General features: G+C 73.8%; 47 protein-coding genes and 1 other RNA gene (1 of these 48 cut by a window edge). 27 read left to right on the top strand and 21 right to left on the bottom strand.

Features of this window, described 5'->3' with window-relative positions:
• The 5 genes from MET2598_RS0126390 to cysC all read left to right on the top strand — a co-directional run.
• Positions 1-1,429 carry the 3' portion of a hybrid sensor histidine kinase/response regulator gene (locus tag MET2598_RS0126390; protein WP_018262907.1) on the top strand. Its footprint begins 815 nt before the window's first position, so 1,429 of the gene's 2,244 nt are visible here — the last part of the coding sequence; its start codon lies beyond the left edge, outside the window; the stop codon is at positions 1,427-1,429.
• A 109-nt stretch (positions 1,430-1,538) separates the two neighbouring features.
• The gene (cheB, locus tag MET2598_RS0126385) at positions 1,539-2,606 is read left to right on the top strand and encodes a chemotaxis-specific protein-glutamate methyltransferase CheB (RefSeq protein ID WP_018262906.1); all 1,068 of its coding nucleotides are present in this window, start codon (positions 1,539-1,541) and stop codon (positions 2,604-2,606) included.
• Positions 2,603-4,324 (top strand): response regulator, encoded by a 1,722-nt coding sequence (locus MET2598_RS0126380; RefSeq protein WP_018262905.1) that lies wholly within the window; start codon positions 2,603-2,605, stop codon positions 4,322-4,324. Before cheB ends, MET2598_RS0126380 begins: the two co-directional genes overlap by 4 nt.
• Entirely contained in the window at positions 4,321-6,243 is a 1,923-nt protein-coding gene (locus MET2598_RS0126375; RefSeq protein ID WP_018262904.1) for a response regulator, read from the top strand. The genes MET2598_RS0126380 and MET2598_RS0126375 overlap by 4 nt, the downstream gene beginning before the upstream one ends.
• Before the next feature lie 266 nt (positions 6,244-6,509).
• The gene (gene cysC, locus MET2598_RS0126370; protein ID WP_018262903.1) at positions 6,510-7,100 is read left to right on the top strand and encodes an adenylyl-sulfate kinase; all 591 of its coding nucleotides are present in this window, start codon (positions 6,510-6,512) and stop codon (positions 7,098-7,100) included.
• 141 nt (positions 7,101-7,241) lie between these two features.
• On the opposite strand, the gene MET2598_RS0126365 is transcribed toward cysC, so the two are convergent.
• Positions 7,242-7,895, bottom strand: coding sequence for a hypothetical protein (locus MET2598_RS0126365; RefSeq protein ID WP_012330238.1), 654 nt, complete (start codon positions 7,893-7,895; stop codon positions 7,242-7,244).
• Positions 7,892-9,118 (bottom strand): hypothetical protein, encoded by a 1,227-nt coding sequence (locus tag MET2598_RS0126360; RefSeq protein ID WP_018262902.1) that lies wholly within the window; start codon positions 9,116-9,118, stop codon positions 7,892-7,894. The genes MET2598_RS0126365 and MET2598_RS0126360 overlap by 4 nt, the downstream gene beginning before the upstream one ends.
• Positions 9,119-9,356: 238 nt before the next feature.
• On the opposite strand from MET2598_RS0126360, the gene MET2598_RS0126355 reads away from it, so the two are divergent.
• Positions 9,357-10,646, top strand: coding sequence for a cystathionine gamma-synthase family protein (locus tag MET2598_RS0126355; protein WP_018262901.1), 1,290 nt, complete (start codon positions 9,357-9,359; stop codon positions 10,644-10,646).
• A 288-nt stretch (positions 10,647-10,934) separates the two neighbouring features.
• Positions 10,935-11,252 (top strand): hypothetical protein, encoded by a 318-nt coding sequence (locus MET2598_RS0126350; RefSeq protein ID WP_018262900.1) that lies wholly within the window; start codon positions 10,935-10,937, stop codon positions 11,250-11,252.
• Between the two features lie 96 nt (positions 11,253-11,348).
• Here the strand turns inward: MET2598_RS0126350 and MET2598_RS0126345 are convergent, their stop codons facing one another.
• Positions 11,349-12,455, bottom strand: coding sequence for a glycosyltransferase family 61 protein (locus MET2598_RS0126345; RefSeq protein WP_018262899.1), 1,107 nt, complete (start codon positions 12,453-12,455; stop codon positions 11,349-11,351).
• A gap of 138 nt (positions 12,456-12,593) precedes the next feature.
• Between MET2598_RS0126345 and MET2598_RS0126340 the strand changes: the two genes are divergently transcribed.
• From MET2598_RS0126340 to hslU, 4 genes are all read left to right on the top strand, one after another.
• Positions 12,594-14,381, top strand: a complete 1,788-nt coding sequence (locus MET2598_RS0126340; protein ID WP_018262898.1) for a cation:proton antiporter domain-containing protein — start codon at positions 12,594-12,596, stop codon at positions 14,379-14,381.
• Positions 14,382-14,387: 6 nt separating this feature from the next.
• Positions 14,388-15,491: an ATP-dependent DNA helicase gene (locus MET2598_RS0126335; RefSeq protein ID WP_012330244.1), complete on the top strand. Its 1,104-nt coding sequence runs from the start codon at positions 14,388-14,390 to the stop codon at positions 15,489-15,491.
• Between the two features lie 159 nt (positions 15,492-15,650).
• Complete coding sequence (hslV, locus tag MET2598_RS0126330; protein ID WP_012330245.1) at positions 15,651-16,181, top strand: ATP-dependent protease subunit HslV; 531 nt, start codon at positions 15,651-15,653, stop codon at positions 16,179-16,181.
• Between the two features lie 63 nt (positions 16,182-16,244).
• Complete coding sequence (hslU, locus tag MET2598_RS0126325; RefSeq protein ID WP_012330246.1) at positions 16,245-17,558, top strand: ATP-dependent protease ATPase subunit HslU; 1,314 nt, start codon at positions 16,245-16,247, stop codon at positions 17,556-17,558.
• 134 nt (positions 17,559-17,692) lie between these two features.
• On the opposite strand, the gene mraY is transcribed toward hslU, so the two are convergent.
• The 7 genes from mraY to rnpB form a co-directional block, all read right to left on the bottom strand.
• A complete protein-coding gene (gene mraY / locus MET2598_RS0126320; protein WP_012330247.1) occupies positions 17,693-18,778 on the bottom strand; it encodes a phospho-N-acetylmuramoyl-pentapeptide-transferase in 1,086 nt (361 codons plus the stop codon).
• Between the two features lie 100 nt (positions 18,779-18,878).
• Entirely contained in the window at positions 18,879-20,336 is a 1,458-nt protein-coding gene (locus tag MET2598_RS0126315; protein WP_018262897.1) for a UDP-N-acetylmuramoylalanyl-D-glutamyl-2,6-diaminopimelate--D-alanyl-D-alanine ligase, read from the bottom strand.
• Positions 20,333-21,799, bottom strand: a complete 1,467-nt coding sequence (locus MET2598_RS0126310) for a UDP-N-acetylmuramoyl-L-alanyl-D-glutamate--2,6-diaminopimelate ligase (RefSeq protein WP_012330249.1) — start codon at positions 21,797-21,799, stop codon at positions 20,333-20,335. Before MET2598_RS0126310 ends, MET2598_RS0126315 begins: the two co-directional genes overlap by 4 nt.
• On the bottom strand, positions 21,796-23,586 hold the full coding sequence (locus tag MET2598_RS0126305; protein WP_018262896.1) for a peptidoglycan D,D-transpeptidase FtsI family protein: 1,791 nt from the start codon (positions 23,584-23,586) through the stop codon (positions 21,796-21,798). Before MET2598_RS0126305 ends, MET2598_RS0126310 begins: the two co-directional genes overlap by 4 nt.
• 8 nt (positions 23,587-23,594) lie before the next feature.
• Positions 23,595-24,089 carry a cell division protein FtsL gene (gene ftsL / locus MET2598_RS0126300; RefSeq protein ID WP_012330251.1) on the bottom strand — a complete coding sequence of 165 codons (495 nt, stop codon included), beginning with the start codon at positions 24,087-24,089 and terminating at the stop codon, positions 23,595-23,597.
• A complete protein-coding gene (gene rsmH / locus MET2598_RS0126295; RefSeq protein ID WP_012330252.1) occupies positions 24,086-25,099 on the bottom strand; it encodes a 16S rRNA (cytosine(1402)-N(4))-methyltransferase RsmH in 1,014 nt (337 codons plus the stop codon). Before rsmH ends, ftsL begins: the two co-directional genes overlap by 4 nt.
• Positions 25,100-25,478: 379 nt before the next feature.
• Positions 25,479-25,888, bottom strand: an RNA gene (gene rnpB / locus MET2598_RS38355) — RNase P RNA component class A.
• A gap of 127 nt (positions 25,889-26,015) precedes the next feature.
• Between rnpB and MET2598_RS41590 the strand changes: the two genes are divergently transcribed.
• Complete coding sequence (locus tag MET2598_RS41590; protein ID WP_018262895.1) at positions 26,016-26,192, top strand: hypothetical protein; 177 nt, start codon at positions 26,016-26,018, stop codon at positions 26,190-26,192.
• A gap of 50 nt (positions 26,193-26,242) precedes the next feature.
• Here MET2598_RS41590 and MET2598_RS0126285 read toward each other — a convergent pair whose 3' ends face one another.
• Together MET2598_RS0126285 and MET2598_RS0126280 are read right to left on the bottom strand one after the other, a co-directional pair.
• Positions 26,243-27,322, bottom strand: a complete 1,080-nt coding sequence (locus MET2598_RS0126285) for a calcium:proton antiporter (protein WP_018262894.1) — start codon at positions 27,320-27,322, stop codon at positions 26,243-26,245.
• Between the two features lie 29 nt (positions 27,323-27,351).
• Positions 27,352-27,792: a VOC family protein gene (locus MET2598_RS0126280; RefSeq protein WP_012330255.1), complete on the bottom strand. Its 441-nt coding sequence runs from the start codon at positions 27,790-27,792 to the stop codon at positions 27,352-27,354.
• A gap of 144 nt (positions 27,793-27,936) precedes the next feature.
• Between MET2598_RS0126280 and pepN the strand changes: the two genes are divergently transcribed.
• Positions 27,937-30,621 carry an aminopeptidase N gene (gene pepN, locus MET2598_RS0126275; RefSeq protein ID WP_018262893.1) on the top strand — a complete coding sequence of 895 codons (2,685 nt, stop codon included), beginning with the start codon at positions 27,937-27,939 and terminating at the stop codon, positions 30,619-30,621.
• 182 nt (positions 30,622-30,803) lie between these two features.
• A complete protein-coding gene (locus MET2598_RS0126270) occupies positions 30,804-33,098 on the top strand; it encodes a PAS domain-containing sensor histidine kinase (protein WP_018262892.1) in 2,295 nt (764 codons plus the stop codon).
• A 344-nt stretch (positions 33,099-33,442) separates the two neighbouring features.
• Here the strand turns inward: MET2598_RS0126270 and MET2598_RS0126265 are convergent, their stop codons facing one another.
• Entirely contained in the window at positions 33,443-36,373 is a 2,931-nt protein-coding gene (locus MET2598_RS0126265) for a bifunctional [glutamine synthetase] adenylyltransferase/[glutamine synthetase]-adenylyl-L-tyrosine phosphorylase (protein ID WP_018262891.1), read from the bottom strand.
• A 128-nt stretch (positions 36,374-36,501) separates the two neighbouring features.
• Positions 36,502-36,963: an Lrp/AsnC family transcriptional regulator gene (locus tag MET2598_RS0126260; protein WP_018262890.1), complete on the bottom strand. Its 462-nt coding sequence runs from the start codon at positions 36,961-36,963 to the stop codon at positions 36,502-36,504.
• Between the two features lie 159 nt (positions 36,964-37,122).
• Here MET2598_RS0126260 and MET2598_RS0126255 point away from each other — a divergent pair, with 159 nt between their 5' ends.
• The 3 genes from MET2598_RS0126255 (at position 37,123) to MET2598_RS0126245 (ending at position 40,916) form a co-directional block, all read left to right on the top strand.
• Positions 37,123-38,136, top strand: a complete 1,014-nt coding sequence (locus MET2598_RS0126255) for a 1-aminocyclopropane-1-carboxylate deaminase (RefSeq protein ID WP_012330260.1) — start codon at positions 37,123-37,125, stop codon at positions 38,134-38,136.
• 499 nt (positions 38,137-38,635) lie between these two features.
• Entirely contained in the window at positions 38,636-40,450 is a 1,815-nt protein-coding gene (locus MET2598_RS0126250) for a methyl-accepting chemotaxis protein (protein ID WP_018262889.1), read from the top strand.
• A gap of 55 nt (positions 40,451-40,505) precedes the next feature.
• Entirely contained in the window at positions 40,506-40,916 is a 411-nt protein-coding gene (locus tag MET2598_RS0126245; protein ID WP_012330262.1) for a rhodanese-like domain-containing protein, read from the top strand.
• Positions 40,917-41,030: 114 nt separating this feature from the next.
• On the opposite strand, the gene MET2598_RS0126240 is transcribed toward MET2598_RS0126245, so the two are convergent.
• From MET2598_RS0126240 to MET2598_RS0126230, 3 genes are all read right to left on the bottom strand, one after another.
• Positions 41,031-42,440: a sensor histidine kinase gene (locus tag MET2598_RS0126240; RefSeq protein WP_018262888.1), complete on the bottom strand. Its 1,410-nt coding sequence runs from the start codon at positions 42,438-42,440 to the stop codon at positions 41,031-41,033.
• The gene (locus MET2598_RS0126235; RefSeq protein ID WP_012330264.1) at positions 42,437-43,123 is read right to left on the bottom strand and encodes a response regulator transcription factor; all 687 of its coding nucleotides are present in this window, start codon (positions 43,121-43,123) and stop codon (positions 42,437-42,439) included. Before MET2598_RS0126235 ends, MET2598_RS0126240 begins: the two co-directional genes overlap by 4 nt.
• A gap of 547 nt (positions 43,124-43,670) precedes the next feature.
• Positions 43,671-44,126 carry a MucR family transcriptional regulator gene (locus tag MET2598_RS0126230; RefSeq protein WP_012330265.1) on the bottom strand — a complete coding sequence of 152 codons (456 nt, stop codon included), beginning with the start codon at positions 44,124-44,126 and terminating at the stop codon, positions 43,671-43,673.
• A 358-nt stretch (positions 44,127-44,484) separates the two neighbouring features.
• Between MET2598_RS0126230 and MET2598_RS0126225 the strand changes: the two genes are divergently transcribed.
• Positions 44,485-44,706, top strand: coding sequence for a hypothetical protein (locus MET2598_RS0126225; protein ID WP_012330266.1), 222 nt, complete (start codon positions 44,485-44,487; stop codon positions 44,704-44,706).
• 44 nt (positions 44,707-44,750) lie between these two features.
• Here the strand turns inward: MET2598_RS0126225 and MET2598_RS42365 are convergent, their stop codons facing one another.
• Positions 44,751-44,924 (bottom strand): hypothetical protein, encoded by a 174-nt coding sequence (locus MET2598_RS42365; protein ID WP_018262887.1) that lies wholly within the window; start codon positions 44,922-44,924, stop codon positions 44,751-44,753.
• A gap of 87 nt (positions 44,925-45,011) precedes the next feature.
• The gene (locus MET2598_RS0126215) at positions 45,012-45,407 is read right to left on the bottom strand and encodes a response regulator (protein ID WP_018262886.1); all 396 of its coding nucleotides are present in this window, start codon (positions 45,405-45,407) and stop codon (positions 45,012-45,014) included.
• A gap of 389 nt (positions 45,408-45,796) precedes the next feature.
• Between MET2598_RS0126215 and pal the strand changes: the two genes are divergently transcribed.
• From pal to ftsH, 4 genes are all read left to right on the top strand, one after another.
• The gene (pal, locus tag MET2598_RS0126210; protein WP_012330269.1) at positions 45,797-46,303 is read left to right on the top strand and encodes a peptidoglycan-associated lipoprotein Pal; all 507 of its coding nucleotides are present in this window, start codon (positions 45,797-45,799) and stop codon (positions 46,301-46,303) included.
• Between the two features lie 106 nt (positions 46,304-46,409).
• The gene (gene ybgF / locus MET2598_RS0126205) at positions 46,410-47,351 is read left to right on the top strand and encodes a tol-pal system protein YbgF (RefSeq protein ID WP_012330270.1); all 942 of its coding nucleotides are present in this window, start codon (positions 46,410-46,412) and stop codon (positions 47,349-47,351) included.
• The gene (gene tilS / locus MET2598_RS0126200) at positions 47,348-48,382 is read left to right on the top strand and encodes a tRNA lysidine(34) synthetase TilS (protein ID WP_018262885.1); all 1,035 of its coding nucleotides are present in this window, start codon (positions 47,348-47,350) and stop codon (positions 48,380-48,382) included. Before ybgF ends, tilS begins: the two co-directional genes overlap by 4 nt.
• Before the next feature lie 123 nt (positions 48,383-48,505).
• The gene (ftsH, locus tag MET2598_RS0126195) at positions 48,506-50,428 is read left to right on the top strand and encodes an ATP-dependent zinc metalloprotease FtsH (protein WP_012330272.1); all 1,923 of its coding nucleotides are present in this window, start codon (positions 48,506-48,508) and stop codon (positions 50,426-50,428) included.
• Between the two features lie 96 nt (positions 50,429-50,524).
• On the opposite strand, the gene MET2598_RS42360 is transcribed toward ftsH, so the two are convergent.
• On the bottom strand, positions 50,525-50,701 hold the full coding sequence (locus tag MET2598_RS42360) for a hypothetical protein (RefSeq protein WP_012330273.1): 177 nt from the start codon (positions 50,699-50,701) through the stop codon (positions 50,525-50,527).
• A 484-nt stretch (positions 50,702-51,185) separates the two neighbouring features.
• On the opposite strand from MET2598_RS42360, the gene minC reads away from it, so the two are divergent.
• The 4 genes from minC (at position 51,186) to MET2598_RS0126170 (ending at position 53,734) form a co-directional block, all read left to right on the top strand.
• Entirely contained in the window at positions 51,186-51,881 is a 696-nt protein-coding gene (gene minC, locus MET2598_RS0126185; RefSeq protein WP_012330274.1) for a septum site-determining protein MinC, read from the top strand.
• A 120-nt stretch (positions 51,882-52,001) separates the two neighbouring features.
• Positions 52,002-52,817, top strand: a complete 816-nt coding sequence (minD, locus tag MET2598_RS0126180; protein WP_012330275.1) for a septum site-determining protein MinD — start codon at positions 52,002-52,004, stop codon at positions 52,815-52,817.
• Positions 52,814-53,083: a cell division topological specificity factor MinE gene (gene minE, locus MET2598_RS0126175; protein ID WP_018262883.1), complete on the top strand. Its 270-nt coding sequence runs from the start codon at positions 52,814-52,816 to the stop codon at positions 53,081-53,083. Before minD ends, minE begins: the two co-directional genes overlap by 4 nt.
• A 60-nt stretch (positions 53,084-53,143) precedes the next feature.
• On the top strand, positions 53,144-53,734 hold the full coding sequence (locus MET2598_RS0126170; RefSeq protein ID WP_018262882.1) for a hypothetical protein: 591 nt from the start codon (positions 53,144-53,146) through the stop codon (positions 53,732-53,734).
• Positions 53,735-54,107: 373 nt separating this feature from the next.
• On the opposite strand, the gene MET2598_RS0126165 is transcribed toward MET2598_RS0126170, so the two are convergent.
• The gene (locus MET2598_RS0126165; RefSeq protein WP_018262881.1) at positions 54,108-55,358 is read right to left on the bottom strand and encodes a NupC/NupG family nucleoside CNT transporter; all 1,251 of its coding nucleotides are present in this window, start codon (positions 55,356-55,358) and stop codon (positions 54,108-54,110) included.
• A 179-nt stretch (positions 55,359-55,537) separates the two neighbouring features.
• Between MET2598_RS0126165 and MET2598_RS38260 the strand changes: the two genes are divergently transcribed.
• Positions 55,538-56,674: caspase family protein (locus MET2598_RS38260; protein WP_018262880.1), on the top strand; the 1,137-nt coding region annotated here is incomplete at its 3' end.

Genomic DNA, 56,674 nt, shown 5'->3' with positions numbered 1-56,674 from the left:
ACGCCTGCGCGAGAGCAGCGACCGCCTGCTCCTCGTCCCCGCCGAGACGGTGTTCGGCGGCTACGGGCGGATGGTGCGGGAGATCGCCCGCGAGGCGGGCCTTCCCGTCGAGGTGCGGCTGCAGGGCCTCGACGTCCCGATCGACCGCAGCCTGCTGCAGGAGCTGAAGGACCCGGTCCTCCACCTGATGCGCAACGCGGTGAGCCACGGGGCCGAGCCGCCCGACGAGCGCCGCCGCAAGGGGAAGCCCGAGGCGCTCACCGTCACCCTGTCGCTCGCCGTGCGCGGGGGCGACCTCGTGCTCGCCGTGCGCGACGACGGGCGCGGCCCGGACGTCGCCCGCATCGTCGAGACGGCCCGCCGCCAGGGCCTGATCGCCCCGGATGCCAGGCCGACGACCCGGGAGGCCCTCGGCCTCGTCTTCGCGCCCGGCTTCTCGACCACCGACAAGATCGACCGCCTCTCCGGGCGCGGCGTCGGGCTCTCCGTCGTCGCCGAGGCGGCGGCCCGGCTGCGCGGCCGGGCGCGCCTGCGCCGGGCCCAGCCCCACGGGGCCGAGGTCGTCGTGGTGGTGCCGCTCTCGGCGGCGCGCCGGCCGCTCCTCCTCGTCGAGGCGGGGGGGCACGTCTACGCGATCCCGAGCGGCGCCGCCGCGCGGCTGCTGCGGCTGCGGGCGGCGGAGATCGCGCCGGTCGCGGGCGTGCCCTCGGCCCGGCTCAGCCTCGACGGCCGCGACGCGGTGGTGCCGGTCGTGCCCCTCGCCGGGCTCCTCGGCGGCGACGCCACCCTCCCGGTCGAGGACGGGCTCCTGCGGGGCGTGCTGCTGCGCAGCGGCAGCGACCTCTGCCTCGCCGCCGTCGACCGCCTCCTCGACGTGCGCGCGAGCCTCGTCGGCCCGCCGCCGCCGATCGGGGGCGAGGCGGGGCTGTTCTCCGGCACAATCCTGCTCACGGACGAGACCCCGGCCCTCGTCCTCGACCCGGCCGGCCTCCTCGCCCGGGCCGGGGAGACGGCGGGCCGGGTCGCGCCGGCCCCGGCCCGCGCCGAGGCGCCCGGGCGGCGCAGGACCATCCTGGTGGTCGACGATTCGATCACCACCCGCACCCTGGAGAAGAGCATCCTGGAGGCGCAGGGCTACCGCGTCTTCGTCTGCGTCGACGGCCAGGACGCGCTCGAGCGCCTGCGCCGCGACCACGCCGAGGTGGATCTGGTGGTGGCGGATGTCGAGATGCCCCGCCTCGACGGATTCGGGCTGCTCCAGGCGATCAAGGCCGATCCCGCCTTGACGCGCCTGCCGGTCATCCTGATGACCTCCCGCGGCGACCCCGCGGACATCCGCCGCGGCCTCGATCTCGGCGCGGATGCCTACATCACCAAGCAGAAGTTCGACCAACGCGAATTGCTCGACACGATCGGCCAGCTCCTGTGAACGCGTCCGCCCGCCCCGCCCCCCCGTTCCGCTCCCGCCGCGCCACGGACCCCCTCCCGCGCGCGGGTCGTCACGCGGATCTCGGGCGCATCCCGGCCCGGAGGGCGCCATGACCGCCCCGGTCCGCGTGATGCTGGTCGAGGATTCCCTCGTCGTCCGCCAGCTCCTCGCCCACATCGTCAGCCGCGACCCGCGGCTCGCCCTCGTCGCGGCGGTCCCTTCCGGGGAGGAGGCCTTGCGGGAGATCCACCGCGTCCAGCCGGACGTGATCTCCATGGACATCCGCCTGCCCGGCATCGACGGGCTGGAGACGACGCGGCGGATCATGGCCGAGCGGCCGACCCCCATCGTGGTCATCGCCGACGCGGTCGAGGATTCCTCGCTCAAGATCTCCATGAACGCCCTGCGGGCCGGGGCGCTCAGCGTGGTCGAGAAGCCGGTCGGCACCGGGCACCGGGCCTACGCGGCGGTGGCGGACGAGATCTGCACGCAGCTGCGCATCATGAGCGAGGTGCCGGTGATCCGCCGCCGGCCGATCAGCGCCGAGCGCGAGCGCCCGCCCCTCTTCGACCCGCCCGCCCGGCCGGACGCGGTCGGCGCGCCGCCGGGCCTCGTCGCGGTCGCGGCCTCGACGGGCGGGCCGCCCGCCTTCGCGCGGCTCCTCGGCGCCCTGCCGGCCGCGTTCCCGGCCCCGATCCTGCTCGTGCAGCACATGGGCGCCGCCTTCATGGACGGATTCGCCGCCTGGCTGAACGGGGTCGTGCCCCTCGCTGTCGAGATCGCCGCCGAGGGCGTGCGCCCGCTGCCCGGCCACGTCTACGTGGCGCCCGGGGACCGGCACCTCGAATTCGGGCCCGGCGGCCTCATCGCCCTGTCGGACGATCCCCCGATCGGCGGCCAGCGGCCCTCCGCGACCGCCCTGTTCCGCTCGCTCGCGCGCCATGCCGGGTCCCGGGCCCTCGGGATCCTGCTCACCGGGATGGGCGAGGACGGGGCGGCGGGTCTCCTCGACATGCGCCAAGCCGGCGCCCTCACGATCGCCGAGCACGAGACCTCCGCGGTGGTCTACGGCATGCCGGCCGCCGCCGTGCGGCTCAGGGCCGCGAGCGCGGTGCTGCCCCTCGACATGATCGCGCCCCGGATCCTGCGCGCGGTGCAGCCCGGAGCCGCCCGATGAGAGCCGCGCCGACCGGCGCCGCCCCGGCCCGGATCCTCCTCGTCGAGGATTCCGAGACCCAGGCCCTGCAGCTGCGCCTGTTCCTGGAAGGGAGCGGCTTCGCGGTGACGCGCTGCGCCACCGCGGAGGCGGCCCTCGACGCCCTGAACCAGGGCCTGCCCGACCTCGTCGTGGCCGATTACCACCTCCCGGGCATCAACGGCGACGAGCTCACCCGCCAGATGCGCCTGTCGCTGCGCACCCGCGCCACGCCGGTGCTGATGCTGACCGAGGCGCAGGGGCGCGACCTGGAGCGCCAGGGGCTGGAGAGCGGCGCCGACGCCTACGTGCCGAAATCCGCCGACCGCGACCTCCTCGTCCTGCGCATCCGCGCGCTGCTGCGCGAGCGCGGCGCGGGCACCGCCCAGGAGGCGGGGCACGGGGCCTTCCGGCGCGCCCGCATCCTGGTCGTGGACGCGAGCGCGACCTACCGGGCCTACCTCGCGGGCCTGTTCGGCCAGGACGGCCACGCGGTCGTGGCGGCCGAGGGCCCGGACCAGGCCCTGGCGGCGCTGGCCGCGCCCGACGCGGCCTTCGACTGCGTCACCGTCGATCTGCTCTCCACGGCCTACGAGGCGGTCGAGCTGTGCCGGCGCGTCGCTTCCCTGCGGGAGTCGGCGGGCGGCCCCGGCTTCTACCTCGTGGGGATCGGCAGCGCCGCGGCGGCCGGCAAGGACCTGCTGGTCCAGGCCTTCGCGGCGGGGGTCGACGACGTGGTGCCGAAGGGCGCCGAGGGCGAGGTGCTGGCGATCCGGGTGCGCACGCTGGTGCGCCGCAAGCTCCTGGAGGAGGACAACCGCCGGGTCGCGGACGAGCTGCGCCAGCACGAGCGGGCGGTGGAGCGCGCCCAGGCCGAGGCCGCCGCCGCCGAGGCCAAGGCGGCGCTGGCCGGCGCCCTGGAGCGGGCCAACCGCGACCTCGCCGATGCCAACCGCCAGCTCAAGGACGCGCAGGCCAAGCTCGTCCAGGCGGCCAAGATGGCCTCGCTCGGCGAGCTCGTCGCCGGCATCGCCCACGAGATCAACAACCCGCTCGCCTTCATCCTCGCCCACCAGGGCACGGTCGAGCGCTTGGTCGGCGAGGTGGCGGAGCAGGCCGAGGGGCTGCCCGAGCCGGAGCGCCGGGCGCTCGCCAAGGCCCGCGACCGGATCGGCGCGATGCGGCTCGGCCTCGGTCGGATCCAGGACCTCGTCGTCAACCTGCGCAAGTTCTCCCGCCTCGACGAGGGCGAGATGCGCAGCGTCAACGTGCCGGACGCGATCGAGACCGTGCTCGCCCTGCTGCAGCACAAGCTCGGCACCCGCATCGCCGTCGAGCGGCTTTTCGCGGGCGAGCCGGAGATCCGCTGCACGCCCGCCCTCCTCAACCAGGTCGTCATGAACATCATCGGCAACGCCGCGGACGCGATTCCGGGCGAGGGCCGGATCACCGTCGAGACGCTGAGCGAGGCGGAGAACGACGTGATCCGGATCAGCGACACCGGCCCGGGGGTGCCCGAGGCCCTGCGCGAGCGAATTTTCGAACCCTTCTTCACGACGAAGCCGGTCGGCTCCGGCACCGGCCTGGGCCTCGCCATTGCCTACAGTGTGGTTCAGGCGCATAGCGGCACCATCTCGGTCGAGACGGCGCCCGGCGGCGGCGCCTGCTTCGTGATCAGCATTCCGCGGCGGCCCGCATGATCACCGACGAGACGAACCTTCGGAGGGGCATGGACAGGGAGGCGGCGCGCGGCACCATCCTGGCGGTCGACGACGAGCCGGACATCCTCGTCGCGCTCGAGGACCTCCTGGAGGACGAGTTCCGGGTGCTGACGGCGAGCCGCCCGGCCGACGCGCTCGCCCTGCTCGCCGCCGAGCCGGACATCGCCGTCATCGTCTCCGACCAGCGCATGCCGGGCATGACCGGCGACGCGCTGCTGGCGCGGGCCCGCGAGGTCAGCGACGCGCAGGCGATCCTCCTCACCGGCTACGCCGATCTCTCGGCCGTGACCTCGGCCCTGAACCGCGGCGGCATCACCGGCTACGTGACGAAGCCCTGGGACGCGGCCCTGCTGCGCGGCGCCGTGCGGGCCGCCTACGAGCGCTGCCGGCTCGGGCGCGACCTCGCCACGGAGCGCGCCCTCCTGCGCGGGCTCCTCGACCATGCGGGGGACGCGATCGCCTTCAAGGACCCGCAGGGACGCTTCGTGCGCCTCAACGCCGCCAAGGCCGCCCGGCTCGGCGCCGCCGTCGAGGATTGCCTCGGCGAGCCCGAGAGCCGCTTCCTCGATCCCGAGACGGCCGCCCGCGTCGAGGCCGCGGACCGGGAGGCCGCCGCCGGCCTTCACCCGGTCGAGGCGACGATCGCGGGCGGTCCCGCCGCCGCCCCGACCTGGACCCAGGTGGTGCGGGTGCCGATCCGCGACGCGCACGGGGCGCTCGCGCATCTCGCCACGATCGAGCGGGACGTCACCGAGCAGAAGCAGCTCGAAGCCCGCCTGCGCCAGGCCGACAAGATGCAGGCGCTCGGCACCCTGGCGGGCGGCGTCGCGCACGATTTCAACAACCTCCTCACCGCCATCATGGGCAGCCTCGAACTGGCGCTGCCGAAGGTCGCGGGCGACGCGCGGCTGACGCGGCTGATGACCAACGCCGCGCAGGCCGCCCAGCGGGGCGCCGCCCTGACCAAGCGGCTCCTCAGCTTCAGCCGGCAGCGGGACCTGCAGGCCCGGGTGGTCGACCTCAACGGCGTGATCCGGGGGATGGACGACCTGCTCGGGCGCAGCCTCGGCGGCTTCGTGCAGGTCGACCACGCGCTCGCGCCCGACCTCTGGCCGGCGCGGGTCGATCCCGAGCAGCTCGAACTCGCGATCCTCAACCTCTGCATCAACGGCCGCGACGCGATGCCGGATGGCGGGATCGTCACCCTGTCGACCCGCAACGTCGTGGTGGCGGGCAGCCCCGATCCCGACCTGCCGGACGGCGACTACGCGGTGATCGCGATCGCCGACACGGGGACCGGCATCCCGCCCGAGATCCTGAGCCGGGTCTTCGAGCCCTTCTTCACCACCAAGGCGCAGGGCCAGGGCACCGGGCTCGGCCTCGCCATGGTGTTCAGCCTGCTGCAGCAATCGGGCGGCACGATCCGCATCGACACCGAGGTCGGGCGCGGGACGAGGGTCGACCTCTACCTGCCGCGGGCGCACGAGCCGGTCGAGACCGACGAGGCCCGCGCGGGGGCGGCGGTGCCGCCGCGGCGGCGGGCCCGCATCCTGGTGGTCGACGACGACCCGCAGGTGCGCCACGTGACCGCCTCCTTCCTGAGCGGCTTCGGGCACGAGGCCGTGGAGGTGCCGGAGGCCGAGGCGGCCCTGGCGCGGATCGAGGCGGAGCCCTTCGACCTCGTCGTCGCCGACCTCGCCATGCCGGGCATGACCGGCCTCGACCTCGCCGAGGCGGTGCGCGGGCGCCGGCCGGACCTGCCCTTCCTGATCGTCACCGGTCACGCCGAGGCGGCGCGCATCCCGCACGCCTACGCGGTGCTGGAGAAGCCGTTTCCCTCGGGCGAGCTCGGGACACGGGTGGCGGCGCTCCTGGCCGACGCGCCCGAGCGCCGCTAGGCGCTCCCGATCGAGGTGCCCGAGCGCCGCCAGGCGCTCCTGATCGAGGTGCCCGAGCGCCGCCAGGCGCTCCTGATCCAGGTGCCCGAGCGCCGCCAGGCGCTCCTGGTCGAAGGATCCGTGCGCCGCCAGGCGCTCCCGGCTCCGACACGGGGCAGCCATGCCCGCCGCGCCGCCCGATGCGGCCCGGCGAGGTGGGCGATTGACGGCGGCCCGGCAACGATGGATGAGCGACGGCCGTGTCACCCAGGCTGGAGTATCCCCGGATGGTCCGCGTCCCGACCCCGCACGCCGCCCAGGACTCCTCCCCGGTCGGCGAGGCGCTGCCGGCCGGAGCGGGGAGCCGCGCCTGCATCGTGTGGCTGACCGGCCTCTCGGGTGCGGGCAAGTCGACCCTGGCGGGGCAGCTGCGCGATCTCCTGCGCGCCGAGGGGCGGCCGACCACGATCCTCGACGGCGACGCCCTGCGGCGCGGCCTCAACCGCGACCTCGGCTTCTCGGATGCCGACCGGGTCGAGAACATCCGCCGCACCGCCGAGGTGGCGTGGCTGATGGCCGATGCCGGGCTCACCGTGATCGTGGCGCTGATCTCGCCTTTCCGGCGCGAGCGCGCCGAGGCGCGCGCCCTCGCCCGCGGCCTGCCCTTCTTCGAGGTGCACGTGGACGCCTCGCTGCCGGCCTGCGAGCGGCGCGACCCGAAGGGCCTCTACCGGCGGGCGCGGGCCGGGGAGATCCCGCGCTTCACCGGGATCGACTCGGCCTACGAGCCGCCGGAGAGCCCCGACCTGCGCGTCGACACCGAGCGGCTCACGCCGCAGGAGGCGACCGCGCAGGTCCTCGCGCTGCTGCGCGGCTGAGGGCGGCGCGCCGGCGGACGGGCCGAGCCCGATCCCGCGTCCCGCGCGGGCCCGACCACCCGTCCAGAGCAGCGCCCGATCACGGTGCCATCGGGCGCTGCTCTCGGTCCTTGATTGTGCCGCATCGTCTCCGACGAAGCGCTAGATCTTCGACGGATCGAACCAGACGCAGTTCTTCGCCACCACGGCGAAGTTCAGTTCGGAGCGGGCCGGCTGCGGCAGCACCTGGCCATCGATCGCCACCGTGGTCTGATTCGAGGTGGTCCCGTCCCCGAAGCTCTGCGGCCGAGTCACGTAGCAGTACTGCTTCTCGGGCTTGGCCTCGTCGCCCTTGAAGTTCCAGCCGGTGACGATCGAGCCGTCGAGATAGGGCACGGTCTTGAAGACCGTGAAGCTGGTGCGGATCGCCGTGGAGGCGGGCGCGTCCGACTTGCCCTGGTTGGTGGTGAGCGCCGCCACGTCCGGCCGCCCCGCCTTGGCCGGGGCGCCGCCCTCCAGCCGGAGCGTGTTGTCGGTGAGCGTCACCTCGCCCTTCGTCTTGAGCGTCACGTCGCCGAGCGCGGTGGTCAGGGCCGCCGCCAGCTTGTCGGCCGCGCCCTGCACCTCGTGCATCGCCGCGTAGCCGTAGAAGCCCGCGCCGATCCCGATCCCCGCGAAGGCCGAGAAGGTGCCGAGGCCGAGCGCCCGGAACAGGAAGGCGCGGGCCGCGACGACGCGGGCCTCCGCCCGCAGGCGGCCGTTCACGTGCTGGGCGAGGGCCACGTTCTCAGGGGTGCCGGGGGCGAGGTAGCTCACGGTCTCGGCCTCTCGATGCGGTCGTCATCCCGGCCGGGACCGGGCGGGGGGGAGCCCTGCGGGGTGCCGTGCGGGCGGCGCTGGTCGAGGGGGATCGCGACCCCGGCCGCGATCGCCTCGCGCACCGCGCGCTGGGCGTCGTCGAGCTGCCCGGCGCTCTCGGCGATCTGCGTGAGGAGGAGCGGCACGCCCTCCTGGTTGAGCGCGACGCCGAGATCATCCTCGTCCTGGTAGGTGCGGCGCACCTGCACGGCGCAGAGCGCGAGCAGCGTCGAGGCGAAGGCCGCGCACAGGGCCGGCGCGAACACGAAGATGCGCAGGAAGGCGTGGACCTGCTGATCCGTGACATCGATCGGGTCGACGCCGTAGACCATCGCCGTGAAGGAGTGGAGCTGCGAGCGCCGCACCGCGTCGCGGTAGGCCACCTCCGCCTCGGTCACGCGGCGGTCGGAGGCGCCGCGGTCGAGGGCGGCGCGGGCGGCCCGGGCCTCGGCGAGGTTCCTGGCCAGGACCGCGCGCTCGTCGCCCGCGCTCTTCAGGCTGCCGGCGATGGTGGCGGTGCGCGGATCGGTGACGCAGCGCATGTAGGAGTAGCGCCGGCCCCGGCTGTTGGTGCCCTGCAGGCGCTCGCAGCGCTGGCCGGGCAGGCCGGCGAGCTGGGAGGAGGCCTCGCTGCTGCGCTTCTCCAGGGCCTGGGACTCGGCGGTGTACTGGGCGACGCGGGCGTCGGCCTGGCCGATGCGCGTGTCGAGGCTCGCCCGGTCGGCCTGCGCCTCCTTCAGCACGGAGAGGGCCTTGGAGGCCTCGGCGAGGCGGGGATGGAACATCATCTCGCCGAGCTGGGACACCGACTTGGTGGTCACGCCCGCCGCCATCACGATCCCGATCACCGCCAAGCCCTTGATCAGCCAGTCCCGCTGCACCCGGATCAGGATGCCGAGCGGCACCCGGCAGAGCTCGATCGCCGCGTAGACGACCGGCGCGAGCAGCATGAACCAGAAGCTCTGGTCGTGCGGGTCGGCGTAGGTCTGCGCGAAGAACCACGCGCCGGCGAGGGAGGTGCAGATCACCAGCGCCTCGACCACGTAGGCGATGGCGACGTAGCCCCAGCGGATGCGGTAGCCCTTCTCGACCGCGCGGCGCTGCTGCCACGCGGCGGTCTCGTCGCTCCAGGCCCGCCGCTCGCGCGCGACGATCCGGTCCGGGGGCTTTCTCACGAGCATCGACGCTCCTCGCGCGGGCGCGACGGCGGCCGCGTACACGACAACTCAACCCCTGATATGCTTCCGTTTTGTGCCGAAAATGCGCCGCGGGCGACCCCTGCGCCCCGGCCCCTCGCGTCCCGCGTGCCGTTGCGCACCGGAATTCGCGCCTGCCGCGCGCGACGGGCCGCGCTGCCCTATGATCCCGCGAGGGAATCGGCGCGCCTCGCCACCCCGACGGACCCGGAGGGCCCCCCGCATGTCGGACAACCGCTACCACAAGGACCGGCTCGGCAACCGCCGCCTGCATCCCGAGACGCTGATGCTCGGCTACGGCTACGACCCTGCCCTCTCGGAGGGTGCCGTCAAGCCGCCGATCTTCCTCACCTCGACCTTCGTCTTCACCTCCGCCGAGCACGGCAAGGCCTTCTTCGACTACGTTTCGGGCCGGCGCGAACCGCCGAAGGGCGAGGCGGCGGGACTGGTCTATTCGCGCTTCAACCACCCCAACAGCGAGATCGTGGAGGATCGCCTCGCCGTGTTCGAGGAGGCCGAGAGCGCGCTCCTGTTCTCCTCGGGGATGTCGGCCATCGCCACCAGCATCCTGGCCCATGCGCGGCCGGGCGACGCGGTGCTGCATTCGCAGCCCCTCTACGGCGGCACCGAGACGCTGATCGCCAAGACGCTCGGGGGCCTCGGCATCGCCGCGCACGGCTTCGCGAACGGCACCGACCCGGCCTGCGTGCGGGAGGCCGCCGCGGCGGCCCGGGCGGCGGGCCGGGTCAGCGTGGTGATGGTCGAGACGCCCTCCAACCCCCTTAACACGCTGGTCGACCTCGCCCTGGTGCGGCGGGTCGCCGACGAGATCGGGGCCGCGCAGGGCGGCGAGCCGCCGGTCGTGATCTGCGACAACACGCTGCTCGGGCCGCTCTACCAGCAGCCCCTGCGCCACGGGGCGGACATCTCGGTCTACTCGCTCACCAAGTACGTGGGCGGCCATTCGGACCTGATCGCCGGGGCGGCCCTCGGCTCCGCCGCGCGGATGCGGCCGGTGCGGCTGCTGCGCTCGGCGATCGGCACCCAGCTCGACCCGCATTCCTGCTGGATGATCGGCCGCTCCCTGGAGACGCTGTCCCTGCGCATGAGCGCGGCCAACCGCAACGGCGAGCAGGTCGCGGCGATGCTCCACGCCCACCCGAAGGTGACGCGCCTGCACCACCTCGGCTACCTGTCGCCGAGCTCGCCCGAGGCCGCGGTCTGCGCGGCGCAGTGCGGGGCGCCGGGCTCGACCTTCTCGTTCGACGTGGCGGGGGGCGAGGCGGAGGCGTTCCGGGTCCTCAACGCGCTCCAGCTCTTCAAGCTGGCGGTGAGCCTGGGCGGCACCGAGTCGCTGGCGAGCCATCCGGCCTCCACCACCCATTCGGGCGTGCCCAAGGAGGTGCGCGACCGGCTCGGCGTCACCGACGCGACGATCCGGGTCTCGATCGGCATCGAGCACCCGGACGACCTCATCGCCGACCTGGAGGCCGCGCTCGCCACGCTGGACTGAGCGGCGCCGGCGGGCGTGCCGGGACAGGGGCGACGCGGGCGGACCTACGCCGGCTGCCGCCCGCGGATCTCCGCGGCCGCGCGCGAGGGCCGCGCGGGTGCGCGCCCGCGCCTCGATCGGCCTTCCGGACCGCCTCCACCCGGGCCCGGCCGTTCCATTCCCGGCGCGCCCCGTCCCACATCGCCGCGCCTCCCTGGACGGGCGCGTCCGGCCCGCATACGCAGAGATCCGCGCAGCGCGATGCTCCCTATTCGATTAGACTTGGCGCATCTGCACCTGAACAATGCCATGGATCGTTTGACTTTCGATATCGGGGAGGTCCAGGGCTGCGCCAAGCAACTGGAAGATCCCCGGTCCACCGCCGAGCCGCGGGCCGAGGCCGGGAAGGCTGCCGGCCGGACGCGCGCGCGCGGCGCCGGCGCGGCCGCGCGCTACGGGATGCGGCCGGACGGGCTCGGCTGGACCCTGTGCGAGCACGGCAGCGGGCGCACCCTGGTCATGAACGGCGTCGTGCAGGCCGGGCTCGACCACGACGTGGCCCGCGTGATCGCGGAGTTCCTGAACGCGCACGGCGACCAGAGCGTCGTCCTGGCGCTGACGGCCTGACGCGCCCCGGAGCCTCGGCGAAACCCCGACGCGGATCCTGCCGCGGGGATCGGACCCGCGCCGCGCCCCCGAACCGGCGGCCTCGGCGCGCGCGGCTCAGGGCCCGCCGGCCACGCCGCGCCCCCCCCGGGAGAGGCGCCAGCGCAGGTCCTCGACCAGGCCGCGGACCCGGCCGAGGAGGGTGCGGTCGGCCGCGTCGTCGGCCGCGTCGATCGCGTCCAGGCGGTCGAAGGCCTCGGCCCGCGCCAGGAGTTCGGCGGCGACCGCGCGCGGATCGCGCACTTGCCAGCCGAAATGGAAGGAGTCCGCCGCCCCGTAGCGGGTGCCGAGCGGGAAGTAGTAGCGCCCTGCCGTCCCCGTGACAGCGTCGAGCAGCGCGAAGTTCGCGTGCAGCTTCCAGGTCCAGTTGAGGCCGAGCACCCGCCGCCCCGGCGCCGCGAAGATCGTGGTGTGGAAGGCCGAGCCGGTCGAGCCCATGACGACCCGGCGCGTCGAGACGAGGCGCACCTGCTCGACGAAGGGCAGCGTCTCGGGGGCGACGATCTCGACCCCCCGCCGGTCGAGCTCCTCGACGATCGCCTCCTCGTTGGCGATGCGGGCGATGCCGGCGGGCAGCCGCGTCTTGGTCAGGTAGACCGGGCGGTCCAGGGCCGGACCGTCCCGGAAGGGCCGGCCGATCTCGCGGCAGAGCGCGCCGTAGACCGCGTGCACGAAGGCCCGCTCCTCGAAGGCGGGCTCGGGCAGCAGCAGGCGCGGCAGGCGCACCGGCCGGTCGAAATGCACGAGGTCGCCGGGGCCGAGGCCGAGGCGCTCCAGGATCACGCGGGCATAGTCGGCGCCGTCGAGCCCGTGGGGCGGCGCCAGCAGGGCGAGGCGCGGCCGCGGCCCCTCCCAGGCGGCGAGGGGCCACAGATGCGCGAGCGTGTCGGTGACGAAGTGGCCGTAATGGGGGGCGAGCGCCGGGACGAAGAGGTAGAGCCCGTCCGGGGCCGGCTCGCCCGCCGGCAGCGCGCCGGGAGCCGCCTCGCCGCCCTCGCCGCGCAGCCGCCGCCCCGCCGCGAACAGGCCCGCCGGGACCGGGCCGCCGGGCGGCACGAGGAGCACGTCCTCCAGCACGCGCGCGGCCGGCGGGGCCTCGACGAGGCGGCACGCCCCCCAGAGATCGCGGCAGCGCCGAAGCCTGTGTCCCGTGAAGCCCGTCATGCGCTCCCCATCGCATAGTTTCGGGAATGTCGCGAAGGGGCGAAAAGCCGGCGGGGGGACCCGTTTCCGCTTGCCCCGGCGGCGCGGCTCCTCAAGATGGGCCGGCCCGCCGCGTCGCGAGAGATCCCCCTCCCCCCGATGACCGACCCCGTGGTCCACGGCGCCTCCTACAAGGAGGCCATCCTGTTCCTGGTGACGGCCGGCATCGTGGTGCCGTTGTTCCATCGCCTGCGGATCAGCCCGGTCCTCGGCTTCATCGGGGCGGGGGCGCTGCTCGGCCCCTCGGGGCTCGGGCGGCTCACCGGCAGCGCGCCCTGGCTCGCCGAGGTGACGATCGGCAACCGCAGCGAGATCGCGCACCTGGCCGACCTCGGCGTGATCTTCCTGATGTTCATGATCGGCGTGGAACTGTCCTGGGAGCGGCTGCGCATCCTGCGCCGGCTGGTCTTCGGCCTCGGCTCGCTGCAGGTCGCCCTGTCGAGCCTGGTGCTCGGGGGATTGCTGCTGCCGCTCGGCGTGAACCCGACCGCCGCGGGCCTGGTCGGGCTCTCCCTCGCCCTCTCCTCGACCGCCATCGTCCTGCCGGTGCTGGCCGACCAGAAGCGCCTCAACGCCCCGGCGGGCCGGGCGAGCTTCGCGGTGCTGCTGTTCCAGGACCTCGCAGTGGCCCCGGTCCTGTTCGCCATCGCGGTGCTCGGGCGCAAGGACGGGGACGCGATCGGCGGGCTCGCCCTGGCCCTCGGCCAGGCGGCGGTGGCGATCGCGCTCATCGTCGGGGCGGGGCGGCTCGGGCTGCGCCCGCTGTTCCAGCTCGTCGCCCGCACCCGCAGCCCCGAACTCTTCATGGCGGCCTGCCTGCTCGTCATCGTGGCGACGGCGCTCGTCGCGGCGGCGAGCGGGCTCTCGACCACGCTCGGCGCCTTCGTGGCCGGGCTGCTCCTCGCCGAGACCGAGTACCGCCGGGCGATCGAGGCGACCATCGACCCGTTCAAGGGCCTGCTGCTCGGCGTGTTCTTCGTCTCGGTGGGCATGAACCTCGATCCGGCCCAGCTCCTCGACGCGCCGGCCGCGATCCTGGGCCTGTCGCTGGCCATGATCCTGATCAAGGGCGGGGTGATCCTGGCCGTCGCGCGGGCGCTGCGCCTGTCGCGGGCGGTGGCGGTCGAGACCGCCCTGCTGCTCGGGGCCGGGGGCGAGTTCGCGTTCGTGCTGATCGGCAGCGCGCTCTCGGCCGACCTCGTGCCCGAGGGTCTCGGGCAGGCGGCGCTCGTCGTCACCACCGTCACCATGGTGATGATCCCGCTCCTGGCGGCGCTCGCCCGCCGCCTCGGCCGCCAGATCGATCGCCGGGCCCTCGCGCAGGTCCCCGCGGAGCCGCCGCCGGAGCGGCAGCAGGGCCGGGTCATCGTGGCGGGCTACGGGCGGGTCGGCAGGCTGGTCGGCGAGATGCTGGCGCGCCACAAGGTGCCCTACCTCGCCCTCGACATGGACGCGGCCCGGGTCGCCGAGCAGCGCCGCCTGGGCAACCCGGTCTATTTCGGCGATTCCGCCAATCCCGAATTGCTGCGCCGCTGCGGCATCGCCGGCGCCCGCGCCCTCGTCGTCACCCTGGACGCGCCGCGCTCGGTGGAGGCGGTGGTGGCGGCGGCCCGGGCCGAGCGCCCCGACCTCACCATCGTGGCGCGCGCCCGCGACGCGCGCCACGCCACCGCCCTCTACGAGCTCGGGGTCGACGACGCGGTGCCGGAGACGATCGAGGCCTCGCTGCAGCTCTCCGAGGCCGTGCTGGTCGATGTCGGAGTGCCGATGGGCCTCGTCATCGCCTCGATCCACGAGCGCCGCGACGAGTTCCGCGCCCTGCTGCGCCGCAGCGAGGCGCCGCCGCCGGAATTCCAGGCCCGGCGCACGGTCGGCAAGGCGCGCTGACGGGCGATGACGCGGTTCAGCCCCGAGCAGGAGGCGGCCCTGCGGGCGGTGTCCGCCTGGCTGAAGGCGGGCGAGCCCCGGGTCTTCCGCCTGTTCGGCTTCGCCGGCACCGGCAAGACCACGCTGGCGCGGCGGGTCGCCGAGGATGTCGAGGGCGGGGTCCTGTTCGCGGCCTACACGGGCAAGGCCGCCTCGGTGATGCGCCAGCGCGGCTGCCACGACGCCGCGACCATCCACAGCCTGATCTACCGCGCCCGCGAGGGCGAGGAGGGCGGCCCGGCCTTCACCCTCAACCGCACCGGCCCGGTGTCGAAGGCGGCCCTCGTGGTCATCGACGAGTGCTCGATGGTCGATGCCGATCTCGGCAACGACCTCCTGTCCTTCGGCAAGCCGGTGCTGGTGCTGGGCGACCCGGCGCAGCTGCCCCCGGTCAAGGGCGGCGGCTTCTTCACGGAGGCCGAGCCCGACGTGATGCTGACCGAGATCCACCGGCAGGCGGCGGACGACCCGATCATCCGGCTGGCCATGGCGGTGCGGGAGGGCGGGCAGCTGGAGACCGGGCGCTACGGGGCGAGCGCGGTGGTGAACCGGCGGGGCATCACCCCGGAGGCGGTGCTCGCCGCCGACCAGGTGCTGGTCGGGCTCAACCGGACCCGGCGGCTCTACAACGGCCGCATCCGCGACCTGATGGGCCAGACCGACCCGATGCCGGCCGTGGGCGAGAAGCTGGTCTGCCTGCGCAACGACCGCACCAAGGGCCTGCTCAACGGCTCGACCTGGACCGTGCAGGCGCTGCGCGCCGCGCCCCGGCCCGACCTCGTGCGGCTCGACGTGGTGCCGGAGGACGACCCCGCCCTGCGCCGCCGGCCGCAGGACATCCGGGTGCTGCGCGCGGTGATCGAGGGCAGCGAGGAGCCGATCCCCGCCATCCTGAAGCGCGAGAGCGACGAGTTCACCTACGGCTACGCGCTCACCGTGCACAAGGCGCAGGGATCGCAATGGGACCGGGTGGTGCTGTTCGACGAATCCTACGCCTTCCGGGAGCATGCCCGGCGCTGGCTCTACACCGGCCTGACCCGGGCCGCCCAGGCGATCACGGTCGTGGTCTGATCGCTCGGAGGCTCGGCCTCGTCGCGGACCGCGCGAGGGCGGCCGGGGACATCCCGCCTCGGCGAGGTGGACGAACGCCTCCCCAACCCCCACCTACGCTTCGGACGAGCCGCACGGGAGAGGTCCTTGGGCAGCGACGAGGCGGGGGCATTGCCCCGCATGCATGCGACGACGATCCTGATGGTCCGCAAGGGCGGGCGCGTCGTCATCGGGGGCGACGGGCAGGTCAGCCTCGGCCAGACCATCGTGAAGGGCAATGCCCGCAAGGTGCGCCGCCTCGCCAAGGGCGCGGTGATCGGCGGCTTCGCGGGCGCGACCGCCGACGCCTTCACGCTGTTCGAGCGGCTGGAGGCCAAGCTGGAGCAGTATCCGGGGCAGCTCACCCGCGCCTGCGTCGAACTCACCAAGGATTGGCGCACCGACCGCTACCTGCGGCGGCTCGAAGCCATGATGCTGGTGGCCGACCGCGAGGTCGGGCTGCTGCTCTCCGGCTCCGGCGACGTGCTGGAGCCCGAGGGCGGCGTGATGGCGATCGGCTCGGGCGGCAATTACGCCCTCGCCGCCGCCCGCGCCCTCGAGGACCAGGACCTCGACGCCGAGGCGATCGTGCGCCGCTCGCTGGCGATCGCGGCCGAGATCTGCGTCTACACCAACGGCAACCTCGTGATCGAGAGCCTGGAGGCGGCCTGAGCCGCACGCCACCCCGTCACGACACGCGACGGCGGCCCCGACCGCCGCATCTCCGGACCCGCCATGACGACCTTCTCCCCCCGCGAAATCGTCTCCGAACTCGACCGCTACATCGTCGGCCAGGCCGACGCGAAGCGCGCGGTCGCGATCGCGCTGCGCAACCGCTGGCGCCGCCAGCAGCTCCACGGCCCCCTGCGCGAGGAGGTGGCGCCCAAGAACATCCTGATGATCGGCCCGACCGGCTGCGGCAAGACCGAGATCTCGCGCCGCCTCGCCCGTCTGGCCAACGCGCCCTTCCTCAAGGTGGAGGCCACCAAGTTCACCGAGGTCGGCTATGTCGGCCGCGACGTCGAGCAGATCGTGCGCGACCTCGTGGAGGTCGGGATCGGCCTCAAGCGCGACGAGAAGCGCCGCTCGGTCCAGGCCAGGGCGGAGGCGGCCGCGGAGGCGCGCATCCTCGACGCGCTCGTCGGGCCGACCGCGGGCCAGGCCACCCGCGACAGCTTCCGGCGCCGCCTGCGCGCGGGCGAACTCGACGACAAGGAGGTCGAGATCGAGCTCGCCAGCGCCGCGCCGAGCGGCCTGCCGATGTTCGAGATCCCGGGCGTGCCCGGCGCCGCCATGGGGGCGATCAACCTCGGCGACATGCTCGGCAAGGCGCTCGGCGGCCAGAAGGGCAAGCCGCGGCGCGTCACCGTGCGGGACGCCCACGCGCCCCTGATGGCCGAGGAATCCGACAAGCTCCTCGACCAGGACGCGATCGTCCAGGAGGCGGTCCGCGAGGTAGAGGACAACGGCATCGTGTTCCTCGACGAGGTCGACAAGATCTGCGCCCGCGAGGGCCGCGGCGGGGCGGACGTCTCCCGCGAGGGGGTCCAGCGCGACCTGCTGCCGCTGATCGAGGGGACGACGGTCGCGACCAAGCACGGGCCGGTCAAGACCGACCACATCCTGTTCATCGCGAGCGGGGCCTTCCACGTCTCGAAACCCTCCGACCTGCTGCCGGAGCTGCAGGGGCGGCTGCCGATCCGGGTGGAGCTCGCGCCGCTCACGGTCGACGATTTCCGGCGCATCCTGACCGAGACCGAGGCGAGCCTGCTCAAGCAGGCGGTGGCGCTGATGGCCACGGAGGGCGTCGCCGTCACCTTCACGGAGGACGCGGTCGACGCCCTCGCCCGGGTGGCCGTGGAGGTGAATTCCTCCGTCGAGAACATCGGCGCGCGCCGGCTGCAGACGGTGCTGGAGCGGGTGCTCGACGAGATCTCGTTCACGGCGCCCGACCGCGCGGGCGAGAGCGTGACGATCGACGCGGCCTATGTGCGGGAGCGGGTCGAGAGCCTCGCCCAGAACGCGGATCTGAGCCGGTTCATCCTGTGATCCGGGATCCGGTCGATCACGGCGGATCCCGGATCACGCGCCCGCGCGGCGCCTGAGCGAGGCCCCAATCCGCCGGCCCGAAGGGATCGAGCGGATCGGGGATGAGGCGGCAGGGGGCGGCCCCGGGCCGCCCCTCAGCGCAGCTTCAGCGTCGCGAGGCCGAGCAGCGCCAGCACCACGGCGATGATCCAGAACCGGATCACCACCTGCGGCTCCTTCCAGCCCTTCTGCTCGAAATGGTGGTGGATCGGCGCCATCCGGAAGACGCGCTTGCCGGTGAGCTTGAAGGAGGCGACCTGGATGATCACCGAGGCGATCTCCAGCACGAACAGGCCGCCCACCACCGCCAGCACGATCTCGTGCTTGGTCGCCACCGCGACGGTGCCCAGCAATCCGCCCAGCGCCAGCGAGCCGGTGTCGCCCATGAAGATCTGGGCCGGCGGCGCGTTGAACCACAGGAAGCCGAGCCCCGCCCCGATCAGCGCCCCGCACACCACCGCGAGTTCGCCCGTGCCCGGGACGTAGTTCACCTGCAGGTAGGAGGCGTAGATCACGTTGCCGACCAGGTAGGCGATGATCCCGAAGGTCGCCGCCGCGATCATCACCGGCACGATCGCCAGCCCGTCGAGCCCGTCCGTGATGTTCACGGCATTGCCGGCGCCCACGATCACGAAGCTCGCGAAGAAGATCCAGAACAGGCCGAGGTTGACGATCGCGTCCTTGAAGACCGGGAAGGCGAGCCGGTAGGCGAGCCCCGGCGCCGAGTACTCCGCCACCGCCACGCAGGCCGCCACCGCGATCAGCGCCTCCAGGCCGAGCCGGAACTTGCCCGAGAAGCCCTTGTGGCTCTGCTTCGTCACCTTGAGATAGTCGTCGTAGAAGCCGATCGCCCCGAAGCCGAGCGTCACCACGACGGTGATCCAGACGTAGCTGTTGCGCGGGTTGGCCCACAGGAACACCGCGACCAGGAGCCCGGCCAGGATCATCAGCCCGCCCATGGTCGGCGTGCCGCGCTTGGTCAGCAGGTGGGTCTGGGGCCCGTCCTCGCGGATCGGCTGGCCCTTGCCCTGGCGCAGGCGCAGCAGCGAGATGATCCAGGGCCCGAACCAGAACACGAACAGGCCCGCCGTGAACAGCGCCCCGCCCGTCCGGAAGGTGATGTAGCGAAACACGTTGAACGGCGAGAAGACGCCGCTCAGTTCGGACAGGAGATACAGCATCCCGGGCTCATCCCGATATGGAGGTGAGCGCCGGCGGGGATGACGGCGCCGTTCGGTGGAGGCCGGCCGCGCCGGCGCCCGGAGGCTCGCGCGCGGCGGCTCAGGTCGGTCGCGCGGCGAGGGCGTCCGCGCCGCCCCCGTAGCGGGCTTTCAGGGCCTCGACAATCCGGCCCATGCGGGTGCTGTTCGATCCCTTCACCATGACCGCGTCGCCGGGGCGGATCTCGGCCACGACCGCGTCGAGGAGATCGGCGGAACTCGCCGCCGCGACGCCCCGCGTGCCGGCCGGCAGCGCCTCGAACAGCTCCGCCATCAGCGGTCCGGCCACGAAGACGAGGTCGATCCCGTGCTCCGCCACGGCGGCGGCGAGGTCGCGGTGCAGGCGCGCCGCCTCCGCGCCGAGCTCCAGCATGTCGCCGAGCACGGCGATCCGGCGCGCCCGGCCCTGGACCTCGATCCCCGCGAGCGTCGCGAGCGCCGCCCGCACCGAGGCCGGGTTGGCGTTGTAGCTCTCGTCGACGAGCAGCGCCTCGCCGTCGCGCAGGCGCAGCAGCGTGCGCTCGCCGCGCCCGACCGGCGGGCGCAGCTGCGCCAGCGACAGGGCCGCGAGCGCGAGGTCGGCCCCGAGCGCGTGCACGGCCGCCATCACGGCGAGCGAGTTCAGGGCCGTGTGGCGGCCCGGCGTGCCGAGCTGGTAGGTGACCGGGATGCCCATCACCCGCGCGTCCACGATCGAGAGGTCGGGGCGCATCACCACGCGCTCGGCCCGCACATCCGCCCGCGGATGCTCGCCGAAGCTGACGATCCGGCCCGCCCGCGAGGCCAGCGCGTGGTCGCGCAGGCGCTCGAAATGCGGGTTGTCGCGGTTGATCACCGCGACCCCGCCGGGCTCCAGGCCGCAGAAGATCTCGCCCTTGGCGTCCGCGATGCCCGAGAGGGCGCGGAAATGCTCGATGTGGACCGGCTCGACCGTCGTCACGACGGCGACCTCGGGCCGGACCAGGCGGGTGAGCGGGGCGATCTCGCCCGCGTGGTTCATGCCGATCTCGAACACCCCGAAGGCGCTCGCCGCCGGCATGCGCCCGAGCGTCAGGGGCACGCCCCAATGGTTGTTGTAGGAGGCGACCGAGGCGTGGGTGGCGCCCTGCGCCGCCAGGACGTGGCGCAGGGCCTCCTTGGTGCCGGTCTTGCCGACCGAGCCCGTCACCGCGACGATGCGGGCGCGGCTGCGCGCCCGCGCCGCCGCCGCGAGCTTCCGCATGGCGGCGAGCACCGGATCCTCGCCCGCCTCCGGCACCGCGACGAGCGGGCCGGCGCCGGCGAGGTCCGCGGCGCGCGCCTGCGACACCACGGCGGCGCCCGCGCCGCGCGCGAGCGCGTCGCGGACGAAGTCGTAGCCGTCGCGCTGCTCGCCCCGGATGGCGAAGAACAGGTCGCCGACCTTCAGGGTGCGGGTGTCGATCGACAGGCCGGAGAGCGGCGCGTCGGGCGCGCCGTCGAGCGCGCGGCCGCCGGTGGCGGCCAGCACCGCGTCCAGGGTCCAGAGAGGCTCGGTCATGCACGCGTCTCCTCGATCGCGCTCAGCACCGCGTCGCGGTCCGAGAACGGAAGCGTGCGGTCGCCGATGATCTGGCCGGTTTCATGGCCCTTGCCGGCCACGACCAGCACGTCGCCCGGCGCGAGGTCGCGCACGGCGGCGCGGATCGCCTCGGCCCGGTCGCCAATCTCCTCCGCGCCCGGGGCGGCGGCCAGGATCTCGGCCCGGATCGCGGCCGGCTCCTCGCTGCGCGGATTGTCGTCCGTGACGATGACCCGGTCGGCGCCCGCGACCGCGATGCGCCCCATCATCGGGCGCTTGGCCCGGTCGCGGTCGCCGCCGCAGCCCATCACGCAGACGAGGCGCCCGGTCGCGAAGGGCCGCAGGGCCTGGAGCACGCCCGCCAGGGCCTCGGGCTTGTGGGCGTAGTCGACGACGCAGAGCGCCCCGCGATGGGTCGCCACCCGCTCGAGCCGCCCCGGCACGCCCGCGAGGTGGCCGAGCGCCCCGATCACCGCCTCCAGCCGGCCGCGCCCGGCCGGGGTGGCGAGGACGAGGGCCGCCGCCACCAGGGCGTTCTCGACCTGGTAGGAGCCGACCAGGGGCAGGTCCACCGTGAGCGCGCGCCCCTGCGCCGCGAGGGTGAGGCGCTGCGCGAAGCCCCGGGTCTCGACCGCGTCGAGGCGCAGGGTCTCGCCCGCGCGGCCCGTGGTGACGAGGGGCAGGGAGCGGGCGCGGATCGCCGCCACCGCGCGGTCCGCCATCGGCCCGTCCGCGTTGACGATCGCGGTCGCGCCCTCGGGCAGCAGGTCCTCGAACAGGCGCAGCTTGGCGGCGAGGTAGGCCTCGACCGTGCGATGGTAGTCGAGGTGGTCGTGGCCGAGATTGGTGAAGGCGGCGGCGGTCAGGCGCACGCCGTCGAGGCGGCGCTGCTCGATCCCGTGGGAGGAGGCCTCCATGGCGAGGTCGGTGATGCCGTCGCGGGCGAGCCGGTCGAGGGTCTCGTGCAGGGTGACCGGGTCGGGGGTCGTGAGCGCCCCGTAGGCGGCGCCCTCTCCGGTCACCACGCCGAGGGTGCCGAGGCTCGCCGAGCGGCGGCCGAGCCGCGCGAGGATCTGCCGGACGAAATCCGCGACCGAACTCTTGCCGCTGGTGCCGGTCACCGCGACGACCGTGGCGGGCTGGCCCGGATGCAGGCGCGCGGCCGCGAGCGCCAGGGCGCGGCGGGCATCGGGCACGGAGAGGTAGGCCACCGCCTGCGGCAGGTCGGCCGGCCGGGGCCCCTCCGCCACCATGGCGACGGCGCCGGCGGCCGCGGCCTGGGCGGCGAAGAGGCGCCCGTCCGCCCGGGTGCCCGGCACCGCCACGAAGACCGCGCCGGGCCCGACGCGCCGGCTGTCGGCCGTGAGGGCGGCGACCGGCAGCGCGGACGCGGCGCCCGCGGCCTCGGGGAAGAGCGCGCCGAGGGTCGTGGTCCCGCTCATCGCGCGCCGACCTGGTTGGCGTGGTAGGCGCCGAGCTTCACCATCAGTGGGAAGGGATTGGTCGGACCCTCGAATTTCGGCGGAAGCCCCAGGATCGGCGCCACCCGGGACAGGATCCGGCCCGTCACCACGCCGGAATTCCACGCCGCCGTGGCGTAGCCGCCCGATTCCGCCGCCACCGCCTGCGGCTCGTCCATGACCGTGACGAACAGGTACTTGGGCTTGTCCATCGGGGCGGCCGCCATGAAGGTGGTGAACAGCCGGTTCTTCACGTAATGGCCGCGGATCACCTTCTCGGCGGTGCCGGTCTTGCCGCCGACAAAGTAGTAGGGGTTGTCCGCCTTCTTGGCCGAGCCCTCGGTGGCGTTGAGGCGCATGATGAAGCGCATGGCCTCGCTGGTCTGCGGCGTCAAGACCTGGACGGCCTTCTCGCGGGCGGCGGCCTCGTCGCGGCGCAGGAAGGTCGGGGTGATCAGGAAGCCGCCGTTGGTGATCGCCGCGACCGCGGCGGCGGCCTGGAGCGGCGCCACCGCCAGGCCGTGGCCGAACGCGATGGTGATCGTGTTGATCTCGGTCCAGCGCGGCGGGACGATCGGCTCGGCGCTCTCCGGCAATTCCGTGCGCATGCGGTCGAGCAGGCCCATCTTCTTCAGGAAGGCCTTGTGGCCGGGCACGCCGACGCCGAGCGCCATCTTGGCCGAACCGATGTTGGAGGAGTGGGTGAACACCTCCGGCATGGTGATGACGCGGTTGGTGCCGTGGTACTCGTGGATCTTCTGGCGCCCCCAGGACAGCACGCCGCCGCGGGTGTCGAAGGTCGAGTTCACGGTGAACTTGCCGGATTCGAGCGCCATGGCGAGCGTCATGGCCTTGAAGGTCGAGCCCATCTCGTAGACGCCGACGTTCATCCGGTTGATGCGGTCGGGGTTGAGCGCGTCGGCGGGCTCGTTCGGGTCGAAATCGGGCAGGGAGGCCAGGGCCAGAACCTCGCCGGTATTCACGTCGAGGATCATCGCGGCCGCCGCCTTGGCCCGGTAATGCTCCATGCCCCAGGCCAGTTCGTCGCGCACGGCGTGCTGCGCGCGCAGGTCGATCGAGAGCTGGACCGGGGCGAGGTCGGCCGACTTCTCGATGAAGCCGAGGTTGTTGAGGTCCTTCAGGCCCGTCTTGTCGATGTACTTCTCCATCCCGGCGATGCCGACGTTGTCGAGGTTGGCGAAGCCGAGGACGTGGGCGGCCGCGACGCCGTTCGGGTAGACGCGCTTGTGGTCGGGCAGGAAGCCGATCCCCGGGATGCCGAGGCGGTGCACCTCCGCCTGCTGCTTGGGCGTCAGCTCGCGCTTGATCCAGACGAAGCCCGCGCCCTTGCGCTTGGGGGTGAGCTTGGCGCGCAGCTCCGCGGCGTTCAGGTCGGGCAGGACGGCGGTGAGCAGTTCGACCGCCTCGTCCTTGTCGACGATGTTGCCGGGCTCCGCGAAGGCCGACACCGTGCGGATGTCGGTGGCCAGGATCTCGCCGTTGCGGTCGACGATGTCGGGCCGGATCGCGGTCGCGGCGGCCGCGGCGACGCGCTGGGCTTGGCTCGACGGCTCCTCGGGGATCGCCGCCGTGAGGACGAGGCGCCCGATGATCACCGCGAAGACCCCGCCGAAGACGACGCCGACGAGGTTGACGCGCGCGCCGCTGCGCTCGACGGCGAAGCGGAACATCGCGCGCAGGATGGCGAGGAGGCGGGAGGGCCGCAGCGGGGCGGCCTCCGGGGCGGGATCGGGAGAGGCGTCGGACACGGGAGAACCTACCTCGTCGCCGTCGGGGTGCGGGTGGACGTGCGGGGGGGCGTGGCGGAGGGAGAGGCGCCGGGCGGCTTGGTGCCGGGAGAATGGGCGGCGGTCGAGCCGGTGGTCCGCGGCTCGTCCCCGCCCCGGCCCGCGCCCGGGCGCTCCCTCGAGGTGGGCGTCGCGGTCGCGAGCAGGCCGAGGGATTCGAGCTTGCGGGCGATCTCGTCGCCGCGATCGGCCCGGGCCGGCAGGTCGGCGAGGCGCCCGAGATGCTCGGTGCCGATCGGTTCGAGCCGGAGGTACTTATCGACCGCGGCCTGGAGGCGGTCGGGCCGGGTGAGGAGCTGCCACTCGGCCCGCAGCACGGCCGTGGCCTCGCGCTCGCGGCGCAGGCGGCTCTTCAGCTTGGCGACCTGCTCGGCCTGATAGAGGGTCTCGTACTTGATCGAGTAGGCGTAGATAGCCGAGGTGATCAGCCCCGCGATGGCGAGGAGGTGGAGGAGACGGATCACCGGCGGCCTCCCCGCTCGCGGGGCGGCAGGGCGGCGAGGGCCGCGAGCGCCGCCAGGGGCTCGGGCGCCGGGGCGTCGGTGCGCTCGCCCGCGCGCAGCTTGGCCGAGCGCGCCCGCGGATTGGCGGCGGCCTCGGCCTCGCTCGGGCCGACCGGGCCCTTGGTCACCAGGGTGAAGCTGCGCGGGACGGGCCGCTCGGCCATCGGCAGGTGGCGGGAGGCCGAGACCGCCCGGCCGCTGCGCGCCGAGAAGAACTGCTTGACGATGCGATCCTCCAGCGAGTGGAAGGTGACGACGGCGAGCCGCCCGCCGGGGCGGAGGATCCGCTCGGCCGCGTGCAGCGCCCGGTTGAGCTCGCCGAGCTCGTCGTTCACCGCGATGCGCAGGGCCTGGAAGGTGCGGGTCGCCGGATGGATCCCGCTGCCGGGCTCCGCCCGCACCACGCCGGCGACGATCTCGGCGAGCGCCCCGGTCGTGGCGATGGGCGCGCGGCGGCGCGCCTCCAGGATGGCGCGGGCCACGGCCCGCGACCGCCGCTCCTCGCCGAAATGGTAGATGATGTCGGCGAGTTCCGCCTCCGGCGCCCCGTTGACGAGGTCGGCGGCGCTGGTCCCCGCCCCCTCCATGCGCATGTCGAGGGGGCCGTCGGCCCGGAAGGAGAAGCCGCGCTCGGCGCGGTCGAGCTGCATGGAGGACACGCCGATGTCGAGCACGACGCCGTCCACGGCCTCCACGCCCTCCCGGCGCACGATGGCGTCGAGGTCGCCGAAGCGGCCCTGGACCAGGCGCAGGCGCCCGCCCGCCGCCGCCGCGAGCTCCTGCCCGGCCGCGACGGCGGTCGGGTCGCGGTCGATGGCGATGACCCGCAGGTCCGGGTCGGCGGCGAGGAGCGCGCGGCTGTAGCCGCCCGCCCCGAAGGTGCCGTCCACGACGACGCCCGGCCCCTCGCCGAGGCGCAGCACGCCGCGCACCTCCGCGAGCAGCACGGGGATGTGGGGCGCCCCGCTCATCGGGCCGCTCCGCCGGCTTCCGGCCGGCCGCGGCGCCGCCTCGCGGCGGCGGACTCGCTCGCCTGACGGTCCATGATGCTCCGCAATCTGCGAGGGCCGCGCACCCGGCCGGATCCGGCGCCGCACGACCGCCCGCGCCCCGCCCGAGAACGCGCCGGCCCGCTGGCCGCCGGGGACTCGCCCGTGCGCCGGTTTGGGTTGCGCCGTCAATGAGTTGGGCTGGGCTATCATGGGCCTCCGGGAGCGTCAACGCGGCCCTGCGGGGGAGGCCGCCTCGACGGAGCCCGATCAGACGGCAGCAACGTTAATGAAGGCTTGCGGAAATCGCCTCGCACCCGGGGAACGTGCAGCCCGCCCTCGCCTTCGGGTGAGCGGAATGGGGATCAGCCGGCCTGTAAGCCGGGTTCTGTAGGGCCCGGCGGACCCTCGCGGGTCCCCCGGACGTGGCGGCCATTCCTCTGGGACGGCCGTTGCCGGCCGCCTCGAGCAACCAACCCGGGCGACGGGCCTGGGGAGAGGCCTGGGCGGGCCGTCGGCCCGCCCGTGTCGCCCCTATTCGGTCTTGCTCCCGGTGGGGTTTGCCGTGCCGTCCGCGTTGCCGCGTCCGCGGTGCGCTCTTACCGCACCCTTTCACCCTGACCGGCGCGGGCCTCGCGGCCCGCCCGGCGGTCTCCTCTCTGTGGCACTGTCCCTGGGGTCGCCCCCGCCGGATGTTATCCGGCACCGTCTCTCCATGGAGCCCGGACTTTCCTCCCTGCCCGAGGGCAGAGCGGCCGCCCGGCCGGCTGATCGGCGCGATGTGCGACGGGAGGCGCCCCGCGTCAAGGCGCGGCGCGGGTTGCCGGGTCCGGAGGCCGCTCCTACCTGCCCGGGCAAGGCCGCGCCCGACGCGGCCGACGAGACCAGGAGGCAGTCCATGAGCGAGACCGTCGAGGCCAGCTGGACGCTGGAGACCGTGCAGCAATTGCGGGCGATGGCGCGCGAGGGCGTCGCGCCCGCGGTGATGAGCCTGAAGCTCAAGCGCTCGGTCACGCAGATCCACGCCAAGCTCGCCGAACTCGGCATCACGCCGTCCGCCAAGAGCAGAGACTGAGCTGAGACTTGCGGCGGGCGCGGCCGGGATCCGCCGGGGCGCCCGCTCTCCTACGGGATCAGGGCGAAGAACAGGAAGGAGGCGAAGACCACGAGGTGCACGATCCCCTGCAGCACGGTCGTGCGCCCGGTGCCGAGCGTGATCACCGCCACGAGCAGCGTGAGCGCGAGCAGCACCTGATCCTTCGGGGGCAGGCCCAGCACCAGGGGCCGCCCGATCAGGACCGAGACCAGGGCCACGGCCGGGATCGTCAGCCCGATCGTCGCCAGGGCCGAGCCGAGGGCGAGGTTCATGCTGGTCTGGAGCCGGTTCGCCCGGGCGGCGCGCAGGGCCGCCAGCCCCTCCGGCATCAGCACGAGCGCGGCGATCACGATGCCGGAGACGGATTTCGGCACGTCGGCCGCGTCGATCGCCCGTTCCAGGGTCGGGGTGAGCGCCTTGGCGAGGCCGACGACCGCCACCAGGCAGGCGAGGAGGAGCCCGAAGCTCGCCAGCGCGACGCGGGCGGGCGGCGGGCCGGCATGCTCCTCCTCGGTGCCCCCCTCGGGCAGGAAGTAGTCCCGGTGGCGCACCGTCTGCACGAACACGAAGGCCCCGTAGAGGGTGAGCGAGGCCGCCCCCGCGAAGAGGAGCTGGGGCACGGTGAAGGCCGGCCCGGGAGTGCTCACGAAGTTCGGCAGGACGAGGGTGAGCGTGACCAGCGCCGCCAGCACCGCCAGGGCCGCGAGCGCTCCCTGCAGGGCGAAGCCCTGCTCGTGGTGGCGCACCCCGCCGGCGAGGAGGCAGAGCCCGACGAGCCCGTTGCAGATGATCATCACGGCGGAGAAGACCGTGTCGCGGGCGAGCGCCGCCTTCTCGGGCCCGCCCGCCACCATCACCGAGACGATCAGCGCGACCTCGATCACCGTGACCGAGAGCGCGAGCACCAGCGTGCCGAAGGGCTCGCCCACCCGGTGGGCCACCACCTCGGCGTGGAAGACGGCCGCGAACACGGTGGCGACGAGCCCGGCCGCCGCGGCCGCGAGGAGCGGCGCGGGCGGCTCCGTCAGGATGGCGGCGGCCAGCAGGAGCCACGCCACCAGCGGCGAGGCCCATGCCCAGACCGGCATCCCGCCCGCGGGAACCTGCATCGTCCCGGCCCTCCTCCCGGCGCCCGCCGCTACCAAGTGCCGGTGTTCGGCATCGACGCCCAGGGCTCCCGCGGCGGCTTCGCCCCGCCCTTCTGCAGGATCTCGATCGAGATGCCGTCGGGCGAGCGCACGAAGGCCATGTGGCCGTCGCGCGGCGGGCGGTTGATGGTCACGCCGGCGGCCTGCAGCTTGGCGCAGGTCTCGTAGATGTCGTCCACCTGATAGGCGAGGTGGCCGAAATTGCGCCCGCCCGTGTAGTCCTCCGGGTCCCAGTTGTAGGTGAGTTCGAGGAGCGGCGACCGCGACTCCCGGGCGCGGGCGACGTCGCCCGGGGCGGCCAGGAAGACCAGGGTGAAGCGGCCCTTCTCGTTCTCGACCCGGCGCACCTCCTCCAGGCCGAACTTGCCGCAATAGAAGTCGAGGGCGCGGTCGAGGTCGGCGACCCGGACCATCGTGTGCAGGTATTCCATCGTCGGGGCTCCTCGGGGACCGCGGCCATATGTGGGTCCGGGCGCCGTCGGGTCAACGCGGGGCGCCCCGCCGCCGCGTTGCGCGGGCCCGGATGCGGGCTACAAGAGGGGACGCCCGCCGCCCGTCAGGAGCCCGCCCGCCCCATGCGCACCGAGTCCCCGCCGATCGTCCGCCTCGCCGATTACCGGCCGAGCGACTACCTGATCGACCGGGTCGATCTCAACGTGCGGCTGCACCCGACCGAGACCCGGATCTCCGCCACCCTGGCGCTGCGGCCCAACCCGCGCGGCGAGGCCGGTGCGCCGCTCCACCTCGACGGCGACGACCTCGCGCTGCTGGCGGTCGCCCTCGACGGCCAGCCGACCGCGCCGGGGGCGATCGAACTCGGCCCCCTGGGCCTCACCCTGCACCGGCCGCCGCAGCGCCCCTTCGTGCTCAGCCTCGAGACGCAGGTGAACCCGAGCGCCAACACCAAGCTGATGGGGCTCTACCGCTCGAACGGCGTCTACTGCACCCAGTGCGAGGCGGACGGGTTCCGGCGCATCACCTACTTCCTCGACCGGCCGGACGTGCTCGCGGTCTACACCACCCGGATCGAGGCCGACCGGGACGAGGCGCCGGTGCTGCTCGGCAACGGCAACCCGGTCGAGGCGGGCGAGGCCGGGCCGGGGCACCACTACGCCGTCTGGCACGATCCCCACCCGAAGCCCGCCTACCTGTTCGCCCTGGTCGGCGGCCGGCTCGGCCGCATCGCCACCCGCTTCACCACCATGGAGGGCCGCGACGTCGCGGTCGCGGTCTACGTCGAGCCGGGCAAGGAGGCGCGCGCGCCCTACGCCCTCGACGCCGTCACCCGCGCCATGGCCTGGGACGAGCGGCGCTTCGGCCGCGCCTACGACCTCGACGTCTTCAACGTCGTCGCGGTCTCCGACTTCAACATGGGCGCGATGGAGAACAAGGGCCTCAACATCTTCAACGACAAGTACGTGCTGGCCAGCCCCGACACCGCCACCGACACGGACTACGCCAACATCGAGGCGATCATCGCCCACGAGTATTTCCACAACTGGTCGGGCAACCGGGTGACCTGCCGCGACTGGTTCCAGCTCTGCCTCAAGGAGGGCCTGACGGTCTTCCGCGACCAGGAATTCTCCTCCGACGAGCGCTCGCGCCCGGTCCACCGCATCGCCGAGGTGCGCACCCTGCGCGCGCGCCAGTTCCCGGAGGATGCGGGGCCGCTCGCCCATCCGGTCCGGCCCCAGGCCTACCGGGAGATCAACAACTTCTACACGGCGACGGTCTACGAGAAGGGCGCCGAGATCGTCAGGATGCTGGGCACCCTGCTCGGCCCGGCGGCGTTCCGGGCCGGCATGGACCTGTTCTTCGCGCGCTGCGACGGCACCGCCGCCACCGTGGAGGATTTCCTGGCCGCCTTCGCGCAGGTGAGCGGGCGCGACCTCGCCGCCTTCTCGCGCTGGTACGCGCAGGCCGGCACCCCGACCGTGTCGGTGGCCGGGCGCTACGACCCGGCCCAGCGCAGCTACACCCTCGACTTCCACCAGAGCCTGCCGGCCGTCGCCACGGAGGCGGCCGGCGGCGGCCCGCCCCAGCCCCTGGTGATCCCGGTCGCCCTCGGCCTCGTCGGCCGCGGCGGCGGCGCCCTCGAGGCCCGCTCGGACCGGGTGCGGGACGGCGTCTTCGTGCTGGAGGGCGAGAGCGACCGCCTCGTCTTCACGGAGGTGGCGGCCGAGCCGGTGCCCTCCCTGTTCCGGGGCTTCTCGGCCCCCGTGAAGGTCGCCCATTCCCTCGACACGGCCCAGCGCCTGACCCTGCTCGCCCACGACAGCGACCCGTTCAACCGCTGGCAGGCGGCCCAGAACCTCGCCCTCGACCTGGTCACCGCGCGGGCGCGGCTCGGTGCCCCGATCGAGGCCGATGCGGGCCCGGAGGCGGCCGCCCTCGCGGAGGCGCTCGGCACCTTCCTGGACGGGGAGGCCCTGCAGGACCCGGCCTTCGCGGCCCTGGTCCTGGCGATCCCGGGCGACCAGGAGGCCGCGCAGGAGATCAGCACCAACGTCGACCCGGACGCGATCCACCGCGCCCGCTGGACCCTGCGGGCCCATCTCGGCCGCGCCCTGCTGCCGCGGCTCGTCGCCCTGCGCGACGCGCTCGCGGCCCCGCCCGGCAGCCCGTTCAGCCCCGACGCCGCCAGCGCCGGGCGCCGGTCCCTGCGCAACGCCGCCCTGGACCTGATCGCGGCGGCCGATCCCGCCCGCGGGACGGCGCTCGCCGAGGCGCAGCTGCGCGAGGCCGACAACATGACCGACCGCCTCGCCGCCCTGGCGGTGCTGACGCTCCTGCCCGGCGAGGCGCGCGAGCGCGCCCTCGCGGCGTTCGGGGAGACCTACCGGGGCGAGCCCCTCGTCCTCGACAAGTGGTTCGCCCTCCAGGCGATGATCCCCGAGGCCGGCACCGTGGCGCGGGTGCGGGCGCTGATGCGCCACGAGGGCTTCTCGGCCTCGAACCCGAACCGGGTGCGGGCGCTGGTCGGCAGCTTCAGCCTCAACAACCCGACCCAGTTCCACCGGGCGGACGGTGCCGGCTACGAACTCCTCGCCGAGACGGTGCTCGACGTCGACTCGCGCAACCCCCAGGTCGCGGCACGTTTGCTCACGGCCTTCAACACGTGGCGGATGATGGAGCCGACCCGGCGCGCCCGCGCGGAGGCGCAGCTGCGCGCCATCGCGGCCGCCCCCGGCCTGTCTCCCGACGCGGGCGACATCGCCAGCCGCTCCCTGGCGCCGGCCCGGCACCACATAAATACCTGATAGGGAGACGCAATTTCGATTCGAAGCCGTCCCGCGGCGCGACCCCTTAACAAAAGTCTAACGCCCGCCCTGCCCCTGGGATCAGCTGGACAAATCAGCTGTGGAAATGTCACATGAGACGGTGATTCGGGGGCGGGGCGTGTCGCCGAGTCGCTTCACCGAAGCGTGCGGGGGAAGAGAGTATGCTGGAGGCGGATCCCGCCCCACTCACTGCTCGTGCGGCCACGATCCTCGGCATCGCGCGGGCCCTCACCCCGGCGCACCAGCGCCTGGCTCGCGCCGAATCCTGGCTGCGCGTGGCGATCCCGGCGGTGATCGGCCTGTTCCTGGTCTGCCTGTTCGCGATCACGGCGACCCAGCTGATGTCCCAGCGCCGCGACGCCGTCGCGGAGGCCGGCCGGGAGATCGACCTCCTGGCCCGGCTCGCCGCCGCGACCCTGGCGCAGGGCGGCGGCCTCGACGGGGCGGTGCCCGCGGGCGCGCTCATCCCCGGCCGCGAGATCCACCTGATCGGACCCGACGAGGTGATCACGGCCTCCCTTCCGGTGCCGCTCCCGCCGGGGCGCAGCCTCGGGGAACATCTCGGCGAGGCGCAGCCGCTCCTCATCCTGGGGGAGCGGGCGGGCCTCATGACCGTCGGCCTCCGGGGCGCCCCGGCCCTCGCCACCCTGCGGGCGCTGCCGGGGGGCCAGCAGCGGGTCGCGGTGGTGCAATCCCTCGACACCGTGACGGCGGCCTGGCAGGGCCGGGCCCGCACCGAGGCGATGGTGATCGGCACCGCCACCCTGGTGATCGTCTGCATCGGCCTCGCCTACACCCTGCAGGCCGACCGGGCGCGGGCGGTGGACCGGGTCTGCGAGCAGGTCCGCCAGCGCCTCGACACGGCGCTCTGCCGCGGGCGCTGCGGCCTGTGGGACTGGGACATCGCCCGCGGGCGGATCTACTGGTCGGACTCGATGTACCAGCTCCTCGGCTACACCCGGGAGCACGAGTTCCTGTCCTTCGGCGACGTGAACGCCCTCGTCCACCCGGACGACACCGACCTCTACGGCCTCGCGAGCCAGCTCGCCGCCCAGGACGCCACCGTCGACCACGAGTTCCGGATCCGCAGCGCCGCGGGCGAGTGGATCTGGCTCAAGGCCCGCGCCGAGATCGTGCGCGACCAGGAGGATGGCGGGCGCCACCTGGTCGGGATCGCCGTCGACATCTCCGAGCAGCGCCGCCTCGCGGAATCGACCGCGACCGCCGACATGCGCCTGCGCGACGCCGTCGAGGCGGTCTCGGAGGCCTTCGTGCTCTGGGACGCGCAGAACCGCCTCGTCCTGTGCAACTCGAAATTCCGCCGCCTGCACGCCCTCACGCCGGAGGACGCGCAGCCGGGCCGCCGCTACGACACCATCATGGGCCGGGCGGCCGTGCCGCCGGTGCGCCGCGAGATCCAGGCCGGCGAATTCGCCGAGACCGGCGCGCGCACCTTCGAGGCCGAGCTCGCCGACGGGCGATGGCTCCAGATCAGCGAGCGCCGCACCAAGGACGGCGGCTACGTCTCGGTCGGCACCGACATCACCGCCCTCAAGCGCCACCAGGAGCGCCTCGTCGAATCCGAGCGCCAGCTGATCGCCACGATCGCCGACCTCAAGCGCTCCCGCCGCACCCTCGAACTTCAGACCCAGCAGCTCGCCGACCTCGCCGAGCGCTACCTCGACCAGAAGGCCCAGGCCGAGAGCGCCAACCGCTCCAAGTCCGAGTTCCTGGCCAACATGAGCCACGAGCTGCGCACCCCCCTCAACGCGATCCTGGGCTTCGCCGAGGTGATGCAGGACGAGGTCTTCGGGCATCTCGGCTGCGAGAAGTACCGCGAATATTGCCGCGACATCCGTTCCAGCGGCCAGTACCTGCTCTCGGTGATCGACGACATCCTGGACATGTCGCGCATCGAGGCGCGCCGCGTGACCCTCGCCAAGCAACCCCTGCCGGTGGCGGAGGTGCTGGAGCGGGTGCTCAAGGTCGTCGCCGAGGCGGCGCGGGCCAAGGGCCTCACCCTCAGCGTCGAGATGAACGCGGGCGCGGTGGTGCTGGCGGATGCCCGCGCCCTGCACCAGATCCTGCTCAACCTGCTCCAGAACGCCGTGAAGTTCACGCCCGACGCGGGCCGCGTCGCGGTGCGCACGCGGCGGGCCCTCGATGCCGTCCACATCTACGTGGAGGATAGCGGCATCGGCATCCCGCGCACGGTGCTGCCGAAGCTCGGCGCGCCCTTCGAGCAGGTCGAGAGCAACCTCTCGCGCAGCTTCAAGGGCTCGGGCCTCGGCCTCGCGATCGCCCGCTCCCTGACCGAGCTGCATGGCGGGCGCCTGCGCATCCGCTCGGAGGTCGGCTCGGGCACCATCGTGCTGGTGCGGCTGCCCCAGCCGCCGGGCGACGCGCCCTTCGCGCGCGAGGGCGCGGTGGCAGCGCTGCCGGCTCCGGTGGCCTGATCCGGGATCCGGTCGATCCAAGCGGCTCCCGGATCATCCGCTGTCCGGACGATCGCTTCCGGAACGCGCATGACGAGCCCGCGCGGCGCGTGAGCGAAGCCGCAATCCGCATGGCGAAGCAATCCGTCGGATTCCGGATCGCGCGCCCGCGCGGCGCCTGAGCGAAGCCCGAATCCGCCATCCCGAAGGGATCGAGCGGATCGGGGATGAGGGGCCGACCCTCCGTGGCCGTGCGGGACGGGGGCTTCGCTCGACCTCGGCTCCCGAGGTCGCGGACCGGTCCCGGCTCGGCGGCGAGGGACGGACCATCGGCGGGGACGGGCCGCGGCCCTCCCCCGCGCCCGTCACGCCAGCAGGCGCTCGAACCACGCCCTGACCTCGGCGCGCGTCTCCGCCAGCCGGGCCAGCAGCGCCGCCTCGTCGGGCAGGCCCGCGGCGGCGGCGAGGCGGGCGCGGGTAGCGGGGGCGGCGCCCTTCTCGAAGGAGCCCTCCACCATCAGGCGCTGCCAGTGATGCACGTCGTCGAGGAGCCGGTAGGCCTCGCGCAGCGCGTCGGCGGCCTCGTCCGGCAGCAGGCCGCGCGCCCGCGCCGCGGCGAACAGGGACGGGGCGTCGCGCCCGATCAGGTCCGGATGCGCGGCGGCGTGGGTGAGGACCAGGGCCTGGGCCAGGAAATCGAGGTCGAGGAGGCCCCCCGGGGAGAGCTTGAGGTCGTGGGGACCGCCGTCGCCCTTCTCGCGGGCGATGAGCGCGCGCATGTCGCGCACCTCCCGGGCGACGAGGGCGGCGTCGCGGGGACTCTCCAGGATCGCCGCGACGGCCGCCTCGATCTCGGCGCCGAGGTCCGGATCGCCCGCGAGCACCCGCGCGCGGGTCAGCGCCATCTGCTCCCAGAGTCCCGCCTCCTCGCGCTGGTAGGGCACGAAGCGCGGCCATTGCCCGGCGACCGGGCCCTGGCTCCCGCCCGGCCGCAGGCGCAGGTCGACCTCGTAGAGGTGCCCGCGCCGGGTCGGGACGGTGAGCGCCGCGACGAGGCGCTGCGCCAGGCGGTTGTGGTAGACGGCGGCGTCGAGGGGGCGCCGCCCGTCGCTGTCGCGGTGGCGCGGGTCGAAATCGTACAGGACGACGAGGTCGAGGTCGGAATCGGCGGTGAGCTGGCGGGAGCCGAGGCGGCCGAGCCCGAGCACCGCGACCCGGGCGCCCGGCACCTGCCCGTGCTCGGCGGCGAAGACCGCCCGCACGGCGGCGAGCGCCTCGGCGACGATCGCCCGCGCGATGGCCGCGTAGGCCCGCCCGGCCCCGGCCGGCGGCAGGATGCCCGAGAGCATGCGGGCGCCCGCGACGAAGCGCATCTGGCGGGCGGCGTCGCGGCTGCGGTCGAGGAAATCCTCGAAGGCCTGCGGCGCCCCGATCAGGCGGCGGATCTGCTGGGCGATCGCCTCCTCGTCGGTGACCGGGTCGACGAAGGCCGGGTCGATCACCGCGTCGAGGACGTGCGGGCTGTAGGCCACCGTCTCGGCGAGGCGCGGGGCGGTGCCGAGGAGATCGGCGAAGAGCAGGCGCAGCCGCTCGTGCGAGCGCAGGATGGTGAGGAGTTCGACCGCCGCCGGCATGCGCCCGAAGGCGTGGTCGAGGGCGGCGAGCGCCCCGTCCGGATCGGCCGTCCCGGCGAGGGCCTGGAGCAGGGCGGGGACGAGTTCGGTCACGACCTCGCGGGCGCGGGGGCTCGTCACGGCCGGGCGCCGGCCGTGGTGCCAGCCCCGCACCGTCTCGATCGCCCGCTCGGGGTGGCGGAAGCCGAGGTCGCGCAGGGTGGCGAGCGTCGCGGGGTCGTCCTCCGCCCCCGTGAAGACGAGGTCGCCGAGATCGACCGAGAGGTCCGGCCCGGCCTCGAACAGGAGCGCGTAATGGGCCTGGACCCGGGTCGCCTCGGCGACGAGCGCCGCCCCGAGCGCCTCGGCGTCGCGGTAGCCGCAGAACCGGGCGAAGCGCGCGAGCCGGCCCGGCTCCTCGGGCAGGCGCTGCGTCTGCTCGTCGGCGACCATCTGCAGCCGGTGCTCGAGCGTGCGCAGGAACCGGTAGGCGCGCGCGAGCTCGTCGCGGGCCTCGGCGGTGATCCAGCCCTCCGCGTGAAGGGCGGGCAGCATGTCGAGGGTGCGCTGGCCGCGCAGCGACGGGCGGCGCCCGCCGAAGACGAGCTGCTGGGTCTGGACGAAGAACTCGACCTCGCGGATGCCGCCGCGGCCGAGCTTGATGTCGTGTCCCGCCACCGCGATGGCGCCGTGGCCGCGCACGGCGTGGATCTGCCGCTTCATCGCGTGGACGTCGGCGATCGCCGCGAAGTCGAAGTACTTGCGCCAGACGAAGGGGCGCAGCTCGGCGAGGAACTCCTCGGCGAGCGGCAGGTCGCCCGCCACCGGCCGCGCCTTGATGAAGGCGGCCCGCTCCCAGTTCTGGCCGACCGTCTCGTAGTAGGTGAAGGCGGAGTCGAGGGAGAGCGCGGTCGGCGTCGCGCCGGGATCGGGCCTGAGGCGGTAATCGACCCGGTGCACGTAGCCGTCCGCGTCGCGCTCCTGCAGCAGCTTGGCCAGGGTCTGGGCGAGGCGGCTGAAGAAGGGCGTGGCCTCGACGCCCTCGCGCAGGGGCGCCCGCGCGGGATCGAAGAACACGATCAGGTCGATGTCGCTCGAATAGTTGAGCTCGCCCGCCCCGAGCTTCCCCATGCCGAGGACGATGACGCCGCTGTCCTCCTGGGGCGCGGCCGGGTCCCTCGGCCGGAAGCGCCCGCCGGCGGCGGCCTCGTGCAGGGCGGCGTCGAGGGCGGCCTTCACGGAGGCGTCGGCGAAGTCCGACAGCGCCGCCGTGACCGCCTCCAGCGACCAGACCCCGCCGATATCGGCGAGCGCCACGAGCAGCGCGTGCTCGGCGCGGTTGCGGCGCAGGCAGCGGGCCACCTCGGCGCGGGGCGTGCCGGCGGCACCAGCGCCCCACTGCGCCGCGACGAGATCGGCGTGGGCGGCCTCCGGCCCCTGACCGAGCAGGCGGGCGAAGCGCGCGGGGTCGCGGGCGACGAGACCCCACAGGAAGGGGGAGTGATCGGCGAGCCCGAGCGCGAGGGCGCGCACCGGCCCGTCGAGGCGCAGGGCCGCCGCGAGGGCGGCGTGGTCCGGGCAGCCGTCGAGGGCGGCGAGGAGGTCGGCGAGGCGGTCGCGGGCCCGGTCGGGCTCGGACAGGAGCGGGGCGGACCGGATCCGGTCGACGAGCGGGGCTGACATGGCGCGACCTCCCGTCGGGGCCGTGTCGCCCCTCGGAGCGGTGGTGGCACGATCCCGCGCGGGCGACAACCGGCTGCGGCGCGGGCCGCCCCGGCAGCGCCACCGGTCATGAGAAATGACCGCTGATCTCAGAAGTCGAGGGGCGCCGCGTCGATCACCTCCTTCATCACGAAGAAGGTGCGGGTCTGGCGGACGCCCGGGAGCGCGATCAACTGCTCGCCGTGCAGGCGGTTGAAATCGGCCATGTCGCCGACCCGGATCTTCAGCACGTAGTCGAAATCCCCCGCCACGAGGTGGCAGTCGAGCACGAAGCCGAGGGAGACCACGGCCCGCTCGAAGGTGGCGAAGCTCTCGGGCGTCGAGCGGTCGAGGACCACCCCGACCAGGACCAGCGCGCCCCGCCCCACCGCCCGGGGCGCCACCAGGGCGCGCACGCCGGTGATCAGGCCCTCGCGCAGGAGCCGCTGCATCCGACGGTGGCAGGTGGCGGGGCTGAGATTCACCCTCTGGGCGAGTTCCGCATTCGTCAGCCGCCCGTTCTCCTGCAGGAGGCGCAGCATGCGCAGGTCGGTGCGATCGGGCGCTCTCATGCTGAAAGGATCCTCCACATCGTGCCGTTCCGGCGGGTGGATTACTCATAGCACGGCAGATCCTGCGCGGCTCCTGCCGCGCTGGGGCGGAACTTCGGGAGCACCTTTCACCCGACCGCTGCTACGGTCGCGCCGTCATCCCGACCGGAGCCTCACCCCATGCTCGCCCGCTTCGAACGCTATCCCCTGACCTTCGGCCCGACCCCGATCGAGCGGCTCTCGCGGCTCTCGGCCCATCTCGGGGGCAAGGTCGACCTCTACGCCAAGCGCGAGGACTGCAATTCGGGCCTCGCCTTCGGCGGCAACAAGCTGCGCAAGCTCGAATACATCGTGCCGGACGCGATCGCGTCGGGCGCCGACACCCTGGTGTCGATCGGCGGCGTGCAGTCGAACCACACCCGCATGGTCGCGGCGGTGGCCGCCAAGATCGGCATGAAGTGCCGGCTGGTGCAGGAGGCCTGGGTCCCGCACGAGGACGCGGTCTACGACCGGGTCGGCAACATCATGCTGAGCCGGATCATGGGCGCGGATGTCCGCTTGGTCGAGGACGGGTTCGACATCGGCATCCGGTCGAGCTGGGAGCAGGCGATCGCGGAGGTCAAGGCGGCGGGCGGCAAGCCCTACGCGATCCCGGCCGGCGCCTCGGTGCACAAGTACGGCGGGCTCGGCTACGTCGGCTTCGCCGAGGAGGTGCGCGCGCAGGAGCGCGAGCTGGGCTTCGCCTTCGACTACATCGTCGTCTGCACCGTCACCGGCTCGACCCATGCGGGGATGCTGGTGGGCTTCGCCAAGGACGGGCGCGAGCGCCGCGTCATCGGCATCGACGCCTCGGCGACCCCTGCCCAGACCAGGGCGCAGGTGCTCGAGATCGCCCGGCGCACGGCGGATCTGGTGGATCTCGGGCGCGAACTCTCGGCCGACGACGTCGTGCTCAACGAGGATTACGCCTACCCGATCTACGGCGTGCCCTCGGCCGAGACCAAGGAGGCGATCCGCCTCTGCGGGCGGCTCGAAGGCATGATCACGGACCCGGTCTACGAGGGGAAGTCGATGCAGGGGATGATCGACCTCGTGCGCAAGGGCTTCTTCCCCGCCGGTGCCAAGGTGCTCTACGCGCATCTCGGCGGCGCGCCGGCCCTCAACGGCTACGCCTACGCCTTCCGCAACGGCTGACGCGCCGCGGGCCCGCGCGATCCCGCGCGGCGTGCACCGGAGCCTGCGCGCCGCATCCGCCGGGCGCCCCCGTCGCGGGGACCCGGCGGGTCGCGTCGGGCCGCGAGGGCGTGAACGCGGGCCGAGGGGATCGCGGCCTCGGCCCTCCAGACCTTCGCCGCGTGTCCGGCCCGGTCTCACCCCTCCGGCACGGATCAACGGCCCGTCGATCCCGGTCTCGTCGCAGGATCGAGCCGATGCACGAGCCTTCCCGGCTGCCCGGGCCACACCCCAGCATCACGTCGCGAGGGCGATGACAGAATCGCGGCTTAACTATCTTGTTCGGGATTTTTAATTGAAATTAACTATCTGCCAAACCCGACATTGCGAGGAACTCCGTTCGAATTCGGTACTGCTTACTCTAGGCTAACCTTCCGAAAGGCAAGAGCCTGTTTAACATATTTTTAATATGAACCATTGTAGGCTGAACTGCACTTCAAGCCCACCCCGGCAGGTCGTCTTGAGCCTGATCGGTCGCATCGCCACCGCGAGCGTGGTGGCCAACCTCATCATCCTGGCGACCGCGGCCCTGATCGGAAGCCGGATGTCGAGAGGCTACGAGGCGGAGTTCTTCGCCTTCCACCGCGGCCAGAGTCAGTCGATCCTCGACGCGCAGATCCGCAGCGAGGTCTGGGAGGATTACGGCACCAAGTTGACCGACGTCGCCCGGGAGGTGGCCCAGGGCGAGACGGTCCGGTCGGTCATGGCCGAGAAGGGCAGCGGTTCGGAGCGCTTGGCGGCGGAGTGGTCGCGCGGCGCCGTGTCGAGCGGGAAGATTGCGCTCCTCGGCATCACGCTCCTCGACGGACAAGGCCACCGGATCGCCGAGCACTGGACGGCGGGGGCGAGCCTCCCCCCCGCCCTCGCCGAGGCCGTGATCCGGCGCGAGGGACGCGACCGCTTCCAGGTCCTGCGCAAGGTCTGGTTGGACGACGGGCTTCCTCGCCTGACCGTCGCGGTGCCGATCGGCGGATTGCGGATCTCCGGCTACGCCCTGCTGCATGCCGACCCGATGCCGGCCTTCCAGAACCTGGACGCGCTGGTCGGCATGGCCCTGGAGATCACCAGCCTCTCCGGGGCGCCGCTCCTGGCGGGCCGCGGCGGGTTGCAGGCCGGATCGGGCAGCACGATCCACGATCTCGTCGCGCACGGCCCGGACGGCACGCGGATCGCCAGGATCCGGGCGCGGGCGGATACCCGCTCGCTGGAGGAGCGGCTCGCCGGCGTCGGGGCGCACGCCCTCGTGGTCTTCTGCACCGTCTGCGGGCTGGTGGCGCTGCTCACCGGCGGGGCGATCCTGATGCTGGCGCGGGTCGCCGCCCGGCAGAGCGCAACCGCCGCCCGCCAGGCGACGCGGCTCGAGCGCGACAGGGAGGAGGCGGCGCGGCGCGAGCGGGAGCGGGCGGAGGAGATCCGCCGCGCCCAGCGCGAGGCCGAGATGCAGTCGTTGGCGGACACCATCGAGGCGCGCGTGCGCCGCACGGCCGCGGCCTGCGTTCAGGACGCCGAGACCGCAGCGGCCGCGTGCCGGCAGCTCACCGGGCAATCCGAGCGGGCCGGCGTCGAGGTCGGCGAGGCGGAGCGGCTCTGCGCCGCCTCGCTCGCCACCGCCCACGCGGTCGCGGCGGCGGGCGCGCAGTTCCGCGCCTCGATCGGCCGGATCGCCGGCGAATCCGCCGCCGCGGCCGACCGCACCGGGGACGTGGTCGCCCTCGCCGAGCAGGCCCGCGATCGGATCGGACAGCTGGTGCGGGCGAGCGAGGAGATCGGACAGGTGGTGCGCCTGATCGGGGCGATCTCGCAGCAGACCAACCTGCTGGCGCTGAATGCCACGATCGAGGCGGCCCGGGCCGGCGAGGCCGGCCGCGGCTTTGCGGTCGTCGCCGCCGAGGTCAAGGAACTCGCCTCCCAGACAGGCCGGGCGACCGAGGACATCGTCGGCCGCATCGGCGCGATCCAGGCCGGAACCGGGGACGCGGTGGCCTCGATCGGCGAGGTGGCGGCGGCGATCGGCGAGGTCGACGGCGCCTTCCGCAGCATCGCGGCGGCGGTGAGCGAGCAGGACGCCGCCGTCGCCCAGATCGCCCGGAACGCGGAGGACTCGGTGGCGGCGGGCCGCGGCCTCTCCGGCAACATCGCGGGGCTCGGCCGGACGATCGAGGCCTTCGATCGCGGCTCGCGGGACTCCGCCGCTTCGATGCAGGGCCTCGCGAGTGCCGTGGCGGGCCTCGACCGCGAGGTCGGCGCCCTCGTCCTGCGCCTCAAGTCAGCCTGAGCGGCACCCCGACGGCGCCGTCCCGGTCCCGAATCCACCCCAAGGAGACTCCCCGATGACCCGACTTCTCTGCCTCGTCTGCCTGCTCGTCTGCACCGCCCTGCCTGCCCGGGCACAGGCCCCGATGCAGATTCAGGGCGCGACCACGGTCGACGCGCAGCAGATCCTGGCCCTCGTCGAGGCCAAGCCCGACCTTGCGATCATCGACAATCGCCGTCCGGAGGATTTCAACGCCGGCCATCTCGACGGCGCCGTCCGCCTCCTCGACACCGACCTCACCGCGGAGGCCCTGGCCGGCATCGTCAAGGCGAAGTCCGCACCGGTGCTGTTCTACTGCAACGGCCCGAAATGCGGCCGAGCCGCCAAGGCCGCCAAGGCCGCCGTCGACCTTGGCTACACGCAGGTGTACTATTATTCCCTGGGGATGGACGAGTGGAACAAGCTCAACCTGCCGCTCTCGAAGTGAATCCCCGGAGTGGATGCCGGCTCCCGTGCACCGGCCGGTCGCCCTCGGCGGGACGGGCCTGCTGTCGCGCCGGACGAGCCGCCGCGGCCGCAGCCGCCTGTCGGACGGCGCGGCTCAGGCGGCCGGGAGCACGAGGCTCGCGCGCAGCCCCGGCCCGTTGTCTTCCAGGACGAAGCGGCCCTGGTGGAGGCGGGCGACGGCGTTGACGAGGCTCAGGCCGAGACCGAAGCCGGGGTTGGAGCGCGCCGTCTCCAGGCGCACGAAGCGCTCCAGCACCCGGCCGCGCTCGGCCGCCGGAATGCCGATGCCCCGGTCGGCCACGGTGAGGCGCACCTCCGCGCCCTCCCGGCGCGCCGCGACGCGGACCTCCGGGGTCTCGGCCTCGGCGCCGTATTTCAGCGCATTGTCGATCAGGTTCGCCAGCGCCTGGCCGATCAGCTCGCGGCTGCCATGCACGACGAGCCCCTCGGCGACGTCGGTCGTGAGCGCGACGCCGCGCTCCTCGGCCACCGCCTCGTAGAGCTCCGCCACCTCCAGCGCGACCGCCCCCGCGTCGAACGCCGCGAGGTTTTCCCGGGTGCCGCCGGCCTCCAGGCGGGCGATCATCAGGAGGGCGTTGAAGACCCGGATGAGGTTGTCGCTCTCCTCGATGTTGGCCTCCAGCGCCGCCCGCAGGGTGGCGGGGTCGCGCCCGGCGCGCAGGGCCTCGTCGGCCTTGTTGCGCAGGCGGGTCAGCGGCGTCTTGAGGTCGTGGGCGATGTTGTCGGAGACCTCGCGCAGGCCCCGCATCAGCTCGCCGATCCGGTCGAGCATGGCGTTGAGGTTCTGGGCGAGGCGGTCGAGCTCGTCGCCGGTCCCGGCGAGCGCCAGCCGCCCGCCGAGGTCGCCCGCCATGATGCCGCGGGTGATCTCCGTCATCGCGTCGACCCGCTTGAGCACCCGCTGGGCGATGAACAGGCTGCCGACGAAGCCGAGCCCCACCACCAGCATCAGCGACCACGCGAAGGCGCGGGCGATCACCGCGCGCAGGCGGTCGCGCTCCTCGACGTCGCGCCCGACGAGCAGGCGGAACCCCCCGGGCAGCGTGAAGATCCGCACGATCGCCCGGTGGTCGAGGCGGTCGCCGTCGGTGCTGCGGCCGTAGGCCGTCTCGGTCTGGCCCGGCTCGGACAGGAGGCCGGGCGGCAGGGTCTCGACGTTGCCGACCACGTGCTCGCCCGCGGGCGTGGTGACGAGGTAGAGCGAGGCCCCGGGCTCGCGCGCCCGCCGCTCCACCACGCCGACGAGGCGGCGGATGCCGCCCGCCGCGTATTGCTCGGAGAGGCCGTTGATCTCCGCCTCGATGGTGGAGACGATCTGCTCGTCGAGCACCTGCCGGGCGTTCCAGGCGACGTAGCCGAGCGCGAAGAAGGCGAAGGCCGCGAAGACCAGGAGGTAGGCCAGGGAGAGCTTGAAGGCGGTGGTGCGGAACAGCGTGACGAGTCGCGCCGGCAGGCCCTCGCTCCCGGGGAGGCGCGCGGTCACGCCTCGCCGCCGGCCCGGACCATGTAGCCGGCCCCCCGCACGGTGTGGATCATCGGCCGGTCGAAGCCCTTGTCGACCTTGGCGCGCAGGCGCGAGACGTGGACGTCGATGACGTTGGTCTGGGGGTCGAAATGGTAGTCCCAGACGTGTTCGAGCAGCATCGTGCGGGTCACGACCTGCCCGGCATGGCGCATCAGGTACTCGAGGAGCCGGAACTCCCGCGGCTGCAGCACGATCTCCTGCCCGCCGCGGGTGACCCTGTGGGAGAGCCGGTCGAGTTCGAGGTCGCCGACCCGGTAGGCGGTCGGCTCGCCCGCCCCTCCCCCGCGGCGGCGCGCCAGCACCTCGACGCGCGCGAGCAGTTCCGAGAAGGCGTAGGGCTTGGGCACGTAATCGTCGCCGCCGGCCCGCAGGCCCTTGACCCGGTCGTCGACCTGCCCGAGCGCCGACAGGATCAGCACGGGGGTCTCGACGCCCTGCTCGCGCAGCGAGCGGATCAGCGACAGCCCGTCGAGCTTCGGCAGCATGCGGTCGACCACCAGGACGTCGTAGCTTCCCTCGCGGGCGAGGGCGTAGCCGTCGAGGCCGTCCGCCGCGAGATCCGCCACGTGGCCGGCCTCCCGGAAGGCCTTGGCGAGGTAGGACGCCGCCTCGCGGTCGTCCTCGATGATCAGCAGGCGCATGGCGGCGGCACCGGGGGCAGTGATGGACCGGGGACAGGGAGCGTGCGGGCCGGGTTGGGCGCCGGGTGCGGCGCCCTCCGCGGCGGCCAGCCACGCCCCGGCTGGCCGCGCGGCGGGCTGCACGTCGCTCGCGCGACACGACACTTGTCTCCGGTCCATGACTGCCTCTAGGCAGGTTTGCGCCGGCGGACCACCGCGACCCTGCTCAGCATATCGGGACGACGCGGGTTTTCGAGACGGAACCGCGCGACCCTGTTCCGCTCCCCGCGAGGAGGTCGCGGGGAATCGGCACCCGGCCCCCCGACGTGCCGGCCGGGGGCGCGGCGCGGCACGTCGGGTTCGCCTCCTGGAGGGCGGCAGGCCGGGCGAGGGCCCGGCCTGCCGCGGCGGGAACCGGCGGATCGTCTGGGGGGCGACGATCAGTCCGACGGTCCGGCCCTCGGGGCCGGAGCGGGGGGACCCGTGGGGGGATGAGGCCCCGCCGCGTCCGGCGACGGCACTTGTTCTGGGCCCGGCCGGCTTACGCCCGCGTCTCCGCCAGATGAAATTACGGTAAGGCGCCCTCCGCGGTCTTCGCGGCGCCCGCCCGCTCCGGCTTGGCGATCGGCAGGCCGAGGGTGAGGGCCCGGGCGAGTTCGGAGCGCCGCTTGGAATACTCGGCGGAGGTCATCGGGTAGTCGGGGGGCAGGCCCCATTTCTGGCGGTAGGTCTCGGGCGTCAGGCCGAGGCGGGTCAGGTGCCGGCGCAGCGTCTTGTAGGGCTTGCCGTCCTCGAAGCTGATCAGCGCCTCGGGCGTGACCGAGCGGCGGATCTCGCTGGCGGTGGGCTTGGGCGGCCCCTCCTGGACAGGAGTACCGTGACTGGCCACGCGCAGGGCGCCGTGGATCTCGGCGATCAGGCGGGGCACCTCGCCGGTCTGCAGGTGGTTGCGGCTGAGATAGGCGGTCGCGATGTCAGCCGTCAGCGCAGCCAGCTTGGCGGCATTCGTGTTACTCGGTTGCATGAGACTTAAGGCCTCGGTCTGCGGGTTTCTCCCCTTAGGGAATGTCCAATTATCACGGTTACAGCGTCTTAAAAAGAGCGTTGCGTCAGCAGAAACAACGCATTCGCGCCGGGCCATGCCCTTGCGTCATGGGCCGCCGCTTCACTCTGGCGGCGGGGCGAAGACGAGGGGAATCATTGGTCGTGCGGGGCGCGGCGCGCGCCGGGAGCTGCGCCCCGCCGGGTCGCGGAAGGGCGGGGACGGTTCGCCCGCCGGCGCGTTGGCTCACCGGCAGCCGCCCGCCCACCCGCGACCCGGGCGAGGGCGCGGGGCGGCCCGCGCGGCGGGCGTCGCGCGGAGCAACCAGGGAGAGCGCAGGATGACCCAGGCGAAGGATCCCGGCCCGAGGGGCGGCACGCGGCGGCGCGCGCGGGATTTCGGCGACTCGGCCGGAGAAGGCAGCGGCGGGTCAGGGCTCGACCGGCACGAGGTCGGCGACGGCGTGCCCCTGACCGAGCACCCGCACAACCCGCTCGACGACGTGATGACGCCGCCCCTCGGCACGGCTCCGCGGGAGCGGCGCGGCCCGCGCCGGCCCTGAGACGGGCGGGCCGAACGCGGCAGGGTCTCGGCGCGAGGGCCCGATCAGGGGCCGCCCGCGAGCGCGCCGATCACCGCCATCACGAATTCGTCGAGGGCGATGCGGCCCTTCACCCGCACGGCCGCCTCGCCCTCGTCGGACACGCGGAGGTCGCCCGCTTCCGCCCGGCGCCGCAACTCGGCCGGGATCGCGTCGCGCACGGGATCGTCCAGGGTCACGGGGGAATCCCAGGGCGGCTCGCCGCGGGACAATAGCCGCGAGCGCTCGCAGAGTCCGGCCGGGCCGGAGAGGCCGGGTCCGGCGCCTCAGGCGCAGCGCTGGCCGACCTCGCCGCGCATCATGCGGGCGACGCCCACCAAGTCGTCGAGGGCGAAGGGCTTCTGCAGCACGATTCCCCCGCGCGCCCGCCGGGGATCGAGGTGGACCGTCGTCGAGGCGAAGACGACCGGGCGGGTCGCGTGCAGCGCCCGATAGGCCTCGGCCACCATCCAGCCATCGATCAGCCCGGGCAGGACGATGTCGGTGAAGAGCCAGTCCACGGCCGGGCCGTGGCGGCGCAGCAGCGTCAGGGCCGCCTCGCCGCTCGACGCCGCGTGCGCGGTGAGGCCCTCCTGCGCCAGGAGGGCGACGATCAGTTCGAGGAGGAGGTAATTGTCCTCGACGACCAGGACGCTCGTCGGGCGGAGGGAGGTCGCAGCCATGCCGTCGGTCTCGCGGGGGGTTCCCTCACGCTGGCGGGCGAGGGTTAACGAAGGCTGAGGCGTCCCGGCCCCCGCGCCCGCCCTCCCCCGCCACCGTTGCGGATGCGCAACAGCGGGGCCGTTCCTGCGCCCGACGCGTGCTGCGCCGCAGCGTGGCCGCAATTGACGCTTGATTCACCCTGCGTCGCGGTTCCGGAGGCCGCGCGCCCCGCCGCCGGTCCGGCGCAAGGGCCCGTCAAGGTTGACGGAACCTTCGCTTAACCCCGAGGAGCCTAAGCCTGTCGCCAGTGCGGCGGGGCGCGGACCCGCCGGCGCAGGGGCGGCCGCGCCCCTGCCGCCGGGAAGAGCCCCTCCCGCGGGGCCCGGCCCCGCCAAAGGAGTATCCATCGATGTCGCTGCCGCTCGCTCCGTCGCGCGTGCTCAGGGCCGCCGCCGCTCTCGCCTTCGCCCTGTCGATCGCCGCCTGCTCGTCGAACAAGGACCTCGCGGACGCCTCCGCCTACGCGGCGGGCGGCGCCGCCACCCCGGGCAGCGCTCAGGATTTCGTGGTCAATGTCGGCGACCGCGTCTTCTTCGAGACCGATTCCACCGACCTGACCGCCACCGCCACCGCCACCCTCGACAAGCAGGCCCAGTGGCTCTCCCGCTACCCGCGCTACACGTTCCTGATCGAGGGGCACGCGGACGAGCGCGGCACGCGGGAGTACAATTTCTCCCTCGGGGCGCGCCGCTCCCAGGCGGTGCGCGACTACCTGACCTCGCGGGGCATCGCCGCCTCGCGGATGCGCACGGTCTCCTACGGCAAGGAGCGCCCGGTCGCGGTCTGCAACGACATCTCGTGCTGGTCGCAGAACCGCCGCGCCGTCACGGTCCTGGACGGCGGCGCCGGCTCCTGAGGCGCCGCCCTCCGGCGGGGCGGCACCGGCCGGGGCCGCCCCACTTTTGCCGCGCGGCGGCGGATCTGCTATCGCGCTCCCCCGCCGCGCCAGCGAAACGCCGCCCATGCTCCGCCGCCTGATCCTCGCCACCGGTCTCCTCCTCGCCGCCTCGCTGCCCGGGCGCGCGCAGGACGCCGCCGACCTCGTCGTGCGGCTCAACCGGCTGGAAAACCAGTCCCGCCAGATGGCCGGACAGATCGAGACCCTCCAGTACGAGAACCGCCAGCTCAAGGAGCAGCTGCGCAAGTTCCAGGAGGACGTCGAGTTCCGCTTCCAGGAGGGCAAGGGCGGGCGCACGGCCGCGCCCGCGGGCAAGCCCCAGAAGCGCGGCGACGCCTTCGATCCGACGACCTCGCCGGGCGCGCCCGGCGCCCCCCGGGCGCTCGGCGCGGCGCCCGGCGCCGCCCCGGCCCTCGCCACGGCGACGCCCTCGGCGCCCCGCGCCGCCGCCGCCGCGCCCGCGACGCCCAACACCACCGCGACCCTCAGCCCGCCGCCCGCGGCGATCGAGGAGGATCAGGTCCCCTCCTACGGCGAGCCCGTCGATCTCGCGCCCTCGGCCCGCGCCCCCGCGCCCCCGGCCCGCCCGCGCGAGAGCGTGGCCGCCACCGCGACCGGCGACGCGAAGGCCGATTACGAGGCCGCCTACGCCTACGTGCTGCAGCGCCAGTACGAGCAGGCCGAGATGCGGCTGCGCCAGTTCATCCAGTCCCACCCGCGCGACGCGCTGGTGCCCGACGCCACCTACTGGCTCGGCGAGACCTACCTGCAGCGCAACCGCACCCGCGAGGCGGCGGAGCAGTTCCTCAAGGTCTCGACCGACTACGCCCGCTCCCGCAAGGCGCCGGAGGCGATGCTGAAGCTCGGCGCCTCCCTCAACGCCCTCGGGGCCCGCGAGCAGGCCTGCGCCACGCTGGCCGAGCTGGAGCGCAAGTTCCCGCAGGCCCCGGCGAGCGTGCGGCAGGGCGTGGACCGGGAGCAGAAGCGGGCGCGCTGCGCCGCGTGAGCGACGCGGCCCGGCCGCTCGACCCGGACGAGGCCGCGCGCCGGCTCGGGCCCTGGCTCGGCGCCGGGGGCCAGGCGGGCGGCGTCGTGCTGGCGGTCTCCGGGGGACCGGACTCGACCGCCCTGATGGGCTGCGCCGCGGCGCTCCCGCCCCGCGTCCCGGTCCTCGTCGCCACGGTCGATCACGGGCTGCGCCCGGAATCGGGCGAGGAGGCCGCCGGGGTGGCGGCGCTCGCCGGGCGACTCGGCCTGCCGCACCGGATCCTGACCTGGCGCGGCGAGAAGCCCCGGACCCGCCTGCAGGAGGCGGCCCGCGCGGCGCGCTACGACCTCCTCCTCGGCCTCGCCCGCGAGGCGGGCGCCGGGGCGATCCTGACCGCCCACACCCTCGACGACCAGGCCGAGACCGTGCTGATGCGCCTCTGCGCCGGCTCGGGACCGGCGGGCCTCGCCGGCATCGCCCCGGCGCGGCGCCTCGGCGGCCTCCTGCTCGGGCGGCCCTTCCTCGACCTGCCGAAGGCGCGGCTCGTCGCCACCTGCGCGGCGGCGGGCTGGCCCTTCGCGGTCGACCCGGGCAACGCGGCGGCCCGCTTCGCCCGCGCCCGCCTGCGCCGGGTGATGCCGCTTCTCGCCGCCGAGGGTCTGACCCCGGCCCGGCTGGCCCGCCTCGCCGCGCGCCTGCGGCGAAACGAGGCGGCCCTCGCCGCGGCCGCCGAGGTGGCCCGCCCCTCCCTGGCCGCGGCGCCGGCCGGGCCGGGACGCCTCGCCCTCGACGCGGCGGGCCTCGCGGCCCTGCCCGAGGCGGTGGCGCTGCGGGTGCTGGCGGACGCGATCGCCGCCATCCGGGCCGGGGAGCGCCGCCCGGAGCGCCTGGAGCGCCTGGAGGAGGCCCTGTTCGGGCGGATCCTGCCGGCGATCGCGGCCGGGACGCCCCTGCGCCTCACGCTGGGCGGCGCCCTCCTCGACCTCGCGGGCGGCCGGCTCCTGCTCGCGCCCGAGCCGCCGCGGAGGCGGACGAAGCGGGCGGGCTAGCTCCTCACCTCCCGGGCGATTTACTTGGCAAGGGTGGGTGCGACCCCTACATTGGGGTCCGAGTGTCGGCAGCCATCCCTGCACGCCCGCATGGCGCCGCGCTCCACAGGGAATGTCGTCTCGATGAACCCCAATTTCCGCAATTTCGCCCTGTGGGTGGTCATCTTCCTGCTCGTCCTCGCGCTCGTGACCCTGTTCCAGAACCCGGGTCACCGCTCCGGCGGCAGCGAGATCGCCTACAGCCAGCTCCTCAACGACGCCGATGCGGGCCGCATCCAGAGCGTCGTGATCTCGGGGCAGGAGGTCAGCGGCAGCTATACGGGCGGCGGCACCTTCACGACCTACGCGCCCAACGATCCGTCGCTGGTGTCGAAGCTGCAGAGCAAGGGCGTGACCATCACGGCCCGGCCGCCCTCCGACAACACCCCCTGGTTCATCGCGCTCCTCGTGAACTGGCTGCCCATCCTGGTCTTCATCGGCGCCTGGATCTTCCTCAGCCGCCAGATGCAGTCCGGCGCCGGCCGCGCCATGGGCTTCGGCAAGTCGAAGGCCAAGCTCCTGACCGAGGCGCACGGCCGCGTCACCTTCGAGGACGTGGCGGGCGTCGACGAGGCCAAGGAGGACCTGCAGGAGATCGTGGAGTTCCTGCGCGATCCGCAGAAGTTCCAGCGACTCGGCGGCCGCATCCCGCGCGGCGTGCTCCTGGTCGGCCCTCCCGGAACCGGCAAGACGCTGATCGCGCGCGCCGTCGCGGGCGAGGCCAACGTGCCCTTCTTCACCATCTCGGGCTCCGACTTCGTCGAGATGTTCGTGGGCGTCGGCGCCTCGCGGGTGCGCGACATGTTCGACCAGGCGAAGAAGAACGCGCCCTGCATCATCTTCATCGACGAGATCGACGCGGTCGGCCGCCATCGCGGCGCCGGCCTGGGCGGCGGCAACGACGAGCGCGAGCAGACCCTCAACCAGCTCCTCGTGGAGATGGACGGATTCGAGGCCAACGAGGGCATCATCATCATCGCGGCGACGAACCGCCCCGACGTGCTCGACCCGGCGCTGCTGCGGCCCGGCCGCTTCGACCGCCAGATCATCGTGCCGAACCCGGACGTGATCGGCCGCGAGCGCATCCTGCGCGTCCACGTGCGCAAGGTGCCGCTGGCCCCGGACGTCGACCTGAAGGTGATCGCGCGCGGCACGCCCGGCTTCTCGGGCGCGGACCTGATGAACCTCGTCAACGAGGCCGCCCTGCTCGCGGCGCGGCGCGGCAAGCGCATCGTCACGATGCACGAGTTCGAGGACTCGAAGGACAAGGTGATGATGGGCGCCGAGCGGCGCACCCTGGTCATGACCGACGACGAGAAGCGGCTCACCGCCTATCACGAGGGCGGCCACGCCATCGTGGCGCTCAACGTCCCGGCGACCGATCCCGTCCACAAGGCGACGATCATCCCGCGCGGCCGCGCGCTGGGCATGGTCATGCAGCTGCCCGAGCGCGACAAGCTCTCGATGTCCTTCGAGCAGATGACCTCGCGCCTCGCCATCATGATGGGCGGGCGCGTGGCCGAGGAGATGATCTTCGGCCCCGAGAAGGTGACCTCGGGCGCGCAGTCGGACATCGAGCAGGCGACCCGCCTCGCCCGCATGATGGTGACCCGCTGGGGCTTCTCGCCGGAACTCGGCACGGTCGCCTACGGCGAGAACAACGACGAGGTCTTCCTCGGCATGCAGGTCAACCGGCAGCAGAACGTGTCGGAGGCCACCGCCCAGAAGATCGACGCGGAGGTGCGCCGCCTCGTCGAGAGCGGCCTGCAGGACGCGCGCCGCATCCTGAGCGATCACCGCAACGACCTCGAGGCCCTCGCCCGCGGGCTCCTGGAATACGAGACCCTCAGCGGCGAGGAGATCCGCGACCTCCTCGACGGCAAGCCGCCGGTCCGCGACACCGGGGATTACCCCCCGGCCCCGGCCCGCGGCTCGCCGGTCCCCTCGGCCGGCCGCGGCCGGCCGCGGGAGAGCGACGGCGGCTACGAGCCGCAGCCGCAGGCCTGAGGCGGCCGCACCGGAACGCGAAGAGGGGCGGCGGGAGAGATCCCGCCGCCCCTCTTCGTTGCGGGCCGCCGCTTCGTCGCGGCGGCGTCCGGCGACCTACTTGCCGCCGCCGCCAGCCCCGCCGCCGCCGCCGCCGGCCGTGCCGGAGACCGGCTTGTTGTTCTGAGTCGCGTTCTCCGCCGCTCCGGCGGAACTGCCGGCCGGACGACCCTGGGCCAGGACGGGGCCGGCGACGAACATCAGCACGGCACTCAACGTCAGAATCTTGCGCATCGACTTCGCTCTCCTCGGACGAGCCGGTTCGATACCGGCACACTCCGCTAGGAACGCTTCATCCTGGCAATCGATCCCGAGTCTTGTGGGGTAAGCTTGGCGCTTCCTCAGGAGATAAGCCAAGCCGAGCAGAACAGCAGCACGAAAAACAAGCCCGAACTGAAAAGGACAGCTCGAACTTCACGGTACTGAAGGGGGATAGGATCGGGACCGGGCAGCATGGCGTGGGAACCGCGAGGAGCAGCGGCATCGTCTTCTCACGGCGAGCCTTAAAAGGCGATGATGATGATTGCGGAAGGTGCGGCAAGTCCGAGCTTGTCACTTGAACGCAACAAAGGCAGGCGGCGGCGGGCACCTGGGCGGTCGAGCCGGGCGCGGATCCGCCGGATCGACGAGTTCCGCCGGCCCGCCGGCGCGCCTCGCGCGGCGTTAACCAACCGGTAACCATCCCGGGCGCTTGATGGTGGCGGGCAACAAAGCGTCAATGACTGTGACCAGCACCCGCCACACCCGTCCCTCTCTGCCGCTGCGCGGCCGCGCCTTCCGGGCGCTGGTGCTGGCGCCCGAGAGACCCCTCGATGCCTGGTTCGCGCAGCTCGACGCGCTCGTCCTGCGCTCGCCCACGCTGTTCGCGGAGCGCGCGGTGATCCTCGACGCGGCCGGCCTCGCGCCGGAGGCGGAGGAGAGCGCCCCCGACCTCGCGCACCTCCTCGCCGAACTGGGCCGGCGGGGGATCCGCATCCTCGGGATCGAGCGGGCGGAGGCGACCTGGACCGACGCCGCGATGCCGCCGCGCCTCGCGGGCGGGCGGCCGGCGCCGATCACGCCGCCGATCGCCGACAAGCCCAAGCTGAATTCCTGCGTGCTGGAGACCTCCCTGCGCTCGGGGCAGAGCATCTTCCACCCGGACGGCGACGTCACCGTGATGGGCTCGGTCTCCTCCGGGGCGGAGATCCTGGCCGGCGGGTCGATCCACGTCTATGGCGCCCTGCGCGGCCGGGCGATCGCGGGGGCGGGCGGCAACCGCCGCGCGCGCATCTACTGCCGCAAGTTCCAGCCGGAGCTGCTCGGCATCGACGGGCTGTTCCGCACGGCCGAGACCACGGATCCGGGCCTGCACAACAAGGCCGTCCAGGTCTGGCTGGAACGCGACGCGCTGCGCATGGCGGCGCTCGACTGAGGTTTGGGCCGGCGACCGCGCCGGCCTCGCGAATGCGGACCTGCGGCGGCCCCAACGCGAGAGAGAACCGGCGCGAGGCCGCCCGCAACACCGAGCAAACAGATCTGGGGGACTGACACGATGGCCAAGGTTCTGGTTGTGACGTCGGGCAAGGGCGGGGTCGGGAAGACGACGACGACCGCCGCCCTGGGCGCCGCCCTCGCGCAGATGGGCGAGAACGTCTGCGTGGTGGATTTCGACGTCGGCCTGCGCAACCTCGACCTGGTGATGGGCGCCGAGCGCCGCGTCGTCTACGACCTCATCAACGTCGTCCAGGGCGACGCCAAGCTCGCCCAGGCCCTGATCCGCGACAAGCGCCTCGACACCCTCTCCCTCCTCCCCGCCTCCCAGACCCGCGACAAGGACGCGCTCACCGAGGAGGGCGTCGCCCGGGTCGTCACGGAACTGCGGGAGCGCTTCGACTGGGTGATCTGCGACAGCCCGGCCGGGATCGAGCGCGGCGCGACCCTGGCGATGCGCCACGCCGACGTGGCCGTGGTGGTCACCAACCCGGAAGTGTCCTCGGTCCGCGACTCGGACCGGATCATCGGGCTGCTCGATTCCAAGACGGTGCGGGCCGAGGCCGGCGAGTCGATCGACAAGCACCTGATCCTGACCCGCTACGAGCCCGCGCGGGCGGACAAGGGCGAGATGCTCCGGATCGAGGACGTGCTGGAGATCCTGTCGATCCCGCTGCTCGCGGTGGTGCCGGAGAGCGAGGAGGTGCTCAAGGCCTCCAACGTCGGCAGCCCGGTGACCCTGCACAACCCGGCGAGCGCGCCCTCCCGCGCCTACGTGGACGCGGTGCGACGCCTGCGCGGCGAGACCGTCGCGATGACGATCCCGACCGAGCGCCGCTCCCTCCTCAACCGCCTGATCCCGCGGAGGGCCGCGTGAAACCCTTCGGCTTCCGCTCCCGCCGGGGATCCGCGCTCGCCGCGCGCGACCGGCTCAAGTTCCTCCTCGCCCAGGACCGGGCGCTGTTCGGCCGGCGCGACCTCATCACCCTCCTGCGGGAGGAGGTCATGCTGGCGATCGCCAAGCACGTGGCGATCGACGTCGACAAGGTCCGCGTCAACCTGGACCGCCGGGGCGGCATCGCGACGCTGGGGATCGACATCGACCTCCCGGCGCACAAGGGTGCGAGTCTCGCGGGCGCCTGAATCGCCGCGGCGCCCGCCCGCGCGCCGCCGCGGCGAGCGCCCCCGCCCGAGAGGTTCCGGATGGCCACCGACGTGCCGACCATCTACGCCAACGCGGTCCTGGGCCTGAGCCTGCGCCGCCCGGGCATCCTGCAGCTGACCCTGGGGGCGGCCGGCTTCGCGGCGGAGGAGGCCGACGCGGTCGTGCGCCTCGCGCTGCCGGACGACACCGTGGTGGAACTCGTCGACGCCCTCGTCGAGGGGCTCCAGGCCGCCGCCGAGTCCGACGAGGAGGACGAGGAGGGCCCCGAGCCCTACGAGGCCTCCGTGGGGGACGTCGCCACGGCCGGGCTCCTCGCCACCACGCTCGCCACCGCGATGGGCGACGCGCTGAGCCTGCTCTCGGAGCGGCCCGACTTCGCCGAGCGCCTGAACGAGATCGAGGAGCGGGCGCTGCTGACCACGCGCAACTCCGTCTCGGAGGGCGTCTCGGTCGAGGACGAGGCCAAGGCCGTGCGCGACACGGTGGCGGTGCTCCAGAGCCTGTTCGCCCAGTGGCGCAGCGAGCACGGCCCGCCCTCCGATCCCCCTCCGCCCGAGACGCCGCCGCCCGACTCTCCTCCCGAAGCACCTCCGCCCGGGACGCCGCCGGAACCCGGGCCGACGGGCTGAGCGGCCCCGATCCAGGGCCCGCGGTCGGCTTCGGCTGCGCGAAAGCCGGCCGGGCCCCGCCGCGATCCCGATCCGGCGCGTCGCGGGGCGTCCGCGCGATCGCTCCGCGTCGCGGATGCCGACCCGGGGTCGCGGGGCGTGACCGCTGGAATCATCCCCCATCCGCTCGATCCCTTCGGGATGGCGGATGTGGGCTTCGCTCAGGCGCCGCGCGGGCTCATGATCCGCTCGATCCCTTCGGGATGGCGGATGTGGGCTTCGCTCAGGCGCCGCGCGGGCTCATGATCCGCTCGATCCCTTCGGGATGGCGGATTGGGGCTTCGCTCAGGCGCCGCGCGGGCGCGTGATCCGCTTCGATCAACCCGATCCCAGATCACTCCTCCACGAACAGGCCCGCGATGGCCGCGCTCGTGAAGTTCGACAGGCTGCCCGCCAGGATCGCCCGCAGCCCGTAGGAGGCGACCTCGGCCCGGCGCTCCGGGACGAGGCTGCCGAAGCTCGCGAGCTGGATCGCGATCGAGGCGAGGTTGGCGAAGCCGCAGAGGGCGAAGCACAGGATCGCGGTGGTGCGCCGGCCGAGTTCGCCGCTGCGCAGCACCGGCGAGAGATTGGCGTAGGCCAGGAACTCGTTGAAGGCGACCTTCTGGCCGATCGCCGTGCCCACGATGCCGGCCCGCTCCCAGGGCACGCCGAGGATCCAGGCGAGGGGCCGGAACAGCGCCCCGAGGATCGCCTCGATGGAGGCGCCCGCGACGCCGAGGAGGCCGCCGAGCCAGCCGACGAGGCCGTTCGCGAGCGCGATCAGGCCCACGAAGGCGATCAGCATGGCGCCCACCGCCACCGCGACGGCGAGGCCCTTCTGGGTGCCCTCCGCCGCGGCCTCGATCAGGTTGACGGCCCGGCGCTCGCCGAACTCGGCCCGCATGGTCCTGACCCGGCTCGGCTCCGTCGAGGGCACCAGGATCTTGGCGTAGAGGAGCCCGCCCGGGATCGCCATCACGGAGGCGGCGAGCAGGTACTCCATCGGCACGCCGAGGGCCGCGTAGCCGGCCAGGATCGAGCCCGCCGTCGAGGCCGCGCCGCTCGACATGACGGCGAAGAGCTCGGACCCGGTCAGGAGCGGCAGGAAGGGCCGCAGCGCCACCGCGATCTCGCTCTGGCCGATCGCGATGGTGATCACCGCCGAGAAGGTCTCGATCCGCGAGGTGCCGAGGAGCCGCTGCAGCGCGGCGCCGATCACCCGCGCCATCCCCTGCATGATCCCGAGATGGTAGAGCACCCCGATCAGCGCCGAGACGTAGACGATCTGCGGCAGCACCCGGAAGGCGAGCACGAAGCCGCCCTGGTCGAAGAGATCGAACATCCTGGGCGCGACGAGGCCGCCGAACAGGAAGGCCGCGCCCCGGTCGCCGTAGGCGAGCACCGCCGCGACCGCCTCGGCCGCCGTCCCGAGCAGGCGCCGCCCGGTGCGCAGGAGCAGGATCGCGGCCCCGAGCAGCACCTGGATGGCGAGGGCCGAGAGCACGGTCCGGGGCCGGATCGCCCGCCGGTCGGTGGAGGCCAGGACCGCGATCGCGAGGAGCACCGCGAGGCTCAGCGCGGCGTGCAGGATCCTCTCGGCCATCCGGTCTCCTCGGGTGCGGCACCGTCGCCCGCCGCGATGCGCCGGGACCGGCGCGGGCGCAAAGCTCTGGCAGAGCTCTCCCGGAGCGTGCAAGCGGGGTGCCGCGGCCGTTCAGGCCGAGTTCACGCGCCGCCGCCCGTAGTGCCCGGCGAGACGGGCTCAAGCCGCAGGGGGACGCGATGCCGCAGGCCGCGCGCAGGCTCATCGGATTCGTGGTTGGCCTGGCGGCCCTGGTTCTGCCGCTCGCCGGCCTCCGCGCCGCGCCGGCCGAGACCCGAATCGCGCTGGTGATCGGCAATGGCGCCTACCCGGCGGGCGCGCTCGCCACCGCGGCGAACGATGCCGGCCTCGTCGCCCAGACCCTGCAGGCGGCGGGATTCGACGTGGTCGGCGCCCGCGACCTCGACGAGGACGGGCTGCGCCGGGCGCTGCGCGACTTCACCGACAGGGCCGCGGCGGCCGGGCCGGAGGCGGTGGCCTTCGTGTACCTCGCGGGCTACGGGCTGCAGGTCGAGGGCGAGAACTACTTCGTGCCGGTCGATGCCCGCATCGGCGCGGCCTCGGACGTGCCGCTGCGGGCGCTGCGCGTCTCGGATTACGCCAAGCGCCTCGCCGCCCTGCCGCTGCGCGCCCGCTTCCTGGTGCTCGACGCGGGCCGCCGGGTGCCGTTCCGCGTCGCCGGCGAGCCGCTCGCGGGCGGCCTCGCCCTGGTCGAGGCGGAGCCGGACTCGCTCGTCGCGTTCAACGCGGCGCCCGGCACGGTCGCGCCGGAGGAGCCGGGCCCCTACGGCGCCTACGCGCAGGCCCTCGCCGAGATGATGCGGGAGGGCGGCCTCGCCCCGGCCGAACTGTTCGCGCGCGTCCGCCTGCGGGTGAGCGAGACGACCCGCGGCGCCGCCGTGCCCTGGCACAGCGCCCGGATCGGGGCGCCCTTCGTGTTCTTCGAGCGCGGCGCCGAGGCGCCGCCGCTTCCCGCGCTGCCGGGCACGGACCGGCGGCCCCTCGGGGAGATCGGGCCGCGGGACGCCTTCGCGCGCTGCCTGGAGCAGGACAGCCTGCAGGCCTACGAGGCGTTCCTGGCCGCCTACCCGCAGGACCCGCTCGCCAAGCGCGTGCGGGCGATCCTCGCGGCGCGGCGCGAGGCGCTGACCTGGCGCCGGTCGCGGGTGGCGGACACGCCGAACGCCTACTGGTCCTATCTCGACCGCTACCCGCGGGGCCCGCACGCCCCCGACGCGCGGCGGCGCCTGCGGCAGCTCGCCGCCGCGGCCGAGCCGCCCGACCACTTCGCCGCCCTCGCCTACGACGTGCCCCCG

It is taken from the genome of Methylobacterium sp. WSM2598, assembly GCF_000379105.1.
Taxonomy (GTDB): Bacteria; Pseudomonadota; Alphaproteobacteria; order Rhizobiales; family Beijerinckiaceae; genus Methylobacterium.
The sequence above is the reverse complement of the archived record's forward strand: the minus strand, read 5'-3'. Positions and strand labels throughout refer to the sequence as shown.

Coding starts and splice junctions, on each gene's coding strand:
- MET2598_RS0126170 (WP_018262882.1), top strand. CDS start 53,144: ATGGCCACCGACGTGCCGACCATCTACGCCAACGCGGTCCTGGGCCTG.
- pepN (WP_018262893.1), top strand. CDS start 27,937: ATGCGCACCGAGTCCCCGCCGATCGTCCGCCTCGCCGATTACCGGCCG.
- hslV (WP_012330245.1), top strand. CDS start 15,651: ATGCATGCGACGACGATCCTGATGGTCCGCAAGGGCGGGCGCGTCGTC.
- MET2598_RS0126280 (WP_012330255.1), bottom strand. CDS start 27,792: ATGGAATACCTGCACACGATGGTCCGGGTCGCCGACCTCGACCGCGCC.
- ftsH (WP_012330272.1), top strand. CDS start 48,506: ATGAACCCCAATTTCCGCAATTTCGCCCTGTGGGTGGTCATCTTCCTG.
- cysC (WP_018262903.1), top strand. CDS start 6,510: ATGGTCCGCGTCCCGACCCCGCACGCCGCCCAGGACTCCTCCCCGGTC.
- MET2598_RS0126315 (WP_018262897.1), bottom strand. CDS start 20,336: ATGACCGAGCCTCTCTGGACCCTGGACGCGGTGCTGGCCGCCACCGGC.
- MET2598_RS41590 (WP_018262895.1), top strand. CDS start 26,016: ATGAGCGAGACCGTCGAGGCCAGCTGGACGCTGGAGACCGTGCAGCAA.
- MET2598_RS0126340 (WP_018262898.1), top strand. CDS start 12,594: ATGACCGACCCCGTGGTCCACGGCGCCTCCTACAAGGAGGCCATCCTG.
- minC (WP_012330274.1), top strand. CDS start 51,186: ATGACTGTGACCAGCACCCGCCACACCCGTCCCTCTCTGCCGCTGCGC.
- MET2598_RS0126270 (WP_018262892.1), top strand. CDS start 30,804: ATGCTGGAGGCGGATCCCGCCCCACTCACTGCTCGTGCGGCCACGATC.
- MET2598_RS0126230 (WP_012330265.1), bottom strand. CDS start 44,126: ATGCAACCGAGTAACACGAATGCCGCCAAGCTGGCTGCGCTGACGGCT.
- pal (WP_012330269.1), top strand. CDS start 45,797: ATGTCGCTGCCGCTCGCTCCGTCGCGCGTGCTCAGGGCCGCCGCCGCT.
- MET2598_RS0126260 (WP_018262890.1), bottom strand. CDS start 36,963: ATGAGAGCGCCCGATCGCACCGACCTGCGCATGCTGCGCCTCCTGCAG.
- MET2598_RS0126355 (WP_018262901.1), top strand. CDS start 9,357: ATGTCGGACAACCGCTACCACAAGGACCGGCTCGGCAACCGCCGCCTG.
- MET2598_RS0126255 (WP_012330260.1), top strand. CDS start 37,123: ATGCTCGCCCGCTTCGAACGCTATCCCCTGACCTTCGGCCCGACCCCG.
- MET2598_RS0126375 (WP_018262904.1), top strand. CDS start 4,321: ATGATCACCGACGAGACGAACCTTCGGAGGGGCATGGACAGGGAGGCG.
- MET2598_RS0126225 (WP_012330266.1), top strand. CDS start 44,485: ATGACCCAGGCGAAGGATCCCGGCCCGAGGGGCGGCACGCGGCGGCGC.
- MET2598_RS0126265 (WP_018262891.1), bottom strand. CDS start 36,373: ATGTCAGCCCCGCTCGTCGACCGGATCCGGTCCGCCCCGCTCCTGTCC.
- MET2598_RS0126360 (WP_018262902.1), bottom strand. CDS start 9,118: ATGCTCGTGAGAAAGCCCCCGGACCGGATCGTCGCGCGCGAGCGGCGG.
- MET2598_RS0126235 (WP_012330264.1), bottom strand. CDS start 43,123: ATGCGCCTGCTGATCATCGAGGACGACCGCGAGGCGGCGTCCTACCTC.
- MET2598_RS0126380 (WP_018262905.1), top strand. CDS start 2,603: ATGAGAGCCGCGCCGACCGGCGCCGCCCCGGCCCGGATCCTCCTCGTC.
- MET2598_RS0126215 (WP_018262886.1), bottom strand. CDS start 45,407: ATGGCTGCGACCTCCCTCCGCCCGACGAGCGTCCTGGTCGTCGAGGAC.
- rsmH (WP_012330252.1), bottom strand. CDS start 25,099: ATGAGCGGGGCGCCCCACATCCCCGTGCTGCTCGCGGAGGTGCGCGGC.
- MET2598_RS0126285 (WP_018262894.1), bottom strand. CDS start 27,322: ATGCAGGTTCCCGCGGGCGGGATGCCGGTCTGGGCATGGGCCTCGCCG.
- hslU (WP_012330246.1), top strand. CDS start 16,245: ATGACGACCTTCTCCCCCCGCGAAATCGTCTCCGAACTCGACCGCTAC.
- MET2598_RS0126165 (WP_018262881.1), bottom strand. CDS start 55,358: ATGGCCGAGAGGATCCTGCACGCCGCGCTGAGCCTCGCGGTGCTCCTC.
- MET2598_RS0126310 (WP_012330249.1), bottom strand. CDS start 21,799: ATGAGCGGGACCACGACCCTCGGCGCGCTCTTCCCCGAGGCCGCGGGC.
- MET2598_RS0126335 (WP_012330244.1), top strand. CDS start 14,388: ATGACGCGGTTCAGCCCCGAGCAGGAGGCGGCCCTGCGGGCGGTGTCC.
- MET2598_RS0126345 (WP_018262899.1), bottom strand. CDS start 12,455: ATGACGGGCTTCACGGGACACAGGCTTCGGCGCTGCCGCGATCTCTGG.
- cheB (WP_018262906.1), top strand. CDS start 1,539: ATGACCGCCCCGGTCCGCGTGATGCTGGTCGAGGATTCCCTCGTCGTC.
- MET2598_RS0126350 (WP_018262900.1), top strand. CDS start 10,935: ATGGATCGTTTGACTTTCGATATCGGGGAGGTCCAGGGCTGCGCCAAG.
- MET2598_RS42360 (WP_012330273.1), bottom strand. CDS start 50,701: ATGCGCAAGATTCTGACGTTGAGTGCCGTGCTGATGTTCGTCGCCGGC.
- ybgF (WP_012330270.1), top strand. CDS start 46,410: ATGCTCCGCCGCCTGATCCTCGCCACCGGTCTCCTCCTCGCCGCCTCG.
- mraY (WP_012330247.1), bottom strand. CDS start 18,778: ATGCTGTATCTCCTGTCCGAACTGAGCGGCGTCTTCTCGCCGTTCAAC.
- minD (WP_012330275.1), top strand. CDS start 52,002: ATGGCCAAGGTTCTGGTTGTGACGTCGGGCAAGGGCGGGGTCGGGAAG.
- MET2598_RS0126245 (WP_012330262.1), top strand. CDS start 40,506: ATGACCCGACTTCTCTGCCTCGTCTGCCTGCTCGTCTGCACCGCCCTG.